At 42.7% G+C, this 57,671-nt stretch carries 52 protein-coding genes and 1 pseudogene (2 of these 53 cut by a window edge); 39 read left to right on the top strand and 14 right to left on the bottom strand.

The window, feature by feature from the left end; genetic code table 11:
• On the bottom strand, nt 1–975 hold the 5' portion of the coding sequence (gene argS, locus ACHZA1_RS17710) for an arginine--tRNA ligase (protein WP_320053183.1). Its footprint begins 816 nt before the window's first position; 975 of the gene's 1,791 nt are visible here — the first part of the coding sequence; the start codon lies at nt 973–975; its stop codon lies beyond the left edge, outside the window.
• A 288-nt stretch (nt 976–1,263) separates the two neighbouring features.
• Here argS and ACHZA1_RS17705 point away from each other — a divergent pair, with 288 nt between their 5' ends.
• On the top strand, nt 1,264–2,157 hold the full coding sequence (locus tag ACHZA1_RS17705; RefSeq protein ID WP_320053182.1) for a CorA family divalent cation transporter: 894 nt from the start codon (nt 1,264–1,266) through the stop codon (nt 2,155–2,157).
• A gap of 80 nt (nt 2,158–2,237) precedes the next feature.
• Here the strand turns inward: ACHZA1_RS17705 and ACHZA1_RS17700 are convergent, their stop codons facing one another.
• The 8 genes from ACHZA1_RS17700 to ACHZA1_RS17665 form a co-directional block, all read right to left on the bottom strand.
• Nucleotides 2,238–2,957, bottom strand: a complete 720-nt coding sequence (locus ACHZA1_RS17700) for a head GIN domain-containing protein (RefSeq protein WP_320053181.1) — start codon at nt 2,955–2,957, stop codon at nt 2,238–2,240.
• 434 nt (nt 2,958–3,391) lie between these two features.
• Entirely contained in the window at nt 3,392–4,078 is a 687-nt protein-coding gene (locus ACHZA1_RS17695; protein WP_320053180.1) for a superoxide dismutase, read from the bottom strand.
• Between the two features lie 120 nt (nt 4,079–4,198).
• Entirely contained in the window at nt 4,199–4,993 is a 795-nt protein-coding gene (locus ACHZA1_RS17690) for a hypothetical protein (RefSeq protein ID WP_320053179.1), read from the bottom strand.
• Nucleotides 4,994–5,296: 303 nt separating this feature from the next.
• The gene (locus ACHZA1_RS17685; RefSeq protein ID WP_320053178.1) at nt 5,297–5,875 is read right to left on the bottom strand and encodes an indolepyruvate oxidoreductase subunit beta; all 579 of its coding nucleotides are present in this window, start codon (nt 5,873–5,875) and stop codon (nt 5,297–5,299) included.
• A gap of 30 nt (nt 5,876–5,905) precedes the next feature.
• Nucleotides 5,906–7,513 carry a thiamine pyrophosphate-dependent enzyme gene (locus tag ACHZA1_RS17680; RefSeq protein ID WP_320053177.1) on the bottom strand — a complete coding sequence of 536 codons (1,608 nt, stop codon included), beginning with the start codon at nt 7,511–7,513 and terminating at the stop codon, nt 5,906–5,908.
• 115 nt (nt 7,514–7,628) lie between these two features.
• Entirely contained in the window at nt 7,629–8,042 is a 414-nt protein-coding gene (locus tag ACHZA1_RS17675) for a secondary thiamine-phosphate synthase enzyme YjbQ (RefSeq protein ID WP_320054933.1), read from the bottom strand.
• Between the two features lies 1 nt (nt 8,043).
• Entirely contained in the window at nt 8,044–8,466 is a 423-nt protein-coding gene (locus ACHZA1_RS17670) for a hypothetical protein (protein ID WP_320053176.1), read from the bottom strand.
• Nucleotides 8,467–8,594: 128 nt separating this feature from the next.
• Nucleotides 8,595–8,822: a hypothetical protein gene (locus ACHZA1_RS17665; protein ID WP_320053175.1), complete on the bottom strand. Its 228-nt coding sequence runs from the start codon at nt 8,820–8,822 to the stop codon at nt 8,595–8,597.
• A gap of 518 nt (nt 8,823–9,340) precedes the next feature.
• Here ACHZA1_RS17665 and ACHZA1_RS17660 point away from each other — a divergent pair.
• The 6 genes from ACHZA1_RS17660 to ACHZA1_RS17635 all read left to right on the top strand — a co-directional run bounded on the left by ACHZA1_RS17660 (nt 9,341) and on the right by ACHZA1_RS17635 (nt 14,447).
• On the top strand, nt 9,341–11,602 hold the full coding sequence (locus ACHZA1_RS17660) for a nitric-oxide reductase large subunit (RefSeq protein ID WP_320053174.1): 2,262 nt from the start codon (nt 9,341–9,343) through the stop codon (nt 11,600–11,602).
• 19 nt (nt 11,603–11,621) lie between these two features.
• Entirely contained in the window at nt 11,622–12,173 is a 552-nt protein-coding gene (locus ACHZA1_RS17655) for a hemerythrin domain-containing protein (protein ID WP_320053173.1), read from the top strand.
• Nucleotides 12,174–12,204: 31 nt separating this feature from the next.
• Nucleotides 12,205–12,396 carry a ferredoxin gene (locus tag ACHZA1_RS17650; protein ID WP_320053172.1) on the top strand — a complete coding sequence of 64 codons (192 nt, stop codon included), beginning with the start codon at nt 12,205–12,207 and terminating at the stop codon, nt 12,394–12,396.
• Between the two features lie 259 nt (nt 12,397–12,655).
• Complete coding sequence (locus ACHZA1_RS17645) at nt 12,656–13,666, top strand: dihydroorotate dehydrogenase-like protein (RefSeq protein ID WP_320053171.1); 1,011 nt, start codon at nt 12,656–12,658, stop codon at nt 13,664–13,666.
• 51 nt (nt 13,667–13,717) lie between these two features.
• The gene (locus ACHZA1_RS17640; protein WP_320053170.1) at nt 13,718–14,056 is read left to right on the top strand and encodes a DUF488 domain-containing protein; all 339 of its coding nucleotides are present in this window, start codon (nt 13,718–13,720) and stop codon (nt 14,054–14,056) included.
• 52 nt (nt 14,057–14,108) lie between these two features.
• Nucleotides 14,109–14,447 carry a carboxymuconolactone decarboxylase family protein gene (locus ACHZA1_RS17635; protein ID WP_320053169.1) on the top strand — a complete coding sequence of 113 codons (339 nt, stop codon included), beginning with the start codon at nt 14,109–14,111 and terminating at the stop codon, nt 14,445–14,447.
• A gap of 126 nt (nt 14,448–14,573) precedes the next feature.
• On the opposite strand, the gene ACHZA1_RS17630 is transcribed toward ACHZA1_RS17635, so the two are convergent.
• Entirely contained in the window at nt 14,574–17,564 is a 2,991-nt protein-coding gene (locus tag ACHZA1_RS17630) for a VIT domain-containing protein (RefSeq protein WP_320053168.1), read from the bottom strand.
• A 95-nt stretch (nt 17,565–17,659) separates the two neighbouring features.
• On the opposite strand from ACHZA1_RS17630, the gene ACHZA1_RS17625 reads away from it, so the two are divergent.
• The 12 genes from ACHZA1_RS17625 (at nt 17,660) to ACHZA1_RS17570 (ending at nt 32,849) form a co-directional block, all read left to right on the top strand.
• Nucleotides 17,660–18,043, top strand: a complete 384-nt coding sequence (locus tag ACHZA1_RS17625) for a hypothetical protein (protein WP_320053167.1) — start codon at nt 17,660–17,662, stop codon at nt 18,041–18,043.
• Nucleotides 18,044–18,297: 254 nt separating this feature from the next.
• Complete coding sequence (locus tag ACHZA1_RS17620; protein ID WP_320053166.1) at nt 18,298–20,520, top strand: KAP family NTPase; 2,223 nt, start codon at nt 18,298–18,300, stop codon at nt 20,518–20,520.
• Between the two features lie 481 nt (nt 20,521–21,001).
• A complete protein-coding gene (locus ACHZA1_RS17615) occupies nt 21,002–22,201 on the top strand; it encodes a TlpA disulfide reductase family protein (RefSeq protein ID WP_320053165.1) in 1,200 nt (399 codons plus the stop codon).
• A gap of 422 nt (nt 22,202–22,623) precedes the next feature.
• Entirely contained in the window at nt 22,624–24,450 is a 1,827-nt protein-coding gene (locus ACHZA1_RS17610; RefSeq protein WP_320053164.1) for a hypothetical protein, read from the top strand.
• Between the two features lie 271 nt (nt 24,451–24,721).
• Nucleotides 24,722–25,807: a DUF362 domain-containing protein gene (locus tag ACHZA1_RS17605; protein ID WP_320053163.1), complete on the top strand. Its 1,086-nt coding sequence runs from the start codon at nt 24,722–24,724 to the stop codon at nt 25,805–25,807.
• 125 nt (nt 25,808–25,932) lie between these two features.
• Nucleotides 25,933–26,505, top strand: a complete 573-nt coding sequence (locus ACHZA1_RS17600; protein WP_320053162.1) for a hypothetical protein — start codon at nt 25,933–25,935, stop codon at nt 26,503–26,505.
• A gap of 305 nt (nt 26,506–26,810) precedes the next feature.
• Nucleotides 26,811–28,637 carry a carbohydrate-binding domain-containing protein gene (locus tag ACHZA1_RS17595; RefSeq protein ID WP_320053161.1) on the top strand — a complete coding sequence of 609 codons (1,827 nt, stop codon included), beginning with the start codon at nt 26,811–26,813 and terminating at the stop codon, nt 28,635–28,637.
• 27 nt (nt 28,638–28,664) lie between these two features.
• On the top strand, nt 28,665–29,402 hold the full coding sequence (locus ACHZA1_RS17590) for a polyphosphate polymerase domain-containing protein (protein WP_320053160.1): 738 nt from the start codon (nt 28,665–28,667) through the stop codon (nt 29,400–29,402).
• Between the two features lie 26 nt (nt 29,403–29,428).
• Nucleotides 29,429–30,106: a DUF4956 domain-containing protein gene (locus ACHZA1_RS17585; RefSeq protein ID WP_394701044.1), complete on the top strand. Its 678-nt coding sequence runs from the start codon at nt 29,429–29,431 to the stop codon at nt 30,104–30,106.
• 37 nt (nt 30,107–30,143) lie between these two features.
• Complete coding sequence (locus ACHZA1_RS17580) at nt 30,144–30,824, top strand: DUF2490 domain-containing protein (RefSeq protein WP_320053159.1); 681 nt, start codon at nt 30,144–30,146, stop codon at nt 30,822–30,824.
• A 753-nt stretch (nt 30,825–31,577) separates the two neighbouring features.
• Nucleotides 31,578–32,117, top strand: a complete 540-nt coding sequence (locus ACHZA1_RS17575; RefSeq protein ID WP_320053158.1) for a histidine kinase — start codon at nt 31,578–31,580, stop codon at nt 32,115–32,117.
• Between the two features lie 12 nt (nt 32,118–32,129).
• Nucleotides 32,130–32,849: a LytTR family DNA-binding domain-containing protein gene (locus ACHZA1_RS17570; RefSeq protein ID WP_320053157.1), complete on the top strand. Its 720-nt coding sequence runs from the start codon at nt 32,130–32,132 to the stop codon at nt 32,847–32,849.
• Nucleotides 32,850–32,940: 91 nt separating this feature from the next.
• Here the strand turns inward: ACHZA1_RS17570 and ACHZA1_RS17565 are convergent, their stop codons facing one another.
• Both ACHZA1_RS17565 and truA read right to left on the bottom strand, forming a co-directional pair.
• Complete coding sequence (locus tag ACHZA1_RS17565; protein WP_320053156.1) at nt 32,941–33,714, bottom strand: class I SAM-dependent methyltransferase; 774 nt, start codon at nt 33,712–33,714, stop codon at nt 32,941–32,943.
• Between the two features lie 282 nt (nt 33,715–33,996).
• Nucleotides 33,997–34,794: a tRNA pseudouridine(38-40) synthase TruA gene (gene truA, locus ACHZA1_RS17560; RefSeq protein WP_320053155.1), complete on the bottom strand. Its 798-nt coding sequence runs from the start codon at nt 34,792–34,794 to the stop codon at nt 33,997–33,999.
• A 200-nt stretch (nt 34,795–34,994) separates the two neighbouring features.
• Here truA and ACHZA1_RS17555 point away from each other — a divergent pair, with 200 nt between their 5' ends.
• From ACHZA1_RS17555 to ACHZA1_RS17465, 19 genes and pseudogenes are all read left to right on the top strand, one after another.
• Nucleotides 34,995–35,990, top strand: a complete 996-nt coding sequence (locus ACHZA1_RS17555; RefSeq protein ID WP_320053154.1) for a MoxR family ATPase — start codon at nt 34,995–34,997, stop codon at nt 35,988–35,990.
• 135 nt (nt 35,991–36,125) lie between these two features.
• Complete coding sequence (locus ACHZA1_RS17550; RefSeq protein ID WP_320053153.1) at nt 36,126–37,010, top strand: DUF58 domain-containing protein; 885 nt, start codon at nt 36,126–36,128, stop codon at nt 37,008–37,010.
• Nucleotides 37,011–37,013: 3 nt separating this feature from the next.
• On the top strand, nt 37,014–37,985 hold the full coding sequence (locus tag ACHZA1_RS17545; protein ID WP_320053152.1) for a hypothetical protein: 972 nt from the start codon (nt 37,014–37,016) through the stop codon (nt 37,983–37,985).
• A 15-nt stretch (nt 37,986–38,000) separates the two neighbouring features.
• Nucleotides 38,001–38,984 (top strand): VWA domain-containing protein, encoded by a 984-nt coding sequence (locus ACHZA1_RS17540; protein ID WP_320054931.1) that lies wholly within the window; start codon nt 38,001–38,003, stop codon nt 38,982–38,984.
• An 11-nt stretch (nt 38,985–38,995) separates the two neighbouring features.
• Nucleotides 38,996–40,015, top strand: a complete 1,020-nt coding sequence (locus ACHZA1_RS17535; RefSeq protein WP_320053151.1) for a VWA domain-containing protein — start codon at nt 38,996–38,998, stop codon at nt 40,013–40,015.
• A gap of 4 nt (nt 40,016–40,019) precedes the next feature.
• Nucleotides 40,020–40,745 (top strand): tetratricopeptide repeat protein, encoded by a 726-nt coding sequence (locus ACHZA1_RS17530; RefSeq protein WP_320053150.1) that lies wholly within the window; start codon nt 40,020–40,022, stop codon nt 40,743–40,745.
• A gap of 15 nt (nt 40,746–40,760) precedes the next feature.
• Complete coding sequence (locus ACHZA1_RS17525) at nt 40,761–42,572, top strand: BatD family protein (RefSeq protein WP_320053149.1); 1,812 nt, start codon at nt 40,761–40,763, stop codon at nt 42,570–42,572.
• 1 nt (nt 42,573) lies between these two features.
• The gene (locus tag ACHZA1_RS17520) at nt 42,574–43,338 is read left to right on the top strand and encodes a tetratricopeptide repeat protein (protein ID WP_320053148.1); all 765 of its coding nucleotides are present in this window, start codon (nt 42,574–42,576) and stop codon (nt 43,336–43,338) included.
• Between the two features lie 110 nt (nt 43,339–43,448).
• Nucleotides 43,449–43,988 carry a glutathione peroxidase gene (locus ACHZA1_RS17515; protein ID WP_320053147.1) on the top strand — a complete coding sequence of 180 codons (540 nt, stop codon included), beginning with the start codon at nt 43,449–43,451 and terminating at the stop codon, nt 43,986–43,988.
• Between the two features lie 587 nt (nt 43,989–44,575).
• A pseudogene (locus ACHZA1_RS17510) lies at nt 44,576–44,701 on the top strand (DUF5698 domain-containing protein); the annotation flags it as partial.
• Between the two features lie 9 nt (nt 44,702–44,710).
• Nucleotides 44,711–45,037, top strand: a complete 327-nt coding sequence (locus tag ACHZA1_RS17505) for a DUF2179 domain-containing protein (protein ID WP_320053146.1) — start codon at nt 44,711–44,713, stop codon at nt 45,035–45,037.
• A 241-nt stretch (nt 45,038–45,278) separates the two neighbouring features.
• Nucleotides 45,279–45,896, top strand: coding sequence for a hypothetical protein (locus ACHZA1_RS17500; protein WP_320053145.1), 618 nt, complete (start codon nt 45,279–45,281; stop codon nt 45,894–45,896).
• 6 nt (nt 45,897–45,902) lie between these two features.
• Nucleotides 45,903–46,760, top strand: coding sequence for a DUF2764 family protein (locus tag ACHZA1_RS17495; protein WP_320053144.1), 858 nt, complete (start codon nt 45,903–45,905; stop codon nt 46,758–46,760).
• Between the two features lie 24 nt (nt 46,761–46,784).
• Nucleotides 46,785–48,542, top strand: a complete 1,758-nt coding sequence (locus tag ACHZA1_RS17490; protein ID WP_320053143.1) for a V-type ATP synthase subunit A — start codon at nt 46,785–46,787, stop codon at nt 48,540–48,542.
• On the top strand, nt 48,542–49,873 hold the full coding sequence (locus tag ACHZA1_RS17485) for a V-type ATP synthase subunit B (RefSeq protein WP_320053142.1): 1,332 nt from the start codon (nt 48,542–48,544) through the stop codon (nt 49,871–49,873). Before ACHZA1_RS17490 ends, ACHZA1_RS17485 begins: the two co-directional genes overlap by 1 nt.
• Before the next feature lie 9 nt (nt 49,874–49,882).
• Nucleotides 49,883–50,479, top strand: coding sequence for a V-type ATP synthase subunit D (locus ACHZA1_RS17480; RefSeq protein WP_320053141.1), 597 nt, complete (start codon nt 49,883–49,885; stop codon nt 50,477–50,479).
• Nucleotides 50,480–50,487: 8 nt separating this feature from the next.
• Nucleotides 50,488–52,263 carry a hypothetical protein gene (locus tag ACHZA1_RS17475; RefSeq protein ID WP_320053140.1) on the top strand — a complete coding sequence of 592 codons (1,776 nt, stop codon included), beginning with the start codon at nt 50,488–50,490 and terminating at the stop codon, nt 52,261–52,263.
• Nucleotides 52,264–52,293: 30 nt separating this feature from the next.
• The gene (locus tag ACHZA1_RS17470; RefSeq protein ID WP_320053139.1) at nt 52,294–52,755 is read left to right on the top strand and encodes a hypothetical protein; all 462 of its coding nucleotides are present in this window, start codon (nt 52,294–52,296) and stop codon (nt 52,753–52,755) included.
• Nucleotides 52,756–53,032: 277 nt separating this feature from the next.
• Nucleotides 53,033–54,223 (top strand): hypothetical protein, encoded by a 1,191-nt coding sequence (locus ACHZA1_RS17465; protein ID WP_320053138.1) that lies wholly within the window; start codon nt 53,033–53,035, stop codon nt 54,221–54,223.
• Nucleotides 54,224–54,668: 445 nt separating this feature from the next.
• Here ACHZA1_RS17465 and ACHZA1_RS17460 read toward each other — a convergent pair whose 3' ends face one another.
• Nucleotides 54,669–55,931, bottom strand: a complete 1,263-nt coding sequence (locus tag ACHZA1_RS17460) for a DEAD/DEAH box helicase (protein WP_320053137.1) — start codon at nt 55,929–55,931, stop codon at nt 54,669–54,671.
• 584 nt (nt 55,932–56,515) lie between these two features.
• Here ACHZA1_RS17460 and ACHZA1_RS17455 point away from each other — a divergent pair.
• Nucleotides 56,516–56,986 (top strand): CYTH domain-containing protein, encoded by a 471-nt coding sequence (locus ACHZA1_RS17455; protein ID WP_320053136.1) that lies wholly within the window; start codon nt 56,516–56,518, stop codon nt 56,984–56,986.
• A 123-nt stretch (nt 56,987–57,109) separates the two neighbouring features.
• On the opposite strand, the gene ACHZA1_RS17450 is transcribed toward ACHZA1_RS17455, so the two are convergent.
• Nucleotides 57,110–57,671 carry the 3' portion of a hypothetical protein gene (locus tag ACHZA1_RS17450; protein WP_320053135.1) on the bottom strand. Its footprint extends 152 nt past the window's final position, so only the last 562 of its 714 coding nucleotides appear in the window; its start codon lies beyond the right edge, outside the window — the gene reads right to left on this strand; the stop codon is at nt 57,110–57,112.

The raw sequence follows: 57,671 nt of genomic DNA, 5'->3' as shown, positions 1-57,671 counted from the left end.
ATCGCCACGAAGCAGCAGCTTTTGGTCGAGGCCGTCATTGGCAAGGTCGATCCAAACAGAGCCATCCTCCTTTTTGAAGAATACGCCCTTCTCGAGCCCCTTCATCACAAGTTCCTTGCCTAGAAGGTAGGTTTGTGATTCGTAGTAGGTACGATCGAAGGTAATGCCAAGGTCGTTGTATGTCGTTTTGAAGCCATCGTAAACCCAGCCGTTCATCGTGCTCCAAAGGTTGATGGTCTCTTCGTCTTTTGCTTCCCACTTGCGGAGTAGGTCTTGAGCCTGAAGTAGGATAGGAGCCTTCTTCTTAGCCTCTTCTTCCTCCATGCCGCCTGCAACCATCTCCTTAACCTGAGCTCGGAACTCCTTGTCGAAGCGAACGTAGTAGTCGCCTACAAGATGATCGCCCTTTTTGCCTGTCGATTCTGGAGTCTCTCCATTGCCGAAGAGCTTCCAGGCAATCATAGACTTGCAGATGTGGATTCCGCGGTCATTTACCAAATTTACCATATACACCTTTCGGCCGCTAGCCTTCAAAATCCTCGAAACGGCATTGCCGAGTAGGTTGTTGCGAACGTGTCCAAGGTGCAGCGGCTTGTTGGTGTTGGGCGAGGAGTACTCGACCATGATAGACTTGCCGCTGTTGGGTTCTGCAATCCCGTAGTTAGGTGTAGCCAACGCCTGGTTTAGACGTTCTGCCCAGAACTCGGGGGTGAGGGCTATATTAAGGAATCCCTTAATTACGTTGTATGCTGAAACTTCCCGAACGTTGGTCAAAAGGTATTCGCCTATTTCCTTTCCGATAGCCTCGGGTGACTTTCTGGCGAGTTTTACAAAAGGGAATACAATTAGGGTGTAGTCTCCCTCAAAATCCTTCTTGGTCTTCTGGATTTGAATATGCGATGCGGCGATTTCGTTTCCATAAAGCGCCTGCGCTCCTGCAAGACACCAATCCGAAATGATTGATTCAACGTTCATTCTATATGTGCAAATTAAATGTAGTGTGCAAAGATATAAAGCCAGTCCTATAATTAAAACTAATAGTTGGAAGATTGTGCGATTTATTCGAAAGAAGCGGCACTTTAAGGGTTGTTTAACGTTGGGCTTCGATCAACTTTTCTAGTGGTGTAGGCGCTAGGATAGTCTTGTTCGCAATTGATGGTAAACAGCATGGCGTTGGATAGGAGTATGGTTCTCATGGAGTATCAAGTTAGGTAGCATATTCTGCAGAACTGCTATCTTTACCAAAAACATCGCTTAACTGAAATGACAAACAGCGTAAAGGAAACCAAGTTTGACACCTTCGATTGGATTGACCTGATTTCGCCAACCAACGAGGAGCTGCAGGAGATAACAGCCCAGCATAAGCTCAACTACTTTCTGGTATCCGACAGCATGGAGCCGGGACACCTGCCCAAAATAGAGCAGCACGATGGCTTTACCTTTATCATACTCCGCGCCTACATTGCCCAGCTGGGGGATAATGTTACAACGGTTCACGAACTGTCGGGGAAGGTGGCTTTCTTCATCAGTGAAGGGCTGCTGATCACGGTGCATCGCTCCAACTTCCCATTTCTTTTGGACATCAAGGATACGCTGGACTCGTCGATCGACATCCACCAGCTGGTGATCCATATCTTCAACCATATCGTAGATTCGTACGTTGAGCCAGCCAGCTGGCACTCCAACCATATCGACGAGGTTGAGAAAATCATCTTTCTAAAGAATCTAAAGCGGGTGTCGCAGGAGGATCTATACTTCCAGAAGGCGGAGCTCCGCATCAGCAAAAAACTGCTGCTGCTTACTCAGGCGGTGCTCAATCAGTATGCCATCCAGCAGGAGCACCAAACGGCGCTGCAGGATGTTAAGGATTCGCTGGTGCGGCTGATCTTGGAGTACGAGGAGGCGCTTGACGATAGCAGCAGCTTGATGAATACCTACCTTACGCTTACCGCTCAACGGAGCAACGACGTGATGAAGCTGCTCACCATCTTTTCGGCATTCTTCCTGCCGCTAACGTTTATCGTGGGCGTTTACGGGATGAACTTCGAGGTGATGCCCGAGCTCAAGTGGCGCTACGGCTACCTCTTTGTGGTGCTGCTTATGGTGGCGATATCGCTGATAACCTACTTCTGGTTTAGGCGGAGGAGGATTCTGTAGCATCGAATTGCATCGAATAAAAAAGAAGCGGCTACCTCGGAAATACGAGATAGCCGCTTGCTGTATGTCGTAGAAGCGTTCTAGTTGGCGTCAATAAGCAGGGAGCCTCCCGTTAGCGAATACACGATGTTGGGGTGCCCCGCATACTTTACAATGCTTGCGTCCGATGCCGTAACCACCAGCTTATCTACAGCTGTTACCTGTGCCTCGCTGCCTCCCAGTAGATTCAGGTCGCTAAGGCTGGTGAGCAGCCTAAAGCCGTACAGCTTGCTGTTGCCCGATAGCTCATCAACATAAAGGCTGCCAGCTTCGCCGTAGGGCTTTACCTCGGAGCCTGCGCTGGCCACCACCTTCAGCTCGTCGGTGGCGATGTTGGTTTCGACGTAGCTGCCACCATCAGCATCAATTTTGAACTTCGTCGGATTAAAGATGCCTGTTGTGTATACCTCGGAGCCTCCCCAAGCGGTGATGGAGCTGAGCACCGGCATGGTTATCAGCACCCGCTTATGCTTTACATCTTGAGGCATTATTGCCTTATCGAGGTAGATGTTGAGCTCGCCAGTTCCGCTTATATCGGTGTGTATGTTGTCCTGGTAGCCATCGGGGGCTTCTACTACGACCTCTATGTGGCTGCCTCTAACAACTTCTACCTGAAAGCCATCTTCAACCTTCAGCTTGTCGAAGTAGCCAATTCCTATCCGCTTTACAGCGGTTACATCGCCGGGACCAACCTCCTCTTTCACGCAAGAGGTAATGATCAGCCCGAAAGCAAAGAGTATAACCTTAAATGCTACCTTCATTTGTTAATGGTATTTGAGCTGCAAATGTAGAACTATAGGCCAAATATCAACCATGCATGGTTGGCAAAAGCGCTAGCTGGCCATATATCGACCTTACGACGGTTTGTTTTGCGAAAAGTTACAGCCGCTAGTGACTTGCGGGAGGATTGATGGAGCCTATAGCCTCATGTGGGGGATGGTAGAATAGCTTATCCGCTCGGTAGGGGTGACATGAGGTCATGCAAGCCCTCCAAATGAATTTTTCATGCTTGCATGAGGTCATTCATGCCTTCCAAATACGTTTTTGGTGCTTGCATGAGGTCATTCTAGGCCCGCAAACACATTTTTGGTGCTTGCATGAGGTCATGCAAGCATCAAAAATTCGTTTTTTGCCCTTGCATGACCTCATGCAAGGTTTTTTCGCCGCTTGTTGAAAATAGTGAAGGCGCTTTACGCTACTGGCCAATGGCCTTCAGGTAGCTGCTGTAGAGCTGCCTCCAGTCCACCACCTTCCAGAGGTTGGCGAGGTAGTCGGCCCGCTTGTTGCGGTACTTCAGGTAGTAGGCATGCTCCCATACGTCTATGTTGAAGATGGGGTAGACTTCGGTTAGGGCTACATCCATGAAGGGAGCATCCTGGTTGGCCGTTGTGGTAATGGCTAGCGTGCCGTTGGGATAAACGAGCAGCCATGCCCATCCCGAGCCGAAGCGCGATAGCGCCGCCTTCTCCATCGCGGCCTTAAACGCTTCAACGCTGCCGTACTGCTTCTCCAGTATTGCCTTGAGCTCATCGGGCATCACGCTGTTGGATGGTGCCGTGAGGCTTTCGAAGTAGAGGTTGTGGTTGTAAACTCCGCCGCCGTTGTTGCGTACCGCCTGCTGAATAGGCTGAGGTAGGGTGCTGATGTTGCGCAGCAGCATCATTAGCGGCATTCCCGTTAGGTCGGGGTAGCTTTCGAGCGTCTTGCTCAGGTTGGCTGCGTAGGCGGCATGATGCGCCGAGTAATGTATGCGAACGGTGGTGGAGTCGATGTAGGGCTCAAGGTCGGCATAGCCATACTTCAGCTTAACCTGTCCGTTTTGTGCGCTTGCCGTAGAAAGAGCAAGCGCTAACGATGCCAGAAATACCAGTTGTTTTACCATAGCCTTTCAAGTTTGGGATTGAACGAGCAGGATAACGATGCTCTTCCTATAAACCTATTTGGCCAGATAAAGTTTAAAGACGAAGGAGGGCGACTGAAGTGCTGGAGTTGCGAGCTGCCTCTACAGTCTATCCGATAGAACCTCTGCATCCATAACGATGAAGTCCCTCTCGGCCTTTAGCAGGTTGATGGTTTGGAGCAGCAGGTTCTTTGTTTCGTTAAGGATGCCAAGGTAGAGGTCGCTGTTGCGGGTGGTGGCCTCGCCGTTCTTTATGCGCTTAATCTGCTTCTTGCGGGCGCTGTTTAGCAGCTCTATTACCTGCTGTTGCTGCTTGATGGTATCTGGAATTTCGTCGAAGGTTTGCTCGTTGATGATGTGGTTGATGCTGCTGAATAGGGTCGATACCTCATAGTTGATCGACTTCAGTTCCACCACCTGCTCCTTAAGCAGCCCCTTGTGTTTGTTGTCAATGTGGTCGAAGGCGGGCTTGGTGATGAAGCTGAGCGAGTGGGCAATCTCCCTCAGGTAGTCGACCACCTGCACGTAGTAAAGCCCTGTTTCAATCGAGTCGCTTTTCAGTTGGGTAAGGGTATGGTGGAGGTTTTTCTTGTATGCTTTGGTTTCGTTCGCAATCTCTTCCACATCGTTGTTTAGCTTCTTCAGCAGCTTTCGGTCGTTATTCGATAGTCCGTGGATGGTTTCGTTGTAGATCACCACAATGTTTCGCAGGGCCTTGTTCACCTCGTCAACGCAGCGCTTTACGATATCCTCCTCCTTAATGCAGCCGATAGCCTTCTTTGGTGCCCTTTTCGATTTGGTAAAGCGAAGCTTGTCGGTGCCAATAACAATGGCAATCGTGGCTAAGATGGACAAGAGTAGCAGTATGGTAACAATAATTAGAAGGATGTTATCCATTGTATGTTAAGTTTGTTGCAAAACTACCATTCAATTCGACACCACGCTTTACCTGTATGTTAATAATGAGTTAACCGAAGCTTACCAAATTAAATGATGCGATAGATGTATTCCAAGCCTATTTGACAGTCCCATGGTTCTTCAACCTTCTGGAATAGTTCTCCCAAACCTTAATTAATTGTACCCGTTTTGTATAATTCATGTATGGAATCCTAATGTTGAACTAACAGTGGGTGTGTTTGAAAACAAAAAGGCTCCTTTCTCTGGTACGAAAGGAGCCTTATAGCGTGTTAATGGAGTTGCTTATTTTGCCTTTGCAGCATCTCTTCCTGCATGTAGTGCCTTTAGGTTGGCATCTACAATTTCCTGACCTTTACGTTCGAAAAGCGTTACTACAGCCTTCTCTATTGCCTCAATAGGCATGTTAAGGTACGATGAGGCAGCGCCAAGGATTACCATATTAGCCGAGCGTGCCGAACCTGCTTCTTTTGCAATGGTATCCGCATCGATGGCGATAACATTCTTCAACCCTTTCAGGGTACCCATTAGCTTTTCCGGCTCTGGATAGTTGGGGATATTGATGAATGGAGTGGTGTTGGTTACAATCCAGCCCCCTTTAGCGAGGTAGGGAAGGTAACGTAACGCCTCCATTGGCTCAACGGAGATGATGATGTCGCCTTTTCCAAGCGGAATTAGGTCCGATGCAATAGGCTTGTCCGAGATGCGGAGGTGCGACTGCACATCGCCACCGCGCTGGCTCATCCCGTGAACCTCCGACTGTTTTAGGTATAGGTTGCTTTGCACGGCGGCTGTTCCGATAGCGGCGGCAATTGATAGGATGCCTTGTCCGCCAACGCCTGCAAGTATGATATCTGTTTTCATCTTTTATCTTTTTATCGAATACCGAAATTGTTACTCGTTTGATTTAGCCTCAGCTTTCTTTCTACGTGCTGCGGTTTGGATGCACTCGCGCTGTGGAATGATAACCGACACGCCGTTGTAGGCAAGCTCTTCCTTAATAATGCGAAGGTTTTCCTCGTGATTCTTCTTAAGAGGAACTATCACACGGATATGATCGGGATGAACGCCAAGACCGGTACAGATGCTTACCAATCGTCCGTATGCATTCGACGATTGTCCACCGGTCATCCCGGTAGTAGAGTTGTCGGAAATAACAACGGTGATAGGCGTGTTTTCGATAACAGCATCAAGCAAGCCTGTCATTCCTGAGTGAGCAAACGTAGAGTCTCCAATCACGGCAACCGCAGGAACAAGTCCGGCATCAGAAGCGCCCTTAGCCATGGTGATAGAGGCGCCCATATCCACGCAGCTGTTGATGGCGTTGAATGGAGGCAATGCGCCAAGCGTGTAGCAGCCTATGTCGGCAAATACGCGACCTTGTCCATACTCAAGGATTGCATCAAGCAAATCAGCGTAAACGTCGCGGTGACCACAGCCGTTGCATAGTGCAGGTGGGCGTGGCATTACCACTTCTTCAGGTACAGGTAGGCCCTCTTCTACGGGCATTCCTAAACCTTTAGCAACAATAGCAGGAGTTAGCTCGCCATCGCGGGGTAAAGTTCCATCCAAGCGACCATGAATTGGTTTGCCAACTGCAAGGAATCCTTTAATCATTTCCTCGATAATAGGATAACCTTCCTCCATGATAAGAAGTTCGTCGCATTGGTTGTATAGAGTTTCTACCTGTTTGTGGGGAAGAGGGTATTGGCAAACCTTTAGTACTGGATATGGAGAAACTCCATCGAAGTTTTCCATCAGGTAGTTGAACGCAATACCTGAAGCAATAATTCCTAACTTCTTGTTTGGAGCATCAATTAGCTGGTTGAATACAGACTTTTCGGAATCCTTTACCATTGGCTCTTGTGTGGCAAGAAGCTTTTTGTAGTTCTTACGAGCAATGGCTGGTAATAGCACAAATTGGCGTGGATCTTCTGGTAACTTAAGTCCGTTCTGTGGTTTCACAGGCTTTGGGGCAACCCCTGCACGCGAGTGGGCCATGCGGGTTGTGATACGAATCATCACGGGAACCCTAAACTTCTCGCTTAACTCGAATGCAGAGTAGGCCATATCGTAAGCCTCCTGCTGGTTAGATGGCTCGAGGATAGGAATCATTGCAAATTTTGAGTAGAAGCGCGAATCCTGCTCGTTTTGAGATGAGTGCATTGATGGGTCGTCAGCCGAAACCACCACTAAACCACCGTTTACACCGGTAATAGATGCATTCATAAAGCAATCGGCCGCAACATTAAGACCAACGTGCTTAAAGCACACCATTGCTCGTTTCCCGGCATACGACATTCCCAAAGCGGCTTCCATTGCCGTCTTTTCGTTGGTCGACCATAGGCTGTGGATGTTCTTTTCGCGAGCTTCTTTCGAACTTTGGATGTACTCCATAATCTCGGTTGATGGAGTGCCAGGGTAGGCGTATAGACCTGATAGACCGCCGTCTATTGCACCTTGGGCTATTGCTTCATCACCTAGGAAAAGCTTTCTTTCCATATGACTTTTGATGTTTTTTATAAGCTAAGTAATGGTAGCAAATGTAGTATAATTTGAAATAATTCAAATTACAATCATCAAATAATCTTAGGAAATGTAAGGCGATAATGTTGTTTTAGTAGAGAATTGTAGCTGTAATTCTTCTACTCCCTCCCTGACGACGAAATTCGCAGAGGTAGATGCCCTGCCAGGTCCCCAACTTAAGCCGATGGTTGGCTATTGGGATGTTGATGGATGCCCCAAATGTAGAGGATTTTATATGGGCTGGCATATCGTCCGAGCCCTCGTCGGTATGGGTGTATTGCGGGTAGTTTTCGGGTATCCAGCTGTTGACAAATGTTTCGAAATCGGTACGAACCGACGGGTCGGCGTTCTCGTTAATGGATATCGCTGCCGATGTGTGGTGTATAAATAGGTTGAGCAGTCCACTTTCGGGTAGCAAGGGGGCAACCTTCTCCTCAATAGTTCTTGTGACTAAATGAAACCCTTTAGGGTATGGTGGAAGTACTATCTCAACCTGAGCGACCATCTTAGTAAAGCTTACGTATATACTGGTGGGCGAAATCGAAGCAGAAGTTCTCGATTTCATCTCTTATACGGGCGTAGTTGGCATCAGTTTCCTTCGAGTTTGCACCTTCCTTTGGTTTCTCGAAAGGTTGAACAATAACCTTTGGCTCTCCCATAAACGAAATACCATTGGGCGATGCTGGCTCAAAAACGTAAAGTACGTAGTCGTACTCCTCGTTATTAACTTCTTCTATTGACTTGCTGGTTTGCTTAGAGATGTCGATTATGGCCATCGACATGGAGTTGGCGGCAAAAAGATCTACAGGTTGCTTGGTAAGCCCAGCGCTTACCACCTCGGCGTGATTCTTGGTGTAGTAGCGCATCCAGCCTTCGGCCATCTGCGAACGGCAGGTGTTTGATTCTCCTATGATAAGTATCTTCTTCATCGTATCTATTGTTATGGTATCACGTATTACGAATTGCCGTTTTCTCTCATATCATACATCGTATATTTAATCTCTCAACCATAAAAAAATACCCTCGGCATAAGAGGGTACAGTATATCGATAAGAGCCTAGAATAAGCGTGGGTGATCTTGCTCCAACTTTTGGAGTACAGCCGTAATGATGGTTTCGCGGAAGAACTTGCCGCGGTTTTGAATCTTGTACTTGTTGCAAAAGAACTCAACGGTGCTCATTTCGGAGCTGTTGAATATTACAGATTGGCGATAAATCCTCTTGCTTCGCATAGCAATTGGTGTTCCAAGCGAGTTTCTTCTCTGTAGGTTACTAACAACGGCCATTTATTTACAGATTATATTAGCAATTCGTTGATCTAAGGGCAAAGTAAGCCTTTTTACGGCATAAAAAAAAGAGTTTTCAACAAAGTTATTAACAGGTTGTAAGCAATTTTTGAACAGGAACAGAGACCTTGTATGAATGTTTTGCTGCTAATCTCTTACATAACATGCTATTATTGATCTCAGGAATTGAGCAATGCGGGCTAGTTTCCATCAACTCTATTCTTTCATGGAAGGTGGGCTAACAATTATATTCTACGGTATAGTTCCTTTTAGTATTAGCTTGCCTGCTGTAGGCTCTGCCTTGTCTGAACAGTCTGAATTATTTCGACATTTTTTCTGCTGTAAATCCTAATCGCTAAGGCATTGGGGTTATGTAAATAGTTACTATAAAACAATTTCTGTAATTGTATGTTTTAAAATAGCGTAATGCTAATATGTGAAACATTATTCCTTCAATTATAAGCCGATAGACTTAAGAAAGAAGGAGTATGAAATTGTAAACCTAGAGAGTTTCTGATATGAAAACAAAAAAACTCTGGTTCGGATTCATTTCAATTCTTGTTGTTTGCTTTGGAGTCCTTGGCTTTTACGGTCATGAGATTTATAGAGAAAAACCTCCGATTCCGGAGAAGGTAGTTGCCGACAATGGGACCGTTCTATTCACCGCACAGCAAATAAAAGACGGTCAGAATGTATGGCAATCCATAGGAGGGCAGGAAGTTGGCACTGTCTGGGGGCACGGAGCATATTTAGCACCAGATTGGTCGGCGGATTGGCTGCATAAAGAAGCAATGTTTATTCTCGATAGTTGGGCGCAAAAAGATTATGCTTCTTCATATCGTAAGCTTAGTGCCGAACAACAGGCTGCTCTTAAAGTTAGGCTGCAAAAGATGCTTCGGACGAATACCTATGATAGCAATACAGGCATTCTGAAAATTTCGGATGAACGGGCAGCAGCAATTAAATATATTAGCGCGCATTACGCAGGTCTTTTTATGGATAATCCAGCGCTTGACAAGGAAAGATCGAACTATGCAATACCAGCAAATTCCATTAAGGACGCAGTAAGAATGCATGAAATGAATGCTTTCTTTTTCTGGGCAGCATGGGCATGTGTTACAGAGAGGCCGGGAAGCGCAATATCATATACTAACAACTGGCCACCTGATGAAACGATTGGAAACACTCCTTCACCGGGTATTAACCTATGGACAGGCTTCAGCGTAATCATGCTACTTGTTGCTATCGGGTTGCTGGCATACTATTATGCGCAAAACAAGTCGGATGAACTTGATAAATCGCTGTTGCCTAAAAATGATCCTTTAGTTGGCCTCAATCCTACAGCCTCTATGAAGGCAACGTTGAAGTATTTCTGGATTGTAGTCGCACTTATTCTTGTTCAGGTATTGATGGGCGTTATTACAGCGCATTATGGTGTAGAAGGAAAAGGATTTTACGGTTTGAGGTTAGATGCAATACTTCCTTATGCTGCATCGCGTACATGGCATATTCAGTTGGCGATATTTTGGATTGCAACTTCGTGGCTGGCTACCGGATTATACATTGCTCCTGCTGTATCAGGGATTGAACCGAAGTACCAAAGGTTGGGGGTGAATTTCTTATTTTTTGCACTTCTCATTATTGTAGCCGGTTCCCTTGCTGGTGAATGGATGGGAATAATGCAGAAAATGGGACTCGTTCAAAATTTCTGGTTTGGTCACCAAGGATATGAATATGTCGATCTTGGCAGATTCTGGCAGATCTTTCTTTTTATTGGTCTTGTCATTTGGCTCATTCTGATGTTCCGTGCGCTGTTGCCAGCATTAAGGAAGCCTTCAGAGAATAGGCAGCTGCTATTTATGTTTTTAATCGCATCAATAGCCATTGCTGCATTTTATGGGGCTGGACTCATGTGGGGGCAGCAAACGCATTTGTCCATTGCAGAATACTGGAGATGGTGGGTTGTTCACCTTTGGGTAGAAGGTTTCTTCGAGGTGTTTGCAACAGTTGTAGCTGCTTTTTTATTTGTAAGAATGGGGCTACTGAATATAAGGTATGCAACAACGGGGATTTTATTTTCCACCATTGTTTACCTGAGCGGTGGTATTATCGGAACCTTTCATCATCTATATTTTTCGGGTACGCCTACTGCTGTAATTGCGCTGGGGGCCACGTTCAGTGCGCTTGAGGTAGTGCCATTGGTTTTTATGGGTTTCGAAGCGTACCATAACTTAAGGATTAGCCGGGCTACACTTTGGGTAACAACCTACAAATGGCCCATCTACTTTTTAATCTCGGTAAGCTTCTGGAATCTTGTTGGTGCAGGATTATTCGGTTTCCTTATCAATCCTCCCATTGCACTATACTATATGCAGGGGCTCAATACTACACCTATCCATGGGCATGCTGCTTTGTTTGGTGTATACGGGATGTTGGGTATTGGATTAATGCTTTTTGTCTTGAAAGGGCTTACGCAGAAGTATGAATGGAAAGACAGAACTATCAGCTTTGCATTCTGGTCGATGAATATTGGATTGCTGCTGATGCTGCTGTTAAGCCTTCTTCCGGTGGGAATACTGCAGACCATCGCCAGCATTAAGCATGGCATGTGGTATGCACGTTCGGCAGATTTTATGCAGCAGCCCGAAATGCAAACTCTCCGCTGGCTAAGGGTAGTTGGCGATACCATTTTTGCTTTCGGGGCTTTAGCCCTTGCCTGGTTTGTTGTCGGACTGAAAACAGGATGGTCTATCAATAAAGAACATAAAGAAAATCAATAAATTTTAGGAGGATAAAGAGATGAAGGCTACACAACAGCTGAAAGACGAGCACGAAGGCATTAAGCTAATGCTTAAGATTATGGAAAAAATCTCCATAGCTATTGAGCAGGGCAAAGAGCCAAATGTTGCCCATTACGAGAGGATCGTCGATTTCCTAAAAGGCTTTGCCGATAAATGCCATCACGGGAAGGAAGAGGATATTCTATTCCCTGAGTTGGAAAAGCATGGCATACCTAACGAAGGTGGTCCGGTTGGAGTAATGCTTAGCGAGCATCGGAAGGGAAGAGAGTATATTAAGGCGCTAGCGGATGCTCTTGAAGACCTTAAGGCTGGCAACAAGAATGCAGCCAAGGGTATTGTTGAAGCATCAGCGGGATATGTTCAACTCCTCAGGAATCATATCGAAAAGGAAAACAATGTTCTTTTTATGATGGCCGACAAGGTGCTGGATGAAAAGGAGCAATCGGAAATATATGAAGCCTTCGAAAGGCTGGAAATCGAAAAGATTGGCGCAGGTAAGCACGAAGAGTATCATAAGCTGCTAAAGGAGCTTAAAGATGCGTATCTTTAATGTCACCTAATATTTTCTAAAAACAGAAGTCATGGCAATATCAAAAGTATGGGTAGAGGACGGTTGCACGGCTTGTGGGCTATGTGCAGATGTTTGTCCAGAGGTATTTGTTATCGAAGATGTATCAACGGTAATCGAAGGTGTTCGCTATTCCGATTACGAAGCGCAGATTAAGGATGCAGCCGACGGTTGTCCTGTAGAGGTAATTAAGTACTCGGAGTAGGGTTTCTATTGGCAGTATATCCTAAAACGAGCAAAGTAAAAATTAAAAAAGAGTATGCGAAGCACCGGACGAAGACGACGGTGTTCGTATACTCGTAAATAGGCTTTGGATAAGAGGCCTAATTCATTTTTCAAGAGCGCAATCTTAAGTCTCTGTAAATCTGTTATGTCTTTAGGGAAATATAACAAAGAAAGAGATTGCCCATTTGGCTAAAAAGCCGTATAAGCATACGGTTGTCAAAATTTTTAAAATCACTTCAATGAAAAATCTTAAAACAAAGTACATGGGGATAGAATTAGATAACCCCATCATTTTAGGAGCCTGTAATATGGCAAAACATTTGGATGTGCTTAAAAAGGCTGAAGAACATGGTGTCGCTGCAATTGTTTATAGATCCTTATTCGAAGAGCAAATACAGCTGGAAAGATTACAGATGGATGAGGAGTTAACTGAATTCAACGATATATATGCGGAAATGCTTACAATTCACCCCAATATTAAATTTGCAGGGTGTGAAGAGCACTTGTTGAATATCAGGAAGGCAAAGGAGAGTTTGTCTATTCCGATTATTGCCAGCCTTAATGCAATCAATGAAGATACCTGGATAGAATATGCCAAATTATTATGTGAGACTGGAGTTGATGGAATTGAGCTGAATTTATACCAAAGTCCTTCAGATTTCAATAAAGAGGCAAAAGATATTGAAGAGGAACAGATCAATATTGTAAATAAAATCAAGCAAAACATCTCAATACCAGTAAGCGTAAAATTAAGCCCAGACTATACGAATATTCTGAATTATATTAAAAAGTTGGATGGGGTCGGAGTTGATGCCTTTGTTCTATTTAATTCATTCTTCCAGCCGAATATTGATATCATGAAAGAGAAACATGTCAAATCAATCAATTACAGTAAAGAAGGCGATTTTAAGCAATCTTTGAAGTATACGGGATTGTTATTCGATAATATTCATGCCGACATATGTAGCAGTCATGGAGTATCAACAGGTGAAGATGTTATCAAACTTATATTATCAGGTTCATCTTGCGTACAGGTAGTCAGTACGGTATACAAGCATGGCTTGACACAAATTGGTACTATAAAGAAAGAGTTGGAGGATTGGATGGATCGTAAAAATTATAGTAGTATCGAAGAGTTTAGAGGGAAGCTGTCAAAAAACAAGCTCGATAGTAATTCATTTGTTTATAGGAGAGCACAGTATGTCGATCTGTTGATGAATTCCGAGAACATTTTTGGCGATTCCCTATAAAACGATTGCATGCGGCGTAGATTCAACCTTATTCTAAAAGAGTAGCTGCAGATGAATCTTAAAAGAGTGTATGAAAAGCCTGAAATGGAAGACGGTATGCGTATCCTCGTGGATAGGCTTTGGCCAAGAGGACTGACCAAGGAAAGGGCCCGCATAGACTTATGGCTAAAGGGAATTGCGCCCAGCACCGAACTTCGTAAATGGTTTGGGCACGATCCTGCGAAGTGGGAGCAGTTCAAGGAGCTTTACCATCGCGAGCTTGAAGCAAATGCTGAGCAGGTTTCCATTTTGAAGGATCAACTGAAAGGGGGGACGGTAACGTTGCTCTATGCTGCAAAAGATGTAGAGCATAACGAGGCGCTTGTTCTCAAAGAATGGCTTAGTCGCTAGACTTTAGGTGCGATTTACATTATATCTTATCAACGATTAAAAATAGTATAGCATGAAAGGCGATCAGCTTTATCCCGAATCGTCAAGAGAAAACGTTAAAAAGAGAGCCGAACTTGCGCCTGAGATCTCGGAAGCCTTCGTAGGCTTTAGCAAGGCAGTATATAAGGAGGGCGCACTATCCGAAAAAACGAAGCAGCTTATAGCAGTTGCGGTGGCGCATGTAACCCAATGCCCATACTGCATACGCTCGCATACACGGTTGGCAATGCGTAAGGGGGCCAGCAAGGAGGAGATCATGGAAGCCATTTGGGTGGCTACCGAAATGCGGGCAGGTGCCGCCTACTCCCATGCAGCCCTTGCTGTCGATGAAATGGATCAGGTGAAGCCATAAATACTATCCTTATCTATGGGTGGATAGACTGCGATTGCGCTCATTTCCTGTTTCTCAATAGATTTATAGAAAGTAAAAAGGTCGCCTAGCAGGCGACCTTTTTACTTTCTATGTCTAGTCTTTGAATTATTTACCGGGAGTAAAGGTTATGCTACCAATGGAGATGCTTTCCTTATGATCCTTAAGCTGTACGGCAATGCTTTTTCTTACCTGTTTAGGTGTTCCGTAGTTGGTGTAAAGGGTAAGGTAGATGGTAACTGGACCAGTAAGGCTTTGTCTTCCATCGGAGAAGTAGTTGGTGAAAACCTTATACTCGCCGGGGATTGCCTTTTTGATGATAAACTCTTCGGGACCGTATCCGCCGGTAAAGTCTGCCGATATCTTCCCTCCAGCCTCGGTACGTTTGTGGCTATACATGCATCGCTCTTTTGAAGGATCATCTACCCAAAGATCGATATCGTTGTCGTTGGTGCTCCAATCCATTACAATGCGAACATTTTCGGACATTGGCATTATGTACGAAGGTTCTACGTTGGAGATGTCGAGTTTTTTACGATGTGCGGCAATAAGCGCGTTCATCTCGTTTAGGATAACCTCCTTAATAATGTCGAATCGGCCCCAGCTCTTGCCCATTATATAGCAGTAGAGGTCGAGTGCATTTTGGTATTGTCCGCTCAACTCGTAGGCTACTGCTAGGTCGCGGTACGATTGAGGCTCTTCGGGGCGTAACTTCTTTACCTCTTGGTAAATAAGGATGGCATCGGCGTAGTCGCCCTCCTGCACTAAACGGTGGGCGGCAATCTTTAGCAGCTCCGGATTCTCTGCATCCATTTCGAGTAAGCTTAACAGAACTCTGATGCCCGTTGCCTTCATCTCTTTCTTGAAGAAGAAGTCGGAAACCTCAATAAAGAAGGCAGGACGATCTGCATTATTTGCCTTTAGCGCAAAGTAGGTGGAATCGAGCTTATCGGTAACTGTTTCGCGAAGCACGCGGAGGTAAGGAGCATCGGGCATCCAAGGTTGTAGCGCGATAGATTGAGGCTTTTCCTTTTTCGAGGTATTGCTATACCCCGCTACTACAACTTCGATTGGTTCTTCGCTTTTACGTGCTGCTACTTGCTCTACCGCTTGAAAGGCGGGTTCCTCCTCTTGTGCAATCTCTCTTACTGCTTCTACAGGAGTTGCTACAATTTCCTGTCCAACATTTTCATCTAGTGGTGCTGCGTTTAACGTGTCTTGCGAATTCATCTCTTCGCCCTCTGTCACCTCCTCATCGGACCTAATTACAGGAGGTGAGAATCTTACGCGTCCTCCTCGTTTTCCTGTCCTATGCTTCTTCTTGATAGGTTTTACCGCTGGTTTAGCATTATACCAATCGCTTAGCATTTTTACGTACTGCGCATTCTGAGTGACAATGTTCTCCGATCCATCCGAAGAAGGTTTTGGGCGGTTAGCCATAATCTGGTTGTACTCGGCACGAAGCTCGGCAGGTGGCTCAATGCCGTACTGTACGTAGTCGTTAATGCTTTCGAGCACCAGGAAGGAGGTATTACGGGTTACAATGCCAAACTTTTGTCCGAGCTCGGCTATCTCCTCCTTATTCTGCTCGTAGCGGGTGTCCAGCTCGGCGATCTTCATCTTTGCCCAAACGCGTACTACCGAAGCATCTTGGGGTGCATCTTTACTAATGCTGAATGCTTGAGACTGAGTTACCCCCTGCTTATTACCGTAATTAACGGTTAGCGTAGCCTTATCGCTAAGAAGTATGCCGCTTAGGCAAATGCTTCCATTTATGGACTGCGAGGTTGTTGGGTAAACATCCTGCATCTTGGTCTTATCGTAGGTTACGCCAACAAAGCGCTCGTTGTTGCCGAGCATTGGAATAACAGCCGCTTCGACCTGCTGATTTTGTAGGTTGATAGCTTCGCCGTTGGTTTTATTGGCAATATACCTTAGCATGCTGGTGTTGCAGCCTGCAGCAGATATAAAGGTGTAAACGGGAACGGATGGCAGCTTAACCTCATCCGTAGAGATGGTGTTTATCCCATCGGTAAACAGCAAAATCTCGCTTGCCTTACTGCTGAAGCTGATATTGTCGAGGCGCGTTGCCCCATCGTTCTTTACCGATTTCAGGTAGGCGATAAGGGGAGCGGCATTGTCGGCAACGGTAAACGTTTTGGGAACTGCCACTTCGTGGTTAAAGGTGTAGACCACCACCTGCTTGGCTCCTTTTAGCCTATTGAGGTAGACCTCCAGCAGCTGCAGCTCCTTGTCGATGGCTCGGCGATCTGCCGATGAGGAGTTATCCCAGTACACGGCAATGGTGCTTGGCGTTGGCTTGGTCTGCTGCGCCAGCAAGGGAGCCTGTGCGTATAGGTAGAAGAAGGTTTTACCCTCGAACTCGGTGGTGTAGAGCTGCTCCTTTGACGTGTTAAACTGGGGAACCGCGAAGCTTATCGCCTTTTCGGGCCTATAGCTGTCGCGCTTAAAACTAAGGTTGTAGGTATTCTCCTGGTTGTCGAAGCTGATGGTGGAGAAGCCTCCATCGGTACTAGGCGTTTGGCTGGTGCTGCCTTTTACTACGGCAACATCTACGGTAAAGTGGCCAACGGTGTCTATCCCCTCCAGCGGAAGCGAGTAGAGCAGCTTGCCATTCTTGGCGGTAAGCGTTTCGGTTATGCCGATGGCAACGGTGCGCTTACCGTTGGGGGTAATGGGGTAGATCTTTGTCTTAAAGATGTTGCCTTTGGTCTTTTGAACCAGTCCGGGATCTACGCCACGGCGTACGATGGCCTCGAAGGTTTGCCGAGCCTTAATCTTTTCGACGGGAACGCCCTCGCGCAGCTTACCGTTAACGTCGAGCGCATAGCGGCAGATGTCCTGATCGCCATTAAGCGGAAGCGAGAGCTCGCCCTCCAGCGTGCGCTTGGAGGTGTTGGTTACCGTCATCTCGAAGCTGGTGGTGGCAATGTTACCCACCACCTTAACCTTTATGGAGAGATCGGTAATCTTGATGGGGTTTTCGGTGTTGCTGCCCGACTTAATGCTGATTTGGGCTGCAGAGCCATACCACGCAAAGGTGCCAATGGCAAAGAGTAGGAGTATCCTTACCTTCATACAGTTTTGTCTTACGATTTATATTCTAGAAGTATCTCCTACAAATATATTTTTATTATGGTTCGAGCAATCGATCTTTAGCTGCATTTTTCAAAATGAAAGATACTTCTGAGCAAACTTTAGATGCATCTAAACGACTTTCAGATGCATCTAATCAATCTTCAGATGCATCTAAACGACTTTCAGATGCATCTAATCAACTTTCAGATGCATCTAAACGATTTTCAGATGCATCTAATCAACTTTCAGATGTATCTAATCAACTTTCAGATGCATCTAATCAGCTTTCAGATGTATCTAAACGACTTTCAGATGCATCTAATCAGCTTTCAGATGCATCTAAACGACTTTCAGATGCAACTGTAGAACCTAAAGATGCATCGAATCGATGGGTGCAACGAAGTAGAGCAAAGGGGGAAAAGCATCTAATTGTTGCGGATCCTCAGAGAAACGCAACATCTAATGCTGCATTTATTTAGCTTTTAAAGTATAGCGGTAGGGAAATATTAATACATTGCAGCACTATTTTAAATCGTAAACCTTTAAGTAAGTATTGAGTTAGTTGGTATTTCTTTGGCATCCCGTTCGGGATGGAGGTTTACGGGTAGGATAGATGCACTTCTATTATAGGAAAGGTATACATACCCCTACAAATTTAAGTTGGTATATGCATTTTGGGGAGGATAGAGGTGTATATATAAAAGAGTTATAGCCAATTTTGAACAAACGCAACATGAAACAAAAAATATCTTCAGACAAACCAGTTTCTTTAAAAATCCAAGACAGATTTCAGAGATATGATTTTTCAAAGCGTGTCGCAGAAAAAATTGTCAATTCTACTGATAACGACTCTATTGTAATTGGAATATATGGAGCTTGGGGAGAGGGGAAAACTTCTGTAATAAACTTCATTGAACATGAACTGGGAACAAATGAAGATATTATTCCTATTCGCTTTAATCCTTGGAGATTTACCGAGGAAGCAACATTGTTAGTTTCATTCTTTAATAAACTCGCTTTAGAAGTTAAAAAATCCTTTCCCGAGCCAAAAACAGAAAAAATAGGATTTATTGAAAGAACGAAGGAAAAATGGAATGATCGCAAAGGACCGTTAAAAACCAATAAAGAAACAATTGGTGATATTATTGAAAAATATGGGAAAATTGTATCCATTTTTGGTGCGGGAGAAGCAGCTGAATCTATAGGCAAAGTCCTGTCAAATGTTGATATTGAAACTTTAAAAGAAAGGTTTGAGAAGTTATTGCTTGAAAGCAATAAAAAAATCGTAATCTTCATTGACGATATCGACAGGCTTGATAAACAAGAAATTCATGCAATTTTCCGATTAGTAAAATTAACCGCTGACTTCTCGAATACAATCTATATTCTCTCTTTCGACCAAGAAATGGTTGCATCTGCAATTGGAGAAAGATTTGGACAAGGAGACAAACAAGCGGGATTAAATTTTCTTGAAAAAATAATTCAGGTTCCTTTAAAAATTCCACAAGCACAACCAGATGCTTTAAAGCAATATTGCTTTGAACTTGTTGACAATGCAATCAATGAAAGCGGAATTATCCTATCGGAAGATGATGTACAAAGGTTTGTTTCTGAATTTGTTGGCAATGTATTGTTACGGCTTTCAACACCCCGTTTAGCAGTGAGATATGGAAATACTTTATCTTTCTCATTTCCATTACTAAAAGGTGAAGTAAATATGGTTGATTTAATGTTAGTTGAATCTTTAAAGATTTTCTATCCGGGCTATTACGAGTTTTTAAAACAAAACTCAAATTATTTTTTAGCATCTTATGATTCTTTATATAACAGATATGCAAATGACAAGGAAACAAGAAAAAAAGAACTTCAAGAACACTTGGAAATACTTGGAAAAGATTTAAGCAAGCGGGAAAAGGAAGCCATATTTTCTTTATTAAAAGGTTTATTCCCAAGACTTAAAGAAGCCTTTGAAAATACATTTTATCATAAGGGACCAGAAGAGTGGTATAAAGAAAAAAGAATTGTTTCACCTGACTATTTTAAGCGATATTTTTCATATGCGGTGCTTAAAGGTGAAATCTCAGATGCTCAGTTTGATAGTTTTATTACTACCGTTAAAGAAAAAACGCAAACAGAAATAATTATATCCTTCAAAAAACTTATTGAATCAAGTTCAACTAATAACTTTTTGCATAAAATAAGAAGTTTTGAAGAGGACTTAGATTGGGAAACATCAAAGAAGTTGGCTTTAAGTATAGGACGCTCAGGTGATATTTTTCCAGAAGACCACTCTGTATTTAACTTTGGCTTTGACCAACCAAATTCTCAAGCTGCAATTTTTATTTACCAACTTATAAAAAAGCATGATAATCAGAAAGAAAAATTAGATCTTGCAATTGAGTTAATGCAAACTTCTCAACCATTTGAATTTGCTCAAAATATAAATTATTGGCTTAGGACTGGCAAAACGGAGGAGGAAAAAACATTCAGTATAGATGAATATAATACCCTTGCACTTGTCTCAATAGAACGAGCACTTGAAGAGGCAGGAGAAATTCCTTTTTTTGAAAAATACCAAGAACAAACTTGGTATCTTTTAGAATCATGGTCTGAAATTAAACCAAAAGAGTTCAATAAGTACATTAGAAATATTTTATCTGAAAATCCTCTAAAAGTTCAAAAATTGATTGAAGTTTTTACTCCAGAGGTAAGTAGTACAAGTCATCCAGCTCCATACAAATCAAACTTCAAAAAAGAACACTATGATAGATTCAAACAATTCTTTGATAAGGATTTTATTTTCAAATTAATAATGGAAAATTATGGTGTAGAAATTAATAAAGAAGGAGTTCAATTTAATGACTATGAAAATACTCAAACTGGAATCAATATCCTGCGACAATACAAACATTGGTATGAAAAAGAAAACGAAGTAACGATTGAAGAAAAAGAATAAAAATGGCTTATAACACACGGTATAGTCAACAAGCAGGTTAAGTGGTGACTTACAGCACCGCAGCAGCTCATCTAAGCGTAGCGTCCTCGCTACGCTTGGTTTATCGAGGCTTCCAGCCTGTTATTACTGCGGTCAGAATCCCCGTTCGGTCGAAGTTGTGCCTCGTTCGAATCTATCCAATAGGCTCAAGCCTGTTGAAGTAGAATTAGCTGATGCAGGGAACGCTTAGGTAATTAACGATAGGTGGAATACCGAAAGGGGGAAATGGTATAAGTAGCTAAAGCAAGAATACCTCGTTCGACTGAAGCTATAGAATAGGCTATAACCTGCAAAGATAGAATTGACAAAGGCTGGGGCTTTCGCCTAACGAGGTTTAGATACTTCGTAGCTTCGCTTGATGGCTATGGGCTTAAGCCTTTGCCTAACATGGGGAGCTTGTGCTTGCGAAGAAATCTTAAGAACAGTATAAAATACAAAGTGCATGAATAGATTTAATTTGGCCGTTTTAATTTTTATTGGTTTGACAGGGGTTTCATTTGCTCAGTCAAACAGCAAGGGGTACCCCTTTACGCTACAGGGAAAAATCATAGGGAAAGATTCCGGAAAAATCAAGCTGATATATAATAGAAAGTCTGAGTGTATTCGTGATTCAGCTACCATAAAAAATGGAGAGTTTGTTTTTGAGGGATATATTTCGGAACCCGTAAAGGCCGACATTATTGGAGAGCAACGAAATCACTTTGAAGGAGATCCAAATTTTGCAACAATATATCTGGAACCTGGAAATATGCAAATAACTCTCGAAGCTGAAAAATTTGGAGAACTTAAGCTGACCGGTTCTAAAGCTCAGGAGGAATACTCCGAATTATACCAGATGAAGAAACCAATAGTAATGCGTGATGCGGGAATGGGTATAAGATTTAAAAGTCTTAGTGATAGCATAAAAAGTATAACGGATAAAGATTTACTGAAAAAGCTGGAGAGTGCTCGTGACGAATTGTTTCAACAGCATGTTCGGCTACCAATGCAATTAGCGCCAATAGAAAAAGACTTTATTATCAAGCATCCAAACTCCTATGTCTCTTCCGAACTACTGTGGAATTTTTGCATCGGTGAGAAAATACCTCTTGATTCGATAAAATTGCTATACAATAGTTTGAATAAAAGGATTCAGAATAGCATTAAGGGACAAATAGTAAGAGACAATATATCGAGAAAGGAAAAAAGCATTATTGGCACTACAGCACCAGACTTTAAGACTAAAGACTTACACCAACAAACCGTGACTCTTTCTCAGTTTAGAGCGAAAAACGTTGTTCTGCTTGATTTTTGGGCTAGCTGGTGCAGCAGCTGTAGAGCGGCAACGCCTTTTGTGAATGGGCTGTATGAAAGATATCATTCCAAAGGCTTGGAAATTGTTGCTATTAGTGTTGATAAGGATCAGGAGAAATGGGTATCTGCAATTAAAAATGGTAGAACTGATATGTGGCACCACGTATCCACAGCAAGAAGTTTCTCTGATAAAGCGGAGAATGACACTAATGAAAACATTGCAGATAAGTATGCTGCAAATGGCTTCCCGACATATGTATTAATCGATAAGGAAGGTAAGATTGTTGGGCGATGGCTTGGATTGAGTAAAGAAGAGCTTGAGGCAAAACTTTCAGAACTTTTAAAGTGAGACTAGCTAAAAGCGTCGGCCTCAGCGGGAGCGAGGCTGTGCTTTGTTCGTGTCTATCCAAACAGGCTGTAGCTTGAAGAACAAGAGATGGTAGATGTTAATTCATTTTAGCAAATCATCCCAGTTTTAGATGTAATGTTAGCTAATGGTAGCGACAGTGTCTTTCAACAGTTTCATTTTATTCCACTTATAGGTATCCATTATAAAGAAAATCAAGGCCGTTAAAATCGGATCAATGCCCAAATTTTACTATTCCTAATTATTTGCAGGGTAAATTTAGAGTAGTTAAGAAAAATATTATTAATATTATGGCGGGTTTAGTACCGGAAGCGAATGCGCGCTGAATAGCAGCCGTAAGCTTCTACAACTTGGAAGGGCACTGTTGGACTACATCATTTATTTAGATTTAAAACAGGAATAAAATGGAGTTTGATTGCCGTTTAGCGAGCATTAATGAGTTGGAAGTACTCGAAGGCTTAAGTGTTCGTGCTTGTAATGTATGCATGAATGCACAGCTGAAGAACCTTTCGGAAATAGTAAGCTACTACACCAAGTTCGGTAACTTTTTGCGCATCAGGAATTGTGGAAAAAGAACCAATAACGAGCTCGTAACGCTATGCCTTAAGTATAGGCCAATGCTAAACGGCATTCCTTTGCCTGATAATGTAAATGTAGAAGAGTTGGCTCCTGAAGACAACGCCGTTAGTGGGTTGTTCGCAGAGGTTGAGCTGCTTTCGCAATCGCAGGTTGATGTGCTAAACCTCTACATCATCTACTTATTCCTTGGGTTGACGGGCCGATCATCAATGGCTTTAAGGGGTGTTCTTCGCGACGATTTGAGCTTGAAAAATGTATGGGATAGCCTGGTGCAAGCTGACTTTAATCCACAACACATCGTGCGAAGCAGAACCAAGTCATTTCAGGAAATCGTAAAGGTGATATCCGCCATTAAAGCGCAGGTTCATCACCTCGAGGGGCAAGATGGAATCCTGCTGCTGGATGATGATTTCCAGCGGTTGGGTAGCGGCGCATTTTGTCTTTCTGATACCGACTCCACAACTAGCAGTAGCATCACTGGTATTCGCATTTTTAGCCTGCTAAACCAGCTGATAGAAGCTGGATGTGTATTTCCTCCACTCGAAAAGGCAGTGTTTACGGGTTGCCTTGTTTGCTATACGGATGAGAAATGGAAAACCTTGGCGGAGCTGAGTGAGCGCCTAGGCTTGTCTAAAGAGAGGGTGCGGCAGATTCGCGAAGAGGTATATAGCCGGCTCCTAGAGGTGCTCTTTTATTTCAGAACGCTTGCCCCAAATGTAGCGGTTCAGTATGGATTAGATGCTGCTAAGCCTTGTATTGCTATTGACGAAACCTTTGTTAGGGAGATAAACAGGAGTGAGGGAACATCCTTCAGTTCTCAATTTATAGGGAAGGTGCTATCCGTAATTCTATCCGATCGGTTGGTATTGCTTGGCGATGAATTTGATGCCTACTACAATAAGCATTTAAAGGAGGGCTACCATTGGAAGAGGCCGTACCTCATTCAACAGCAGTATGCGCATGCCTACGATTTTTCGATGCTAGTTGATCACGCAAGCGCTCAGGCAAAAATGTCTAGGTCAAATACCATTCCTATTCACCTTATGGGCGGCATTTCTTCGCTGCTTAAAGAGGAGCGCTTGGGTAAGCAGAATGAGATTGTAGCGGTGATTGAATTTTTACTGTATAACGAGGCAGGTTTAACCATCGATCAGCACAGGAATATTGTTATCAACAGGAATGTTCCCAAAAATGAGACCGATTACATTTGCGAGATACTGGAAGAGCTTAGGCGTCCTGCAAATGCCGATGAGCTTTACGATAAGCTGAGAGAACGATGCCCCGATTCAACGATATCTATGGATAACCTGCGTAGCCGTTGTCAATGGGATTGGCGTATGATATTCTTCGGAAAAAGCAGCACGTACGGTTTGAAGGCTTGGGATGACGAGCAAAACATGAAGGGAGGCTCAATCCGCGATATAGTTGAAGAATATCTTCGGCAGTATGACGAACCCAAGCACTTGGATGATATTACCCAGCATGTGCTGCTGTATCGGAATATCGATAAAAAAACAATCTCAGCGAATTTGCAGCTGGAAAATAGCAATCGCTTCAAATTTTTCGGCCGTCAAATGTGGGGGCTTTCCACGAAAGTGTATGCCCGATGCAAATACTGCAAAAGCAACATTCTGAAGATGAGATTTGGCTAGGTGGTATTTCAACGAAGAGGTGGCGCGTCGGGTTAAGGCGTGGCATTCATCCTAACAGAACCGAGATTGCTGAAGAAGAGTTGGCAGATGCATGGGTTACACGATAGAGATTCCCGTTTTACGATTCTATAAATGCTGTATATGCCTATATGCGAGTTTTGTAAAGCGATTGCTTGTATATTGCACAAATGTGCTTGCTTTTAAATGTGAATTAGTCGGCAGTTGTTTGGGGTGATTTATTGTTTAACCGTTAAACTAAAATATTGAATTCATGGCTATTCGAAAATCGTATTTGCTGCTCCTTGTTTTGGGGCTTCTGCTTGTGGGGAACAAATCGTACTCGCAAGCCGATAAGGATTCGTCGGTAGTTTACTTTACCGAGGATATATCGCCCGCCGGGGTTATGAAGGTATTTCAGCATGTAAAAGATCGTGTAAAAGGCAACGTGGGTATAAAGGTGCACTTCGGCGAAGATGGGAACGATTACTTTGTGCCAGCAACGATGGTTGAGCCGCTTTGCAAGGTTCTAAATGCTACCCTTATCGAAACAAACGTTGCCTACAAAGGTCGTCGTAGTAAGACGGCTACCCATATAGAGCTTGCGCACGACCATGGATTTACGTTTGCGCCAATCGATATCCTAGATGAGGGAGGAACCTTAAGCTTACCCATTACGGGAGGAACCCGCTTTAAAACAGCATTGATCGGAAAGAATATTGAGAAGTACGAAACCATAATATACTTTACTCACTTTAAGGGCCATGGGGCTGCAGGCTTTGGTGGTTGTATCAAAAATGTGTCGATGGGAATGGCAGTCCCGAAAGGAAAGCGAGCAATGCACTTCAACAACTTTCCTAAAGCAGACAGCAGCAAGTGTATTGGCTGCGGCGATTGTGTTAACGACTGTCCTGTGAATGCTATTACCCTAAACCCGCTGAAGATTGATAAGGAGAAGTGCATCGGGTGCGGCAAGTGCATCTCAACCTGCCATAACGGGGCCATTACCAAGCCCGATGATGAGGAGCAAACAAAGCGCTTCCTCGAAGGGTTGGTAGAGTACGCCAAGCCGGTAGTGGAGATGAAAAACTCCATCTACTTCAATATCGTAATCAACGTATCTCCAAGTTGCGACTGCATGGGCAATCCTGGAAAGCCCTTCATTCCCAATATCGGTATTTTGGTATCTACGGATATTGTTGCCATCGAAGCCGCTGCTCACGATCTTGTAGACAAGGCGCATCATTGCAACGACGCCTTCCTAAAGGTTAACTCGGTAAGCGGAAAGCGTCAAATCGAATATGCCTACCAATTGGGAATGGGGAATTTGAAGTATAAATTGGTTAATATTGATAGGTGAAAATCGTATATTGGCTGTAACCAGGTTGCTGCTTAGTGGAGCACTTAGAAAGGAGGGGATTGGACAGCCCTGTTTGGTCACCGTTAGCTGCATTGCTCAATATAGTTTACTAAATAAAAACCGCGATGAAAAAGATTAAACTGGGACTGTTTGTTCTGGCCCTTTTTTGTATAAAGGCGCCCGCTTTCGCTCAAGGATTCACCCCTCCAGCAGATTCTAATGCTGTTGTTTACTTCGTTAGGGTGTCAAATTTTGGCTTTGCCGTTTCGTTCGAGTATTTCGACAACGATAAGTTTATCGGTATATTCAAAGGGAAGAACTACATGCGCTACGAGTGCCCTGCAGGCGAACGCCTGCTCTGGGCATCGTCGGAGGATAAGGAGTTTTTAAGGTGTAACTTAAAGGCCGGAGAAACTTACATCGTTTTAGTTAATATCGAAATGGGCGCATGGAAGGCCCGAATAGGCTTAGAGCCAATTACGGCCGACCACAAGGTGTTTGAGCGAGCCAAAGAGCTGGTGCTGGCGCAAAAACCTGTAGAAACACCTACTGATAAGATTCAGTCGACACAGAAGAAGCTCGAAGAGAGAGGCTTCATCGAGAATATCATGAAAAGGTATGAGGCCGAATGGAAAAACGCGAAGAATACGAAGGTGATTAGCGAGGATATGTTTATCCCGAAGGATAAGCTGAAGTAACTCATTTCCAGTTATAGCATCGTGGCCGAGCAATCGGCCACGATTTTTTTGCGCTGTACAATTTGTCTGCTAGGCACCATTGAATAGGAAAAGCCGTTGCGATATATCAAATGCTAGCAGCGAAGCTGGCGAAAGGTGAGAACCTAGATAAAGTTCGAAGCCCGATTTCCTGAAATATGACGGTTGCCTAAAACCTAAGCTGAGCAGTTGGGGGCGTTCGCTTAAGAAAACGAGGCGCTGGTTGAATAAATTTTCACCTGCATTTAGCCGCATTTATATTTAGCATGTAATTAACTCATGTAGATATGAAAACACGGCTATTTGTAGTTTTAATCATGGCTTGCTTGCTTTCAGCATTCTCCTGCTCGAAGGGTAGTGGTGATGACGAGATTATTCCTGGAGGCGGGAATGGAAGCGTTAATGCTTCCGATATTGATAACAACTTTCAGTGCAACTCTAAGAGTGTGAGTTACCCTAACTCGGTGGTTATAACCTTCGACTCGTCAACAGGAACGGCGGTTGTTGCCAATGCAATGTCGGCTAACGGGGTTACCGCTACTGTAAAGAATGGTTATGTTACCGTGGTATCCACAACCTCGTCGGAGGTGAACTATGTGGTATCGGGTACCATCAACGGTGGCGGCGTAAAGATCTATAGTGATGCCGACTTTAACCTTATTCTTAATGGGACCAACATTGTTAGCTCCGATGGTAGCGCCATCAACATCCAGTCGAAAAAGAAGGCGAATATCACCCTGCTAGATGGAACAAACAACCGTCTAATCGATGGCACCACCTACTCCGATAATAGCGAGGATATGAAGGGAACGCTCTTCAGCGAAGGTGCTATTGCCATTACAGGTCAAGGAACGCTTTATACAAAGAGCAATGCTAAGCATGCCATTTGTAGCGATGACGACATTACAATCACTTCGGGAACTATCACGGTTGCTTCCTCAGCAAAAGATGCCATACACGGTAAGGGCGTAAAGGTTGCAGGTGGAGCCTTGGTGCTTACAGCTTCTAGCGATTGTATAGAGTCGGAGGATGGCAGTTTCGAAATGAGCAGCGGCTCGCTTGTTGCTAATGCTGTAGGCAAGGGGGGTAAAGGCATAAAGGCAGATACCGATATTAGCATTACAGGTGGAACTGTCACCATAAAGGCAACCGGCGATGCCTACTACGACTCCGACGATAAGGATATTTCATCTCCTGCATGTATTCATTGTAGCAGTAACCTCACCATTTCGGGAACTGCCAATATTAATCTAAGCGCTACAGGTAAGGCTGGTAAGGGAATTAGTGTTGATGGTACGTTGGATATCAAGGGAGGAGTTTTAAGTGTTTCGACAACAGGTGCTTCGTTTGTTTACAGCAATACGCTTGACTCTTCGGCTAAGGCAATAAAGGCAGATGGAGTTATTACTATATCAGCAGGCAATATTACGGTAAGCACCACCCAGGATGGTTCGGAAGGAATTGAGAGCAAGAGCAAGATATACATTAACGGTGGCAATATAGAAATTACCGCTTACGACGATTGCATAAATGCTACCAGCTACATCGAAATTAATGGAGGTACCATATTCTGCAGCGCTTCCAATAACGACGGTATCGATTCGAATGGAACGATTACCATCAATGGGGGAACTGTTGTTTCGTATGGAACGAACGTTCCAGAAGAGGGCTTAGATTGCGATAGCAATACCTTTAAGATTACAGGAGGAACTGTAATTGGAATAGGTGGAGCCTCTAGTACTCCAACCGCATCGGTTTGCACGCAACGATGTCTGCTCTATGGAACATCAGGGAGCACAATAAGTAATTACTTGCGAGTAGAAGATGGCTCGGGTAACGAGGTTCTTACCTTTAAGTTGGGACGAACCTATAGCAACAACCTTACCTTCTGCATCTCTTCGCCCAAGCTACAGGCTTCTACTACCTATCAAATCTATACGGGTGGAAGTGTAAGTGGAGGTACCGATTTCCATGGTTTATTAACAGGTGCTACATACACAAAGGGTAGCTCTCTTACTTCATTTACAACCTCTAGTATGGTAACAACAGTTGGCTCTACTGGCGGTGGTCCTGGAGGAGGGCCTGGAGGACCTGGTGGCCCCGGAGGTTTTTAGCGTTTAAATCCTAGGTAATACTTGCAGATGAATACACAGCAATTTGCCCCTATTTCGTTGTGCGAGATGCAGGATGTAAGGCTTATGAACAGGGTGGATACCAAGTATGCACTCTGTTCTGCCCAACTCAACGACATTCTTGCCAACCTATCTGATAGCTATAGGATACAGACTATTGATGAGGTTATGGTTGCTAGCTATCGAACCGTATACTTAGATACACCTTTGCTCGATATGTATATGCTTCACCATAACGGCAAGAAGGAAAGGCAAAAGGTACGTCTAAGAGAGTATGTAGATTCCGATTTGGCGTGGTTCGAAATCAAGCAGAAGAATAACCACGGACGTACTAATAAAAAGCGTATTCAGTTAGCCTCTTTCAATGTTTATGCAACACGCGAATCGGAGGAGCTTATTAGAAGCAACTCGCAGTATGCGCTAAACGATCTTTTACCGCAGTTGGGTAACTCCTTTAAGCGGATTACGCTTGTAAACTATGCACTAACCGAAAGGGTTACAATCGACACTGGCATTTGCTTTGATAACTTCCGTACAGGAATACATTCCGATTTGGGATCGCTGTCGGTGGTAGAGGTCAAGCAATCGGGCGCTAGCTATTCGGCAATAAAGGAGGAGTTCTTTAATCGGAGAATTCATCCGTTGAATCTTAGCAAGTACTGTATAGGTACGGTATTAACCGACCATCAGATTAAAAGCAATCGCTTTAAGACAAAGCTAAATGCCTTAAGCAAGATTGCAAATTAGTATCTAATTTCAACAGTAGATTTATTATGAATCTTTCAACAATACTTTCAGAATTGGCTTCGGTTCCCGCTATCCCGTCTTGCAAGATGTGGGAGTTGCTGGTTCGTTTCTTCTTTAACTTCGTAGTGGTTCAGCTGGTAATTCACTTCTTTTACTACCCTAAGAGTAGAAGAAGAGATTACTACTTCACCTTTTCGCTGATAAACGTTAGCGTATTTATGCTGATATTCCTGCTGGGGAATATCGATCTAAAGATTGGCTTCGCCTTGGGGGTGTTTGGGATCTTTAGCATTGTTCGCTATAGAACAGAAACGGTTCCTATTCGCGAGATGACCTATCTTTTTCTTATCATCTCTATTTCGGTAATCAATGCTCTTTCCGTCCAAATTAACTGGACTGTGCTGTTGCTTGCCAATCTGCTAATCGTGCTCGTTGTTGCATTAATGGAAAGCGAACGCTGGCTAAGCCATACTGGCTGCAAGCTGGTAAAATACGATAAGATAGCACTGATTACTCCATATAAGCGCGAGGAGCTAATTGCTGACTTAACCGAACGTACAGGTCTTCCTATTATTCGTGTTGAAGTAGGTCATATCGACTTTTTGAGCGATGCTACCATGCTAAAGGTGTACTACCGAGCGGATAGCCGTGAGCCAAACTCGGTTGATAAGCTTACTAAAATGCCTAACGGAGAATTGCTATAAAATTCCCCCTTTTAATGAGAACACAAATTACTTTAGGATGAAACAAAAGAGGATTGTACTGTTGACAATGCTAGCCTTGTCTCCTTTGTTATCGTTAAAGGCTCAGCAAAGCGGCGATTGGGGCAGCTCGTTGGAGTTGACACTTTCTAAGAAACTCTATAAGGGGATAAGCCTATCGTTAAATGAAGAGTACCGTACGCGCGAAAACTTTGGCACAACGGATAGATTTTCGCATACGCTAGGGGTAGACTACCAATTATGCAATTACCTGAAGTTGGGTGGAGCATATAATCTTATTAACTACAACCATCCAACTAAAAGTTGGGAAATCCGGCATCGATACTACTTTTATGCCGTAGGAAGTTACTCGCTTGGTGGATTCACCGCATCTTTAAGGGAACGGTTTCAAAGTACCTATCGCGAGGGAGTGGAGGAAACTTCTAAGCGAGCCAATCCTAAGTTGTACCTTCGTAGTCGCTTGCAGCTCGAGTACAACATAATGAATACTTCACTAACACCTTATACCTCTGTTGAACTATTTAACAGTCTGAATAATCCAAAGGGTAATTCAATGGACCAGATTAGGTTTATAGGTGGAGTGGAGTATAAACTAAGTAAGCGCAACTCCTTCGATGTATACTATCGATATGCCAATAAGATAGATGAAGATGCATCTGTTGGTAGTATTGTAGGTGTTGGATTTAAGCATAAGTTCTAGTAATGTTAGTTCGATGCATCCAATAACACGGTAACATTCCTTCTCCCTCACATGTTAAGTGAGGGAGACTTGTTATCTTCTATAAGCCATCTATATTTACATCGAACTCTGGGTCAAGCAATGTATTGTAAGGTGATTATGAATGATTAATTGACAATGAGAATTAAAAAGACAGTATTCAGCAAGCAGCAGGTTCTTGAGTATTTTATATACGCATCGCTTTGGGCGGTTGTCTTTTTGGCACCCCTATTTGAAAGCTTAAAGAAAAACACGGAGTTTGATTGGTTATCTGCCCTAAAGAGTGATAGGTTTATAATTCCATTTCTACTGATATTTCTCATTCACAATCTTTCGCTATCGCTAACCCTACGTAAAAAAATTGGACGATGGGTTCATATCTTGGTAATAACGATATGCATTTGTGTAGCGGTTTTCTCTAGTCCCTTCCTGAAGCCAGCCGAGAAGCACATGCCTGGAAGAGAGTTTGCTCCACCACCCAAGCCTACAATGGAACCTCCTAGAGGTAATTTTCCTCCTCCTAAAGAGCCACACGAGAATAAGATTTTTGGTCCTCTACGATTGACCCCTCCAATGGGAGATCTTTTAATGGTTATATTCATTATAGGATTTAATACTGTAGTAAAGCTGCAGTTTCGCTCTGTAAAAAAGTTGCAACGGCTTGAGGAACTGGAGCGGCAGCATGTCGAAACGGAGTTGGCTTACTTAAAAAGTCAAATTAGCCCTCACTTTTTTATGAATACACTTAACAATATACATGCGCTAATTGACGTTGATAGTGAAAAGGCAAAAGAAACTGTAATAGAACTCTCTAAGTTGATGCGCTTCCTCCTTTACGAATCAGGACAGCGAGTTATTCCTTTAGCCAAAGAGGTTACTTTTCTGTCAAACTTTGTGGAGTTGATGAAATTGCGGTATACTGAAAATATTGACATCCAGATGGAACTACCCGAGAGTATTCCTTCTTCTATTCAGGTGCCACCGCTGCTGCTACTCCCATTTCTCGAAAATGCATTTAAGCATGGAATTAGCTACCGTAAGCCTTCGTATGTGCATTTTAGCCTCTCAATTAATGAAAGCAAGCTGTGTTGCATAGTAAAAAATAGCAACCATAGCAGGGGCGATAACCAAAAAGTGGGAATAGGACTCGATAACGTAAGGAAGAGACTGCAGATTCTGTTTGGCAGCAGCTATCAGCTAAACGTAAGCAGCACAGATGAGGAGTTTAGGGTTGACCTTACGCTAGATCTAGCGGGTAGCAATGTGAATTTTTAAGATAGTAGGGCTATGAAGTGTCTTTGCATTGATGATGAACCTTTGGCGCTAAACAAGATTTGCGAGTATGTGCGCCGCGTTCCTTTCCTTGAGTTGGTAGGAGAGGCTTGCGATGTGTACGAGGCAATGTCAATTCTAGCATCACAAAAAATTGATGTGCTTTTTACAGATATCAACATGCCCGATTTAAACGGGATGGAATTTGTGCGTTCTTTGGAGCATTGTCCAATTGTTATTTTTACAACTGCCTATAGTGAGTATGCCATCGAGGGTTTTAAAGTTGATGCTCTTGACTACCTGCTTAAGCCCTTCTCATTTGCCGATTTCTGTAAAGCCGCAAATAAGGCATATAAGCAGTATAAGTTGCAGGAGGACTCTAAAAATCGAGGAAAAGACGAACGCGAACCTTACTTTTACGTTAAGGCTGATGGCCGAATGGTTCGCATCGATTACGAAAATATTCTATACTTCGAAGGACAAAGCGAATACGTGCGCATTGTTCTTGAGAGCGGAAAGCCAGTGGTAACGCTGCTTACCATGAAGATACTTGAAACTCATCTTCCTGCTGATACCTTTAAAAGGGTACATCGCTCTTTTATCGTGAATGTTTCCAAAATTGTTCAGGTTGCCAACAACCGAATAACCATGAGCGAGGACACAATTATCCCAGTTGGCGATCAATACAAAGACTCTTTTAATACATTTATTCAGCAGTACTTCCTAAGTAAGTAAGCCTCATCCAATAGTTCGTTTCATTATCAAAAAGATAAAATAGGAAGGGTTGTTCTAAAAACCAGGACAACCCTTCTTGCTTAATTAACTCCTAGATCTTCTTTCCGATATAAAAAACGTAGCCATAATACTCCTTATACTTGGAGTATAGCAATGCCTCGTGTCGCTGGTTTGCTACAAGGTCTTCGGCCGTTTTGTTGCCTGCATATTTCTCCCAAAAGATTTTCTGCATGGCTTCCTGCTTAACGTAGAAATGTTCAGTCCAGCAGTTCTCCGGTAGAATAAATGTGGAAACAGGCATATATCCAGCCTTCTGGAGTTGGGCAACCTTACTCGGAATCGTATCAATTTCGAGGTAGGCATCCTTCCAAAACTCGTCGATCTCAATTGGTCGTTCATCGGTAAACCATGACGCTTCGGTAACGGCAATATAGCCACCTGTTTTTAGATGTTTTCGCCACTCGTTTAGGCCTCGTTCGAATCCTATATTATAGATTGCACCTTCCGACCATATCAAGTCTAATTCCTCATCCCAAAAAGGAAGGTTATCCATAGAGCCAACAATGCCTTTAACTCTATTCTGAAGGTTCAATCTTCCGGCATTTTCATTTAGCCGATCGATATATAAGGGAAACAGGTCGATAGCGGTAATAGTACCTGATGTATGCTGAGCCAGCACCATTGTCTGCCCACCAGTACCGCAGCCTATATCGGCGATATGCGATTCGTTAGTCAGGTTGTCGATAAAACTTAATGCCTTAATAGTTACTTCGGGGCTGCCAGGTCCTTGCCGGTCTACGCTTGCGAAATATTCGCAGATTAGGCTGAAGTCGAACTCGTGAATCGATTTATTTTCGTTACTCATGATGTTTAAATCTAAGTTGATAGAAGCATGGCGTCGGAGTATAGTATATCCTTTACCAAGTTTCAAATTATTACTGATATATGAACATAAAAATATCTCTAACAAGAATATGCCAGAGCTTATTTAAGGGATAACCTTGGGCAGAACACCTAAGGTTATTTACTTTACAATATCCGTGTCTAGTATAAACATCCAATTTTTTTAGACATGACAAAGGCATGAATTAGTTGGTTACACCGCTATACTATTTTTTTATTTATTGTAATTGCGTTGAGTACTATACTAAAGCACAAACCTAGGAAAGCATTCCTCTATATTGGCATCCTCTTCGTAAAGATTTGCAGGGTAATCGATCTTTGCCAGAAACAATCCTTGAGATGGGGCCGAAGTGCCTGCAAGGGCCCTATCCTTACCGCGTATTATGTCGTGTACTTGTTCTGGGGTTATTTTCCCCTTGCCAACCTCCAGTAACGTGCCTACAATAGCACGAACCATGTTACGGAGAAACCTATCGGCTTGAATGACGAATACGTATTGGTTGGGAGCATACTCTAGCCACTCAGCGCGTGTAATGGTGCAGTTATTTGTCTTTACATCGGTATGTAGTTTGCTAAAGCTGGTAAAGTCGGTATGCTCAAAAAGTATTGGTAGCGCCTCCTTGATACGTTCTATGGCAAGTAGTCCTTTAAAGTGGTACGAGCAATCGTTTATGTAGCTGTTCTTTGTTGTATGAATAAAGTAGTTATAGGTACGCGAGGTGGCATCGAAGCGTGCGTTTACGCTGTCGTCTACCCTTTTTATGCTATAGGCTGTAATATCGGAAGGAAGAATACAGTTGAGCTTATGGATAAGGTTTGGAGTAGATTGTAGGTTTTCTTTTATAGAATCGAAATGTGCTATGAAGTAGGAGGCATGAACGCCGGTGTCGGTTCGTCCGGCACCGATAGTGTCAATTGATTCGCGAAGAAAGGTTGATAGGGCGTAGTTTAGTTTCTTCTGAACGGTAGTAGCATTCGGTTGAACTTGCCATCCATGGTAGTTGGTTCCCTTGTAAGTAATACGAATGAAGTAGCGAGGCATTAAGTGTTTTTTTGCAAAGATAGCGATTATGCTAGACTTGCATACGTTGCTAAATTTCAATTTGATTGGCAGGTTTATCTTACCTAAAATAAGCCTTAACTATATTTAACTCCTTTTCGAAGGTGTTATAGAATAATGTGGAAACTAAAGCCGTTAATTTGGTACACGAATCAAAATAAAGAACAAAACATAATTCTTGTATGAGCGAAGTTGTGAATATCAAGGAACTAAACGAAAGAATTCAACAGGAAAGTGCGTTTGTTGACATCATCAGCATGGAGATGAACAAGGTAATTGTTGGACAAAAGCACCTTGTAGAAAGCTTAATGATAGGGCTCCTTTCTGATGGCCATGTTCTTTTAGAAGGTGTTCCAGGTCTTGCAAAAACGCTTGCCATAAACACATTGGCTAACATTATCGATGCTAAGTTTAGCCGTATTCAGTTTACCCCCGATTTGCTTCCTGCCGACCTTATTGGTACAATGATTTATAGCCAAAAGAATGAGGAGTTTTCGGTAAAGAAAGGGCCTGTTTTTGCGAACTTTATCCTTGCGGATGAAATCAACCGTTCTCCCGCAAAGGTACAGAGTGCGCTTCTCGAAGCGATGCAGGAGCATCAGGTTACCATTGGTGATACATCATTTAAGTTACCAGAACCATTTCTTGTACTTGCCACACAAAACCCGCTAGAGCAGGAGGGAACCTATCCGCTTCCAGAAGCACAGGTTGACCGTTTTATGCTTAAGGTAATTATTACGTATCCAAAGAAGGAAGAGGAGAAGCAAATTATTCGTCAAAATATAGCAGGCGAATTTCCTAAGGCCAATAAGGCTCTAAAACCTGAAGATATCGTTAAGGCCCGAAAGGTCGTTCGCGATGTCTATCTCGACGAAAAGATTGAGCGTTACATTGTAGATATCGTATTTGCAACCCGCGAACCTCAAAGCTACGGATTAGGCAAATTCGCTAATATGATTTCTTACGGAGGATCACCACGTGCCAGTATATCTCTTGCTTCAGCAGCAAAGGCGTATGCGTTTATCAAGCGCAGAGGCTACGTTATTCCAGAAGATATCCGTGCTGTGGCATACGACGTTCTCCGTCACCGTATCGGGTTAACCTACGAAGCAGAAGCTGAAAATATAACAACAGTTGATATTATTACCGAAATTCTTAATGCTGTTGAAGTTCCATAGTTCCAAACAGAAACAAGACGGAAGATTTTTAGAAACAAGACATAAGATCTAACAACACAAGATACTAGGTATAGCGCTTAATCTTGTAATGTCAAGTCGTGATATGTGTGTCTTGATACTTGATACTAGAAATTTATGGAAACATCAGAACTGCTCAAGAAGGTTCGAAAAATAGAGATAAAAACCCGTGGCCTGACAAACCAAATATTTGCAGGTGAATATCACAGCGCGTTTAAGGGGCGTGGTATGGCGTTCAGCGAAGTTCGCGAGTACCAGTATGGTGACGATATTCGTAATATCGACTGGAACGTATCTGCAAGGTTTAATGAACCTTACATCAAGATTTTTGAGGAAGAACGCGAACTTACTGTTATGCTCCTTATCGACGTTAGCGGGTCAAGCCATTTTGGAACGCAAAAGATGTTCAAGAACGAGTTGATTGCTGAGATTGCTGCTGTGCTTTCTTTCTCTTCCATTCAAAATAACGATAAGGTAGGAGTTATCTTTTTCAGCGATAAGGTGGAGAAGTTTATTCCGCCAAAGAAAGGTCGTTCTCATATTCTTCGAATCATTCGCGAGATTATTGAGCTGCAACCCGAAAGCAATAAAACCAATATTGCAGAAGCCCTTCGCTACCTTACCAATGCTGTAAAAAAGCGTTGCACGGCATTTGTGCTCTCCGACTTTAATGATTTTGGAGAATCCCCCTCAAATGTCAAATTTGACGAGGCGCTTCGAATTGCCGGCAATAAGCACGATTTGGGTGCTATTATGATTTACGATCCCCGCGAGGTAGAACTTCCTAATGTTGGTCTATTAGAGGCTGTTGATGCAGAGTCTGGTGAGGTTGTTTGGGTTGATACGTCAGCAGCTTCTGTGCGTAAAACGTATAGCAGCTGGTGGAACGAAGCTCAACGTTCGCTCTCTACAGCCTTTGCTAAGGCCCGTGTCGATTGGGTGAGCGTTTCTACGAATGAAGATTATGTTAAGCCATTGATTAAACTCTTTAAGCATCGATAGGTAATGGGAATAATACGAAAATTTATCAGCATTCTATCGCTTCTGCTTTTTGTCGGTTTTGCTGGAGTTGCACAAGACTTTAAGGTTCGCCTCGATTCTTCTAAAATTCTCATTGGTAATCAAACTGCGCTTACACTTCAGGTTAAGCTTACAAATGGGAAGAAGGTGCGTTTCCCCAACTTACCAGATACGCTGTCTCAAGGTCTCGAAGTTGTTAGCCAGTTTGCTACTGATACATCGGAGGTTGACAACGGTTTGCTTTTAACCAAGCGCTATCTTATAACTTCGTACGACTCGGGCAATTACGTTGTGCCTCAAATTCCAGTACTCTTTTTTGATGGTACCAAGGTCGATACATTTTACACTCAACCGATTAAACTGAAGGTAAACACTGTAGCAGTAGATAGCACTAAAGTTCCTTTATATGGAATAAAGGGCAACATAAAAGCACCATATACTTTTCAGGAGATTGCTTTAGTGATCCTTTCGATTCTGCTGCTTATTGGTATAATAATAGGTATATACCGATACTTTAGGAGAAGCAAAGATGAACCGATATTTACCTTCAAGAAAAAGGTGATAGAACCACCTCATGTAATTGCCTTCCGCGAGTTAGAGCAGCTTAAACAAAAAAAGTTATGGCAGAATGGGAAGGTAAAGGAGTACTATTCGGAGTTAACAGATATTCTTCGTGTGTACATCGAAGAGCGAATGGAGATCAATGCAATGGAGATGACTTCCTTTGAGATCCTTGCAACCCTTAATGCGAATAGTTACTCCAATAAGGCTATTTATGATAGGCTTATGATATTGCTTAATACATCGGACTTGGTAAAGTTTGCAAAGTATAGCGCAGACCCTATCGAAAATGATAGCGCATCTGCTTGCGTTTACGATTTTATTGATGATACGAAAGAGATTATCCTTGCTGCAGAAACCGAGGAGAAGGTTCAATCATCAAACGAAAACAACTAGAACTTTATGAGTAGCATGATATTACATAATCCGAATTACTTATACTTACTGCTGCTGCTTGTACCTCTATTGGTTTGGTACGTAATTAGGAATAAGCATTTTACCCCAAAATTGACGGTTTCATCGGTGGCTCAATTAAAAAATGTGAAGTCGGTGACTCGTCGTAGGCTACGTCATATACCTTTTATCCTAAGGTGTTTGGCTATGGCCTTAATTGTTATTGCTCTAGCACGTCCGCAATCAACCCAGAGCAAAAACGATGTAACAACCGAAGGTATAGATATTGTTTTGGCTATGGACATTTCGAGCAGTATGCTTGCTCAAGATTTTCGGCCAGATAGGATATCCGCTGCTAAGAATGTTGCGGTACAATTCATTACCGATCGTCCAAACGATAGGATAGGAATGGTGGTTTTTTCGGGTGAGAGTTTTACACAATCTCCGCTTACTACCGACCATGCAGCCCTTATCAATCTTACAAAGGATATAAAAAGCGGTATGCTCGAGGATGGTACGGCAATAGGCAATGGCTTGGCAACATCGGTTGCTCGTTTAAAGGAGAGTAAGGCAAAGAGTAAGGTGATTATCCTTATGACCGATGGTGTAAACAACCTTGGTGAAGTTGCCCCTCTCACGGCAGCCGAAATAGCAAAGACATTTGGAATACGTGTTTATACTATTGGTGTAGGAACACGAGGTAAGGCTCTTACTCCAATGGCTACTGATTTTGGCGTTCAAATGGCTTATGCCGATGTTCAAATTGACGAGGATGTGCTTCGAAAGATATCGCAAATTACCGGAGGTGAGTATTTTAGGGCAACCGATAATACTAAACTATCGGAGATATATAATAAGATTAACGAGCTTGAACGCACTAAATTCCAGGTGGATAGGTATACAAAAAGAAGCGAAGAGTTTGATTTGTTTGCACTCCTTGCTGTAGCAACACTATTAGCCGAAGTTCTATTTAGATATTTGATTCTTAAGAGGATTCCTTAAAATGTAGATTCATGTTCAGATTTGCACAACCAGTATATTTTTATCTACTGCTAGTAATCCCAATCTTGGTGGTGCTGTACTACTACTTTGTTCGTACACGTCGTAAGAATATGGAAACGTATGGGCAGCTGCCAATTATTAGTATGCTTGCGCCAAATGTTTCACATAAGCGCTTACACCTGAAGTTTATACTATTCTGTATAGCATTTTCCATAGTTGTACTAGCGTTAGCTTGTCCACAGTTTGGTTCTCGGATAAAAGAGGTCAAAAACCGAGGAGTCGAAATTGTAGTTGCACTCGATGTGTCGAATAGTATGCTTGCTGATGACTTTAAGCCTGATCGGTTATCAACTGCAAAGCTTGCTTTATCGCGCTTAGTTGATAAGCTTCGTGACGATAGGCTTGGCTTAGTTGTGTTTGCAGGAGATGCCTATACGCAGCTTCCAATAACGTCGGACTTCGATGCGGCTAGAATGTTCTTCAATACGATTAATCCAAACATGGTTCCTCAGCAGGGAACAGCATTGGGTAAGGCTATTGATTTGGGAACAAAGTCATTTTCGAGTACTTCCAAAACCTCTCGTGTACTTATCGTAATCTCTGATGGTGAAAATCATGAGGATGATCCAATGTCTGCTGCTGCAGAAGCAAAAAAGAGTGGCGTAAAGATCTATACCGTTGGAGTTGGGCAGCCGCAGGGGGCACCTATTCCTGTTAGTGGAGGATTCTTAAAGGATAAGGATGGAAATATCGTTATTACTCGTTTGGATGAGAAAACGCTACAGCAGATTGCTACAGCTACTGGTGGCAAGTATATTCGAGCAACGGGTAACAATTTCGGATTAACCGATATCCTCAGCGATGTTAGAAAGATGGATAAGATGGAAATGAAATCTTACGTATATGAGGATTACGACGATCAGTTTCAGGTGCTACTTCTTTTGGCGCTTTTCATTTTGCTTCTCGATTCTATTATAGTGCAAACCAAGAACATTTGGTTAAGCAAAGTTGATATTTTTAAAAGTAGGTAAAGCCATGACGAGGTATTGCATTTTTATTGCGCTTTTATTCTTTTCTTTATCTTCGTTTGGACAAGCGCGCAAGCTCATCCGAAAGGGGAATAAGGAGTTTGATAAGGGCAACTATTCGCAGGCTGAACTCCGTTTCAGACAGGCTCAGGCGGTTGATACGGCTTCAGGGGATATTACCTATAACATAGGTAATTCGCTTTTCATGCAGAAGAAGTACGATAAGGCATTAAGCGGATATCAGAAAAGTTTACAGCAAACTAAAGATCCAAGTCGTCTGGCAATGAATCTTCATAATGCCGGAAATGCTTTGTTTAAGTTGAATAAGTACAAGGAGAGCATCGAAGCCTATAAAAAATCGCTTCGAGTTAATCCAAGCGATAACCAAACACGATATAACCTTGCACTTGCGCAGCAGAAGCTAAAAGATCAGCAGAAGAACAACAAGGACAACAATAAAAACAACAAGAACAAGAATAACAAGGATAAAAACAAACAGAACAAGAACAATAAAGACAATAAGAAGAACGACCAGAATAAAAACAAGGGCAATAAGGATAATAAGAACAATAATCAAAATCAGAAACAGAAACAGCCGCAGCAACCAAAAATCTCGAAAGAGGATGCTCAACGAATGTTAGATGCGCTGCAAACTGGCGAAAACAAGGCGCAAGAACGCGTTAAGGCTCAAAAAATGAAAGCACAAAGTCGTAAACCAGAAAAAAATTGGTAGTAATTACATAACGATATGAAACGAATATTAGCGATAGTTGCTTTACTTACAATTACATTAGGTGCTCTTGCCGATAATGTTACCTTCGTAGCACGTGCACCTAGAGTAGTTGCTGTTGGCGAACAATTTCAGCTTAAGTTCAATGTGAACATAATGCCTGATGATTTTTACAATCCTGACATTAAGAACTTTGAAGTTTTGGCAGGGCCTAATATGTCGCAGTTTCAGAGCACTAGTATTATTAATGGGCAGGTTACGTCCAGAAACTCGATCTCCTATACATATATACTAGAAGCAACAAGGGAGGGACGATTCTCTATTCCTGCAGCAGTTGTAAAAATTAATGGGAGAACGTATACCTCAAATAGTTTGATTATCGAGGTTGCTAAGGGAGATGCATCTGCAGCAGCCGCAAATCGTGGAGGAGTCAATAGTGCCCGTCAAGCAAAGGGAGTTAGCAATGGTACAGTTTTCCTCAAAATGGAGGTTAATAAGTCATCGCTATATCGGGGTGAGTTCCTAATTGCCACGTTAAAACTTTACACTAGGACTGACTTGGAAGGTCTTGGAGAGCCTAAGTTTCCTTCTTTTAATGGATTTTGGAATCAGGTTGTAGAGGATAATGATCTTAAACTCAATTTTGTTCGTGAGAAATACAATAGTAAAGTTTATGATGCAGCAGTTATACGACGCTACGTGCTATTTCCTCAGCAGGTTGGTCGGCTCCTTGTTGATCCATTCGAGTTAACAGCATCCGTAATAGAGCACTCTGCTCCTCAAAGTGCCTTTGACGCCTTTTTTGGAGGTGGAGGTACAAGAGCGCGTAAAAGGCTGGCAAGTGCACCTATCTCTATAAATGTAAAGGAACTCCCAACAGGTGCACCCACATCATTTAATGGAGCTGTAGGGTCGTTCACTATTGCATCATCACTTTCAAAAAGCAAAGTTAGGGCTAATGATGCTGTTAACCTTGTAGTTAAAGTCTCTGGATCGGGTAATGTTAAGCTTGTAGATGCTCCCAAGGTTAGTTTTCCTGCTGATTTCGATTCCTTTGATCCCAAAACCAGCGATAACGTAAAAACGACAGCAGCAGGGTCGTATGGTGTTAAGACCTTTGAGTATTCGTTTATTCCTCGAAGTCAAGGTAGGTACACAATACCAGCATTGGAGTTTACCTATTTTGATACAAAGACGAATCGTTACAAAACACTTAAAACACAGAGTCAAACTATTGATGTCGATCCAGATCCTACCGGAGGTGTTCGTAATGGATTACAAGGCGGTGCCGATAAGGAAAATATTAAATTATTGGGGCAGGATATTAAGTACATAAAGGTTGGTTCAATAATGCTTACCCCTAAAGGCGATTATTTTTTTAATACAGCAACTTACTGGTTGGTTCTTCTTCTGGCATTCATTGCTACAGTTGCTTCGTTTATCTTTTTGGCTAAGCGTGAACGTGAAAATGCAGATGTTGCATTTATAAAGAATAAGCGTGCAAATAAGGTTGCTCATCAGAGACTAAAAAAGGCAGAGATGCTGATTAAATCAGGTGATACTCACGGATTCTATGAGGAAATGCTAAAGGCACTTTGGGGGTATCTTAGTGATAAGTTGGCTATTCCGATTTCAGACCTCTCGAAAGAACGTGCAACGCAGCTACTGGATTCTAGAGGTGTAGATGTTGAGACTATCCAAACTCTTACTCAAATCATAGAAGAATGCGAGTTTGCTCGATATGCACCTGGTGGGCAGGGCGAGGAGAAATCGGACAGATTTAACCATGCGGTTGATATTATTAGCAAACTTGAACAATTGAAGAAGTAGCATGAAAAAGATATCTACCATAATTTTTGCGTTGCTTTGCCTAGTTGGTTCTGTTAATGCACAAAGTCTAGAGCAAACATTTGAGCAAGGCAATAACTTATATGCTGAAGGTAATTTTAAGGCAGCGGCTGTTCAATACCAAAAGGTTATTGATGGAGGATACTCATCAAGCAAACTTTTCTATAATGCAGGAAATGCATACTACAAGCAGAAAATGTATGCAAAGGCAATTCTGAACTATGAGCGAGCATATAAGCTTGGTTCATCGGATGGAGATATAAATCATAATTTACAGCTAGCACGTTTGCAGATTAGGGACAATGTAGACTCTGTTCCTACATTCTTTATCGTTAGCTGGTTTAATGGGATTCGCAATCTTTTTAGCGCAAATGGTTGGGCTTGGTTAAGTTTGCTCTCGTTTATTTTTGCTAGTGCTCTATTCATTTGCTATTACTTCACTGGAACGCTTCTGGTAAAAAAGATAACGTTTGGATCTTCTGCATTTTTTGTTTTACTGTTTGCCTTTTCAGTATGGACTGCACATGCTAAAACTGAGCAGATTAAACATCCGACAAATGCAATTATTTTATCGCCTGTGGTGGTTGTGCGTAGTTCTCCCGATCAAAATGGGAAAGATTTGTTCATTATTCATGAAGGTATTAAGGTAACCTTTACTGAGACTCCACCTGTACCTGGTTGGCGAGAGGTGAAAATCGCAGATGGCAATACCGGTTGGGTAGAAGCAAACACTTTTGAAATAATTTAATCGATTATACTAAAAAAGAAGAAAGAAAAAGGGAAGCGACTTGATAGTTGCTTCCCTTTTTCTTAATAAACAAATTCAGAGGAATTGCGTTTGGAAGAAAAAACGCACCAATGAAGAGATCGCTTCTATTTTTAGTTTTCAGTATACCTATCATCTTGATGGCGCAAACAAAGACTTTCTACGATTTTACCGTTCTTACCATAGATGGTGAAAAGATCAGTCTGTCTTCGTTTAAAGGTAAAAGAGTACTCGTTGTAAATGTTGCTTCAAAATGTGGCTTTACCCCTCAATATGAAGGGTTAGAAGCATTGTATCGAAAGTATAAAGCCAAGAACTTTGTCGTAATAGGTTTTCCTGCAAATAATATTCTAGGCCAAGAACCTAGTACGAATGAGGAGATTAAACAGTTTTGCACATTAAAATACGATGTTACATTTCCAATGATGGCCAAGATCTCCGTTAAGGGGAAAGACATTCATCCTCTTTACAAGTGGCTTACCGATAAATCAGAGAATGGCGTTCTTAATGCAAAGGTTAAATGGAACTTTCAAAAGTTCATGATTGATGAAACTGGAAAACTTGTAGGCTTTGCGGGTCCCAACGAAAAGCCCAATGGCGAGAAAATTGTAAAATGGATTGAAAGTAAGTAAATAAGAAAGAGAGTCTATACCTTTTTATTTGGGTAAGTCCTACTTACTATTCAACTGCATTGCAGTTGCAATCTCGCAGTGCTTAATTCCTCCTATTTTGCATCCGGAACTATTCGTATTTAATCTTTTCGAATTACGGCTCAAAAACCATTATGCAACATTTATCAAGGAGAAGTATCGAACTTAGACTTCTTTGCGACGACCAGAAACTCATAAGGTTTCATCGTGATTGGCCCGATTGAAACTTAGGGTAGGACAAGGAAAGCAAACAACAAGAAAAAGTTGAATGTATTCTCTAGAAAGTTCTCAAAATCATCTATACTTCCCGCCTTATTCATCGTAGAACTAGTAAAGAAGTAACTACTACGGTTTTCTTAAGTGTATCATGAAAAGAATCTTATTATAATACTAACACTCTCAATTTAAATACTTAAATTCGATCATTATACCAATGTATGACATATGGACGCTTTACTCAATAGCCCGTACTTTACCTACCTAGTGTTGCCAATTCTGATTTTTTGTGCGCGCATCTGTGATGTTACTTTTGGACCAATTAGAATAATACTTGTTTCAAAAGGTATAAAGAGCATAGCTCCTATTTTGGGCTTTGTAGAGGTTTTATATGGATACTGGCTATTAGTCAAATAATGGCTAATCTTAATAATTGGGTGTGCTATTTTGCTTATTCCGCTGGTTTTGCTACCGGAAATTATGTGGGGATGATAATAGAAGAAAGACTTGCAATGGGAACGCTTATTCTTCGAATTATGATATCAGGAACAGGCGGAGAACTGGCTAAAGCGCTAAATAAGGAGGATTTTGGGGCTACCATAGTGCATGCAGAAGGCTCGCTTGGAAGTGTTGACCTGATCTATACGATAGTAAATAGGAAAGATTTGAGCAGGGTTGAAGTTGTTATTAAGGAGTTCAACCCAAATGCATTTTATTCGATAGAAGAGGTTAAGAGGGTTAATAAAAGTGTATTCCCTCCTAATAAGGGATCACAAAATGCAATTGTAGATTTTTGGAGAAGAGGTGATAAATAGTGTTTACAATCCCCAATGGAGATTCACCATAAGTGCAAATAAGTGAACTGCAACGGGGGTAATTCATTGAGTGATTGAAGTTATTTAACAATGCATAAGAATACAATGAGTGGTAAAGTAGTATTTTGCATCCTGATAAATGTAAATATTGTTAGTGAAAGAGTGGGTTTCGACCTATTCAATGGTGTGGATAGAAGTTTAACAAAATAAAGTATCCTTCGGGAAGAAATGGAGGTTTAATATGCAAAATAAGCTTCAAGAGCTAACAGACAAGCTCTATAAAGAAGGCTTAGGTAAAGGGACTGCAGAGGCTGAGCAAATTTTGGCAAAAGCGAAGGCCGAAGCTCAACAGATTATTGAGCAGGCCAAAAAGGAGTCCGATCAAATAATTGCTAGTGCCAAGCATTCTTCTGCAGAAATTGCCAAAAACACAGAGGCTGAACTCAAGATGGCCGCTCGTCAAACCGTTAACTCGGTAAAGCAACAGGTGGAAGAGGCTATTGCTGCAAAGGCAGTAACTCCATCAGTAAATGCAGCTTTTGCAAGTCCTGATTTTATTCAAGCAATTGTAAAGGAGGCTATTGCTAAATTTAATCCTTCAAATGAAGAAAGCAATGTGATAACAGTGTTGCTTCCCAAAGACAAGCAGAAACAACTTCAGGATTACTTCATTAGTAAAGCAGGTGAAGCGTTAAGTGTTTACCTTGATGTACAGTTCAGCAAGGCTGTTAAGTCTGGATTTAAGATTGCGCCTAAGGATGGTGGATATCAGATTAGTTTCACCGAACAAGATTTCGATAACCTATTCAAGTCGTTCCTTCGCCCACGCCTTGTAGAACTTCTCTTCGGAGCTAAATAAAACATTATGATCCAAAACCAATACTACTATTTGGTTGCCGGATTGCCGGAGTTATTGTTTGATGCGGATAATCGAAAGTTTGATTTTGTAAGCGTAAGGGGGGGGCTGAAGCAGAACTTGAATGATTCTGATCTTGAATTACTGAATTCTCTTTCCCTCCATTATGATAATGAAAATGTATTGTCCTACATCAACAATCGGAACACATTTTCTGAAAGAGCGCTTGTTCCTAAAGAGGTTTATGAAGATGTAAAGGCTAATCTTAAGCTTTTCCCCTCATATATCGGTGACTTTTTTGACGAATTGTACTCGGAGAAAGAGGAGGAGAAACCTTCCCGTAATGACGATGAAGAAGAGGTACAGAAATCGATAGAAGTGAGCCTTTATAACCGTTTTTACGATTATGTAGCCAACTACCAAAATGAATTTCTTCAAAAGTGGTTCCGCTTCGACAGGCAACTGCGCAATATTTTGGCTGCAACCAATGCAAGAAAGTTAGGTAAGGATGTTGCTTCAATCCTTGTTGGAAATGATACTATTAATGTAGCACTTTCACAGAGTCAAGCCTCTGATTTTGGGCTGCGAGGTGAATTCCTACTTATGGATAAGTTGATGCCTATTCTCGAAATTAGCAATCTTTTCGAGCGCGAAAGAAAAATCGACATGCTTCGCTGGGATTTTATCGATGAAGGAAACACCTTCAACTACTTTAATGTAGATAAAGTTCTTGGTTATCTTGTTAAAGCAGAAATTATTGATCGATGGGTTAAGATTGATCCGGCAGTTGGAGATGCGCTTTTAAAAAGATACTTCAATGACCTTAAGGGAACATTTGATTTGAATGCTGCCTTTGAAGAACAATAAATGAAATAGGATAAAGAACCAAATATGAGAACTAAAGGAAGAGTTACAGGAATTATTTCAAACCTTGTAATTGTTCAAGTTGATGGTCCTGTTGCCCAAAATGAAATCGGGTATATCAAGCTTGGCGATGTGGCTCTTATGTCGGAGGTTATCAAAATCAACGGCGATAAGGCTTTCGTTCAGGTGTTTGAGAGTACCCGTGGTCTTAAAGTGGGTAATGAGGTAGAGTTCATGGGGCACATGCTCGAGGCAACTCTCGGACCAGGTCTTTTGCAGCGCAACTACGATGGCTTGCAGAACGATCTAGAAGAACTTGAAGGCGTTTTTCTTAAGCGCGGCATTTACACCAAGCCTCTAAACGAGGATAAACTTTGGGATTTTGTTCCAACTGCTACAGTTGGAGAGGAAGTTGAAGCAGGCGATTGGCTTGGAGAGGTACAAGAGAATTGGGTGAACCACAAAATCATGGTTCCCTTTAAATTTGAAGGAAAATATACGGTTAAATCGTTGGCTTCTGCTGGTCAATATCGAATTAACGACCAGATTGCCGTGCTTACCGACGAAAATGGTGAAGACAAAATTGTCACCATGGTTCAGAAGTGGCCCGTTAAACTTGCCATTAAAGCATACAAAGAGAAGCCACGTCCATTTAAGGTAATGGAAACCGGGGTACGCTGTATTGATACGCTAAACCCAATGGCAGAAGGTGGTACCGGATTTATTCCAGGTCCATTCGGTGCAGGAAAAACGGTGCTACAACACGCGCTTTCGCAGCATGCCGAAGCAGACATTATCATCTTTGCCGCTTGTGGTGAGCGTGCAAATGAAGTAGTGGAAATGTTCGTTGAGTTTCCCCACCTTGAAGACCCTCGTACAGGCCGTAAGCTTATAGAACGTACTACCATTATCTGTAATACGTCGAACATGCCAGTTGCCGCTCGTGAGGCATCGGTTTACATTGCCATGACTATTGGTGAGTACTACCGCGCAATGGGTTATAAGGTACTTCTACTTGCAGACTCGACTTCACGCTGGGCTCAGGCTCTTCGTGAGATGTCTAACCGTTTGGAAGAACTTCCAGGAGCCGATGCGTTCCCAATGGACCTTCCTGCAATTATTTCGAACTTCTACGCTCGTGCAGGTTTTGTTTACCTAAACAATGGAAAAACGGGTTCGGTAACCTTTATTGGTACAGTATCTCCTGCAGGTGGTAACCTTAAAGAGCCAGTAACTGAGTCTACCAAGAAGGCTGCTCGATGCTTTTATGCGCTTTCTCAGCAACGTGCTGACTCGAAGCGTTATCCTGCTGTAGACCCTATCGAATCGTATTCGAAGTACTTGGAGTACCCTGAAATTGTGGAATATCTAAAAGAGAAGATTTCGGAAGATTGGGTTTCTGAGGTGCTAGAAGTAAAGAATATTGTACTTCGTGGTCGTGAGGCATACGAGCAAATCAACATTCTTGGCGATGACGGTGTTCCCGTTGAATACCACGACCGCTTCTGGAAGTCGGAACTTGTCGATTTCGTTATCCTCCAGCAGGATGCATTCGATAAGATCGACCAGTCGACTCCACTTGTACGCCAGCACTACATGCTTAACCTTGTTTCGCATATCATCAAATCGAAGTTTAACTTCGAATCGTTTGATGTTGTGGGCAACTACTACAAGCGTATAATCAACGTTCTTAAGCAAATGAACTACTCGGAATACGAGAGTGATAAGTTCAACGAGTACGAGAACGAACTTAACAATATTCTAGCAGAAAGGAGGGTTGCTTAATGGAGACTACTGCTTTTAAGAAGATCTATACAAAGATTGAAAATATCACCAAAGCTACCGTTACCCTTCGTGCTGATGGAGTGATGAACGAGGAACTCGCTCAGGTTGGCGAAAAGCTTGCTCAGGTGGTGAAAATTAGCGGGAACCTAGTTACGCTTCAGGTCTTTTCTGGAACTGAAGGTATTGCAACCGACACCGAAGTGGTTTTCTTTGGTCACGCACCAAAGCTTACTGTAAGCGACGATCTTGCTGGTCGATTTTTCAATGCATTCGGTAAGCCAATTTATGGTGGTCCTGAAGTCCAGGGTGAAGAGCGCGAAATTGGTGGACCTTCGGTTAACCCTTTTCGCCGTAAGCAACCATCGGAGCTTATTGCTACTGGTATAGCAGGTATCGACCTTAACAACACCCTTGTATCGGGGCAAAAGATTCCATTCTTTGCCGACCCCGACCAGCCATTCAACCAGGTTATGGCAATGGTGGCACTTCGTGCAAAGGCAGACAAGATTATCCTTGGAGGTATGGGATTGTCGAACGACGACTTCCTATTCTTCAAAAATGTATTCGATAACGCAGGTGCGCTCGATCGTATTATCTCTTTTGTAAATACAACAGAGCAACCACCAGTAGAGCGTCTGCTTATTCCAGATATGGCGCTTACAGCTGCCGAATACTTTGCTGTAGATAAGGGGGAAAAGGTGCTCGTTCTGCTTACTGATATGACCCTTTACGCTGATGCTCTTGCCATCGTATCGAACCGTATGGACCAAATCCCTTCTAAGGACTCTATGCCAGGTTCGCTATACTCCGATTTGGCTAAGATCTACGAAAAGGCTGTACAGCTTCCCAACGGTGGTTCTATAACCATTATTGCTGTTACTACTCTTTCAGGTGGTGATATTACCCACGCTATCCCAGATAACACCGGATATATCACCGAAGGTCAACTTTTCCTACGTACCGATTCGGATACCGGAAAGGTTATCATCGACCCATTCCGAAGCCTATCGCGCTTGAAACAGCTGGTAATCGGAAAGAAGACACGTGAAGACCATCCACAAGTTATGAATGCAGCCGTTCGTCTTTACGCCGATGCGGCTAACGCAAAAACTAAGCTGGAGAATGGTTTCGACCTTACCGACTACGATGAGCGTACGCTTAAGTTTGCCCACGACTACTCTAAGTTCTTACTAGCAATTGACGTAAATATCGATGCTACAAAGATGCTTGATACCGCGTGGGATCTGTTTGCCAAGTACTTTAATCAAACTGAAGTTGCTATTAAGCAAGAGTTTGTTGAAAAATACTGGCCAAAAAACTTATTCAACTAGCGTACAATCATGGGAGTTAAGTATCAAATAAATAAAACAGCGCTGAACGAACTGAATAAGCAGCTTCGTGTCAGAAAGCGTGCGCTCCCAACCATTAAGAATAAGGAATCGGCGCTGCGCCTCGAAGTAAAAAAGGCTAAGAGTTTAGCTGATGAGGTAGAGGCAAGGCAAACAGAACTTACAGGAAAACTTCAGTATATGAGTGGTTTGTGGTCTGAATTTAGATCTGAACTCATTACTGTAGACGATGTAAAAGTATCGCTAACTAAGATTGCGGGGGTAAAAATCCCAGTTCTTAAGGAGGTAATATTTACAGTTCACGATTTCAATCTTTTTAGCAGTCCATTTTGGGTAGTAGACGGTATCCAAATCCTAAAAGAACTCACTACTTTAGGGATAGAACGAGAGTTCTACCTTGAGAAAATGCGTCTTTTAGATCGTGCTCGTAAGAAAACAACCCAAAAGGTTAACCTTTACGAGAAGGTACAAATACCCGATTACGAGTCTGCTATACAAAAGATTAAACGATTCTTAGAGGATGAGGAAAACCTTTCTAAGTCGGCGCAAAAGATTGTGAAAAAACGATACGAGGAGGTGGCAGAATGATCGTAAAAATGATTAAGTACAGCTTCCTTCTATACCATCAGGAGTTTCAATCTTTTCTGGAAGATATTCAACGTATTGGAGTGCTGGATATCACAAAAGAACAGAGGGCTCTTAATGAGGAGGAAAAGGAGTTGCTCGACCTGCAAGGCCGTTATCGTAGCACTATAAAGGCGCTTACGCATAGAAGAGGCGAGCAGAAGCAGCGTTTTGATCGTGACGGCATCCAAGTCCTAACGCGCTTTGAAACAATCGTAAAGGAACTTGAAGCAATTGAAGTTAACTATAAAAAGCTTGCTAAGCACCAATCCGATCTAGCGCCTTGGGGAAATTTTGAACCCTCCGCATTAGCCGATTTGGAAGCAAAGGGGCTGATTTTGCGATACTTTACCGCTCCTGCAAAAAAGTATTGTGAGGAATGGGAGTCGCAATATCCGCTATCGGTAGTTAACGAGATTGGTGGTACCACCTACTTTGTTTGGATTCAGGAAAATGGGGAAACTTCTTTAAACCTCCCTGCAAACGAAGTTAAAGTTCCCGCCCAATCGCTTGCACTACTAAACGAGGAGATTGATGGCGTTGTAATGCAAAAGCAGGATCTTAATGCCGAGCTAGATGAGCTTGCGCTCTATATTGATCTGCTTGCACGATGCAGCGACGAAATATCAGATACGTTTGATTTTAAGTCAATCTTTAATGGTACTCGTCGCGATTTGGAAGGAACGGTTGCTTTACTTACCGGATTCGTCCCAGATAATGCTGTCGATGAACTTAATAAATACCTAGAAGGACAATCTGTCGTTTACTTTGCTGAAAAAGCAACAGCAGAAGATCGACCACCAATTAAGCTTAAGAACAATAAGTTCGCAAAGTTGTTTGAGCCAATAGGTGAACTTTATATTCCACCTACTTATTCGGAACTCGATCTTACGCCATTCTTTGCCCCATTCTACATGCTCTTTTTTGGACTGTGTATGAATGATATTGGCTATGGTATTATTTTCGTTGTCGCTGGATTTCTGCTGAGAAATAGACCAAAATTTGCTGCTTTAAGGCCCTACATTTTGCTTGTACAATGGCTAGGGTTTGGTACAATCCTCATGGGGTTAATATCAGGTAGTATCTTTGGAACAGAAATGAAAGAATGGGAAATACTTCCAGAAGGTATTCGTCATCTCTTCTTGGATACCAATCAGATGATGCTCTTTGCAGTGCTAATTGGGTTTGTTCAAATTATCTTTGGTTTAGTCGTTAAGGCAGTTAATCGAACACGTATTTCGGGATGGCAAGCAGGTGTTGGACCATTTGGATGGATATTTGCACTACTTGGGATTGCGATGTTATTTCTGCCTGCAACCAAACCATTCGCCATGTATGTTGTATATGTAGGAATTGGGTTGATTATTTTATTTGCCCATCCACACGGTGGTATAGGGGGGAGATTAGGGTTAGGAGTGGTAGAACTCTATGAAATTACCGGATTCTTTGGCGATTTGCTTTCGTATATTCGTCTTTTTGCCCTCGGTATTTCAGGCGCCATTTTAGCAATGGTAATGAATAAGATTGCATCCTTATCCCTAGGTTCACTTCCTTTCGGACTTGATTACCTTGTTTTTGCGATAATATTTCTCGCAGGACATACCCTAAACATTGCGCTTTCATCATTAGGTGCGTTTGTGCATCCAATGCGTTTAACATTTGTCGAATTCTATAAGAATTCAGGCTTTATAGGAGGAGGGAGATTGTATACCCCTTTCAAAAAAGCAAAAACACAAGAAAAAAGTTAATAACTAAGTAAATTTTTTGGAGGATAAAACATGTTTGTATCTGTAATGCTTGCTTACATTGGACTCGCCATTATGGTAGGAGTAGCTTGTATTGGTAGCACAATTGGTGTAACAGTATCGGGAAATGCGACTGTTGGTGGTCTTAAAAAGAATCCTGATATTTTTGGTAAAAGTATGCTTCTTACAGCGCTTCCATCAACCCAAGGATTGTACGGCTTTGCGGCTTTCTTCCTTATTAATGGTAAAATGAGTGCTTTACTTGCTGCTGGCATGCCTATTGAGAAGTCTTTTGCAATATTAGCAGCTGGGCTTACGGTTGGTTTTGTTGGCTACTATTCGTCAACCAAGCAATCTCGCGTAATTGCTAACGGTATTACCGAAATGGCAAATGGTAACGATGTATTCGGTAAGACCATGATTCTTGCTGTATATCCTGAGTTGTATTCAATTATTGCGCTTATTGCTGCCGTACTTATTTGGATGGGATTATAGTCTGTTACTTTAATCATAAAAAAGGCTGCTTCGTATGAGGCAGCCTTTTTTTTTAATATGCCATGCCAGCTAGATCGGAACTTTGATGACATAAGTTCTAATAGGATAATGTAGAAAGTAAAAGCAGGATGGCGATTGTTTTTCATCCTTGTCTTCCTTTCCTGTGTTTCGAAAACGTCATAGAGCCTCAATTAGACTTGCTGAACAAACATTTATTTAATCAATATGTTTTAAAATACAGAATGTAGTCCTAAAGTTGTAATCGAATGATTGGCGTATGAGAAAGCATCCATACTTGTTCTCATTTATCCTTATTTTAATTTCAATTCCTTTTTTGTTCAGATATTTATGGAACAAAGAGGATGTGCGTCCTTTGAATATTCTCGTTGTTGATAAAACGGTACTTGATAGAAACAGACAGGAACATAGACCTTTGTTTTGGATTTTAGAGCATGAGAAGTACATTAAGAAAAGCGAGCAACCATTTAATGTAAGCTCCGATTACTACGGCTTCTTTCCTGATGGGAAAGGAGGATATAAGGCGAAAGATTTTGCCAATTCCTCAGATTCTGCTTTAGCGACCCTTGCTCGCAGAAATGATGTGGCTTACTATACCGACATGTATGGCGTTTATGCGGGCGAATGGTTCGAGCGTTATCCCAACGAGCAACGTCGCAATCCTAAGATGAGCTCTCTCGAACCTTCTGAACTCATTTATGGCGGCATGTGCATGGCCGAAGTTAATCTTCTAAAAAAGTTCAAGTCGCTGGGGAAACTTATTATTACAGAGTTTAATGTGATTGGTACTCCAACACCTACTTCTGTTACCCACGAGTTTGAAATGGAGTTTAAGATGACCTGGAAGGAATGGATCGGGCGATACTACTCATCGCTGGATACTAACAAAAATAAGGAACTCCCAAAGTGGTTAAAGAAAAACTACACCGAGCAAAATGGAGGAAGGTGGCCTTTTAAGAGATCGGGGATCATATTTGTGAGAACTGATGAAAAGATTGTCATTCTTGAGCAGAAAACCCATCTCAATCTTGATGTGCCGTTAATAGAGACCAATCCGAAATTTAGGGATAGGTACGACCTACCTAAAAATATGAAGTTTCATTACTGGTTCGATATTATTGGCGCCTCCGATAGCTTAGATGTGCTGGCTACCTATAAAATAGATGTGAACGAGGCGGGGAAAAAGGTGTTGGAGAAGAACTTAATCCCTACGCATTTTCCTGCAGTCGTAAAGTCAAAGAGTAGCAAGTACAGCTTTTACTATTTTGCAGGTGACTTTTCGGATATAGATATATCATTGTCGAATACAAAGTTTGCGAGTATTGCGGCTGTTAATCAGGCTTTCGTTCGGATAGAAGGGGAGGGGCGATCTGCTTTTTTCTGGCGTTTCTATCGTCCATTGGTTAGCAGTATTATTAGCGAATACTACACAAAAAGGGTAGAGAAGTAGCAACCAATAGAACCCTAAACCAATGGAGGCTATAACAAATAGAGGGGGTAGTAAAACAGGGTGAACTACTTGCTAGAGTATACATTCAACCACTTCTAGGCACTTCTTTTATCCTACTTTCCCCGAACTTCACTCGGGGCAATTCACGTTGAAGTTCTTATATGCTGCTACAGGTTGGCTGTAAGGAGGCTATATTCTATGCTTTCCATTGATTAATGCTGCGTAATGGCTGTTGAGCCGTAATCCGAAAGGATTGAATTCGAATAGCCTGTATGCGATACGAGAAAATCATGCACCACGAGCCTGCTACCACGAAGCGATGGATAATGAGCCAGAAGTAGGGCATTGACCTCCAGAACGTAATAGAGCCAAACAATGAGGCCATCAACACGCTAAGCGTTGATGGCCTCTTATATTTTACTGTTACTGCAAACTACTACTTAGGCTAACGCTTGCTTTCGAGCTTTCGTCTTCGCCAGAAATCGCCGTTTGATTTGTTTCCTCTATAGCCACTTCCCTTAGCAGGTGCTGCCTTGCTGCTATCTATCGCCTTGCTAACACCAATTGCTGATGCAATGCTTACAAATGGATGGTCGTATATCACACGAATATCCTTCTTTATAAGGCGTTCGATATCCTTTAGGAGCTTTACCTCTTCGGGATCAACCAGCGATATGGCCACTCCGTTGTTGCCGGCACGTCCGGTTCTTCCAATTCGGTGAACGTAAGTTTCGGGAACTTCAGGTAACTCGTAGTTGATAACGTGCGAGAGCTGATCGACATCAATACCTCTAGCAGCAATATCGGTAGCGATTAGCACCTTCGTTTTTCTATCCTTAAAGTTATTAAGGGCATTTTGGCGGGCATTTTGCGACTTATTTCCGTGAATTGCCTCTGCCTTTATGCCATCCTTTACCAGTAACCTTACCAGCTTGTCGGAGCCGTGCTTAGTTCGGGCAAATACAAGTGCCGATTCGACTGTTTCGTTGCTAAGCAAGCTTATCAGTAGATCCTTTTTCTGCGTTTTCTCGACAAAGTACACCAGCTGCTTTATGACATCTACCGTTGATGATACAGGCGTAACTTCAACCTTTAGCGGTTTGTAAAGCATGGTGTTGGCCAACTTCTGTATTTCGGGCGGCATGGTGGCCGAAAAGAAGAGCGTTTGGCGCTTGGGTGGAATAATCTGGAGTATTCGCTTTATATCGTGAATAAAGCCCATGTCGAGCATCCTATCAGCCTCGTCGAGTACAAAGAAATCGAGATTGGGGACCTTTACAATCCCCTGGTTGTAGAGGTCGAGCAAACGACCGGGCGTGGCAATTAGAATATCGACTCCAGAACGTAATAGGTTTACTTGCGGAACTTGGGAAACGCCCCCAAAGATCACGGCATGCCTTAAGCTGGTAAATTTACCGTAGTCCGTAAAGCTTTCGCCAATCTGAATGGCAAGCTCCCTTGTTGGGGTGATGATGAGCGCTTTTACGGCTCTATGCTTGCGGGTATCTGGATTTTGGGTGAGTTTCTGAATGATTGGAATACTAAACGCTGCTGTTTTCCCTGTGCCTGTTTGCGCACATCCGATTAGGTCGTTGCCCTCTAAGATCTTGGGAATTGCCTGTGCTTGTATGGGGGTTGGGGTTGAATACTCTACTTGCTTTAAAGCCTCCAGAATGGGCTGAATTAAGTTTAACTGTTCAAATGTCATGTAATACGGGTTAACCGTCGCGGTTATTTATTTGGAGGCAAAGGTAACATCTTTATTGGAATATTTAGGGGTGAAGAAGTTATAGGCAGGTATTTCTCGTTCAAATTGTAGATTCATCCTTCAATAGTCTTTTATTGGGCATTAGCATTTTAAAGGAGAGAGCCTTCTTCTTCTCTGTTCTTTTTGTAAGGGCAAAAAGAACCAAAAACCCTTGGCACGAATTAACTCGCTCGGTCGCGGTGGAATGGCGCTACCTCAAATGTGGTAATAGCCCTAAGACCTTTACAGCATTGAGGAACATAGTGGAGGCGACCTCGCTCAAACAGGGATTCGTGCCAGTCTGGTATGGCTGCGCCATGGTGTCTACGGAAGAAGGTTGTTCGGTAATACGACGTTTACCTGCCGTTGTTAAGCGAGCTAATATGGGAAACCTTTTTATTCTGTGGTTCATCGAGGACTCTTCTAAAACAAGAATCTTAAAGGCGAAATTAATGGATTATAGGAAGTTATTTTGCAGTAGGGAGGGAGTTGAAGGTAGGGAAGGAATCTTCTGCTAAATTTGCACATACAATATTCAACGAAAGATGGCACTAGAGATTGAACGGAAATTTTTGGTTAGTTCAGAAGGCTACAAAGGAGCTGCACGTAAGTCGTATCGCATAGTTCAGGGGTACCTGTCGTCGAACCCGGAGCGGACGGTGCGCGTGAGGGTAAAGGGCGAAAGAGGCTACCTTACCATTAAGGGTATTGCCAACGATTCGGGGCTTACCCGCTTTGAGTGGGAGAAGGAGATTGCCGTTGCTGAGGCCGATGAGCTGCTCAAAATCTGCGAGCCTGGGGTAATTGACAAGATTCGCTATGAGGTAGATTTTGGCAACCACACCTTCGAGGTGGACGAGTTTGCGGGGGATAACCGAGGGCTGGTTGTTGCCGAAATAGAGCTGTCGGACGAGAACGAGGCCTTCGAGAAACCCGATTGGCTAGGCGAGGAGGTTACCGGGGATAAGCGCTACTACAACTCGATGCTGAGCCTGAAGCCTTTTGGCAGGTGGTAATATGGGGAGCAGGGAGTAGCTGTTGGTCACCATAATGACGTTGACCAGGTTTCCTGGCTAGATCAAAAAAAATGAGCGGAACGCATGCACGTCCCGCTCTATTCCTCTTATTGTCCTGCTTTGCTATAGGATAAGGGTATTCTGAGCCTTGCTCCATGGGCCTGCAATCTCGGGGTGCTTGGTGTTGTACCAGCGGAAGTAGATGAAGAGCTGCTTCCCGGCGTTTTCGGCGCCAAGCGGTAGCACAAAAAAGGCCTTGGTGGATAGACCTACCTCCAGCTTTTTGTCTTCGGCAGAGGTAGGTGCTTCTGTTGCTACCGAGAATCGGTACTGAACGCAATTCGCGGTATCGTGAATGGCTGGGCGTTGGTTCGTATTCCCAAAGCACTTAATGGTAACCGATCCGCCACCTATTGGTTGTACCGTAGCTGTTACAAGCATGGTGATGGGCGTTTGTGGTATGGTACGGCTATGCTTTACGTTGCTGACGGTACGGATTTTGAAGGTTTCCAGATCGGTAATCGTTGCATTTGGCGAAATGGCGATATGCGTCAGAAAGTTACTTTCCTCCTCGTACTTGCGAATGCTTTCCATTATCCCCTTAAGCTCGTCGGTAACGGCAATGGTGCGCAAGTTGTACCTATCGGAATACTTCTCGTAGGCCAGAATCCAGCGATCGCCAAAC

It is taken from the genome of uncultured Acetobacteroides sp., from assembly GCF_963667355.2.
Taxonomy (GTDB): Bacteria; Bacteroidota; Bacteroidia; order Bacteroidales; family ZOR0009; genus Acetobacteroides.
Note: the sequence above shows the minus strand (reverse complement) of the source record. Positions and strands in the feature narration are given on the sequence as shown.

Excerpts from the sequence above, each read along its gene's own strand:
- ACHZA1_RS17690 (WP_320053179.1), bottom strand. The coding sequence starts at position 4,993 with ATGGATAACATCCTTCTAATTATTGTTACCATACTGCTACTCTTGTCC.
- ACHZA1_RS17475 (WP_320053140.1), top strand. The coding sequence starts at position 50,488 with ATGATTAAGTACAGCTTCCTTCTATACCATCAGGAGTTTCAATCTTTT.
- ACHZA1_RS17670 (WP_320053176.1), bottom strand. The coding sequence starts at position 8,466 with ATGAAGAAGATACTTATCATAGGAGAATCAAACACCTGCCGTTCGCAG.
- ACHZA1_RS17525 (WP_320053149.1), top strand. The coding sequence starts at position 40,761 with ATGAAACGAATATTAGCGATAGTTGCTTTACTTACAATTACATTAGGT.
- ACHZA1_RS17555 (WP_320053154.1), top strand. The coding sequence starts at position 34,995 with ATGAGCGAAGTTGTGAATATCAAGGAACTAAACGAAAGAATTCAACAG.
- ACHZA1_RS17530 (WP_320053150.1), top strand. The coding sequence starts at position 40,020 with ATGACGAGGTATTGCATTTTTATTGCGCTTTTATTCTTTTCTTTATCT.
- ACHZA1_RS17620 (WP_320053166.1), top strand. The coding sequence starts at position 18,298 with ATGAAACAAAAAATATCTTCAGACAAACCAGTTTCTTTAAAAATCCAA.
- ACHZA1_RS17705 (WP_320053182.1), top strand. The coding sequence starts at position 1,264 with ATGACAAACAGCGTAAAGGAAACCAAGTTTGACACCTTCGATTGGATT.
- ACHZA1_RS17610 (WP_320053164.1), top strand. The coding sequence starts at position 22,624 with ATGGAGTTTGATTGCCGTTTAGCGAGCATTAATGAGTTGGAAGTACTC.
- ACHZA1_RS17685 (WP_320053178.1), bottom strand. The coding sequence starts at position 5,875 with ATGAAAACAGATATCATACTTGCAGGCGTTGGCGGACAAGGCATCCTA.
- ACHZA1_RS17700 (WP_320053181.1), bottom strand. The coding sequence starts at position 2,957 with ATGAAGGTAGCATTTAAGGTTATACTCTTTGCTTTCGGGCTGATCATT.
- ACHZA1_RS17615 (WP_320053165.1), top strand. The coding sequence starts at position 21,002 with ATGAATAGATTTAATTTGGCCGTTTTAATTTTTATTGGTTTGACAGGG.
- ACHZA1_RS17520 (WP_320053148.1), top strand. The coding sequence starts at position 42,574 with ATGAAAAAGATATCTACCATAATTTTTGCGTTGCTTTGCCTAGTTGGT.
- ACHZA1_RS17545 (WP_320053152.1), top strand. The coding sequence starts at position 37,014 with ATGGGAATAATACGAAAATTTATCAGCATTCTATCGCTTCTGCTTTTT.
- ACHZA1_RS17515 (WP_320053147.1), top strand. The coding sequence starts at position 43,449 with ATGAAGAGATCGCTTCTATTTTTAGTTTTCAGTATACCTATCATCTTG.
- ACHZA1_RS17465 (WP_320053138.1), top strand. The coding sequence starts at position 53,033 with ATGAGAAAGCATCCATACTTGTTCTCATTTATCCTTATTTTAATTTCA.
- ACHZA1_RS17635 (WP_320053169.1), top strand. The coding sequence starts at position 14,109 with ATGAAAGGCGATCAGCTTTATCCCGAATCGTCAAGAGAAAACGTTAAA.
- ACHZA1_RS17550 (WP_320053153.1), top strand. The coding sequence starts at position 36,126 with ATGGAAACATCAGAACTGCTCAAGAAGGTTCGAAAAATAGAGATAAAA.
- ACHZA1_RS17590 (WP_320053160.1), top strand. The coding sequence starts at position 28,665 with ATGAATACACAGCAATTTGCCCCTATTTCGTTGTGCGAGATGCAGGAT.
- ACHZA1_RS17680 (WP_320053177.1), bottom strand. The coding sequence starts at position 7,513 with ATGGAAAGAAAGCTTTTCCTAGGTGATGAAGCAATAGCCCAAGGTGCA.
- ACHZA1_RS17535 (WP_320053151.1), top strand. The coding sequence starts at position 38,996 with ATGTTCAGATTTGCACAACCAGTATATTTTTATCTACTGCTAGTAATC.
- ACHZA1_RS17490 (WP_320053143.1), top strand. The coding sequence starts at position 46,785 with ATGAGAACTAAAGGAAGAGTTACAGGAATTATTTCAAACCTTGTAATT.
- ACHZA1_RS17605 (WP_320053163.1), top strand. The coding sequence starts at position 24,722 with ATGGCTATTCGAAAATCGTATTTGCTGCTCCTTGTTTTGGGGCTTCTG.
- ACHZA1_RS17480 (WP_320053141.1), top strand. The coding sequence starts at position 49,883 with ATGGGAGTTAAGTATCAAATAAATAAAACAGCGCTGAACGAACTGAAT.
- ACHZA1_RS17580 (WP_320053159.1), top strand. The coding sequence starts at position 30,144 with ATGAAACAAAAGAGGATTGTACTGTTGACAATGCTAGCCTTGTCTCCT.
- ACHZA1_RS17655 (WP_320053173.1), top strand. The coding sequence starts at position 11,622 with ATGAAGGCTACACAACAGCTGAAAGACGAGCACGAAGGCATTAAGCTA.
- ACHZA1_RS17570 (WP_320053157.1), top strand. The coding sequence starts at position 32,130 with ATGAAGTGTCTTTGCATTGATGATGAACCTTTGGCGCTAAACAAGATT.
- ACHZA1_RS17695 (WP_320053180.1), bottom strand. The coding sequence starts at position 4,078 with ATGGTAAAACAACTGGTATTTCTGGCATCGTTAGCGCTTGCTCTTTCT.
- ACHZA1_RS17505 (WP_320053146.1), top strand. The coding sequence starts at position 44,711 with ATGATAATAGAAGAAAGACTTGCAATGGGAACGCTTATTCTTCGAATT.
- ACHZA1_RS17660 (WP_320053174.1), top strand. The coding sequence starts at position 9,341 with ATGAAAACAAAAAAACTCTGGTTCGGATTCATTTCAATTCTTGTTGTT.
- ACHZA1_RS17640 (WP_320053170.1), top strand. The coding sequence starts at position 13,718 with ATGAATCTTAAAAGAGTGTATGAAAAGCCTGAAATGGAAGACGGTATG.
- ACHZA1_RS17585 (WP_394701044.1), top strand. The coding sequence starts at position 29,429 with ATGAATCTTTCAACAATACTTTCAGAATTGGCTTCGGTTCCCGCTATC.
- ACHZA1_RS17630 (WP_320053168.1), bottom strand. The coding sequence starts at position 17,564 with ATGAAGGTAAGGATACTCCTACTCTTTGCCATTGGCACCTTTGCGTGG.
- ACHZA1_RS17625 (WP_320053167.1), top strand. The coding sequence starts at position 17,660 with ATGAAAGATACTTCTGAGCAAACTTTAGATGCATCTAAACGACTTTCA.
- ACHZA1_RS17495 (WP_320053144.1), top strand. The coding sequence starts at position 45,903 with ATGATCCAAAACCAATACTACTATTTGGTTGCCGGATTGCCGGAGTTA.
- ACHZA1_RS17600 (WP_320053162.1), top strand. The coding sequence starts at position 25,933 with ATGAAAAAGATTAAACTGGGACTGTTTGTTCTGGCCCTTTTTTGTATA.
- ACHZA1_RS17595 (WP_320053161.1), top strand. The coding sequence starts at position 26,811 with ATGAAAACACGGCTATTTGTAGTTTTAATCATGGCTTGCTTGCTTTCA.
- ACHZA1_RS17645 (WP_320053171.1), top strand. The coding sequence starts at position 12,656 with ATGAAAAATCTTAAAACAAAGTACATGGGGATAGAATTAGATAACCCC.
- ACHZA1_RS17565 (WP_320053156.1), bottom strand. The coding sequence starts at position 33,714 with ATGAGTAACGAAAATAAATCGATTCACGAGTTCGACTTCAGCCTAATC.
- ACHZA1_RS17460 (WP_320053137.1), bottom strand. The coding sequence starts at position 55,931 with ATGACATTTGAACAGTTAAACTTAATTCAGCCCATTCTGGAGGCTTTA.
- ACHZA1_RS17575 (WP_320053158.1), top strand. The coding sequence starts at position 31,578 with ATGAATACACTTAACAATATACATGCGCTAATTGACGTTGATAGTGAA.
- ACHZA1_RS17485 (WP_320053142.1), top strand. The coding sequence starts at position 48,542 with ATGGAGACTACTGCTTTTAAGAAGATCTATACAAAGATTGAAAATATC.
- ACHZA1_RS17470 (WP_320053139.1), top strand. The coding sequence starts at position 52,294 with ATGTTTGTATCTGTAATGCTTGCTTACATTGGACTCGCCATTATGGTA.
- ACHZA1_RS17675 (WP_320054933.1), bottom strand. The coding sequence starts at position 8,042 with ATGGTCGCTCAGGTTGAGATAGTACTTCCACCATACCCTAAAGGGTTT.
- truA (WP_320053155.1), bottom strand. The coding sequence starts at position 34,794 with ATGCCTCGCTACTTCATTCGTATTACTTACAAGGGAACCAACTACCAT.
- ACHZA1_RS17455 (WP_320053136.1), top strand. The coding sequence starts at position 56,516 with ATGGCACTAGAGATTGAACGGAAATTTTTGGTTAGTTCAGAAGGCTAC.
- ACHZA1_RS17540 (WP_320054931.1), top strand. The coding sequence starts at position 38,001 with ATGATATTACATAATCCGAATTACTTATACTTACTGCTGCTGCTTGTA.
- ACHZA1_RS17500 (WP_320053145.1), top strand. The coding sequence starts at position 45,279 with ATGCAAAATAAGCTTCAAGAGCTAACAGACAAGCTCTATAAAGAAGGC.
- ACHZA1_RS17665 (WP_320053175.1), bottom strand. The coding sequence starts at position 8,822 with ATGGCCGTTGTTAGTAACCTACAGAGAAGAAACTCGCTTGGAACACCA.
- ACHZA1_RS17650 (WP_320053172.1), top strand. The coding sequence starts at position 12,205 with ATGGCAATATCAAAAGTATGGGTAGAGGACGGTTGCACGGCTTGTGGG.